The sequence below is a fragment of the Cryobacterium sp. M15 genome (assembly GCF_002929675.1).
Classification (GTDB): domain Bacteria; phylum Actinomycetota; class Actinomycetes; order Actinomycetales; family Microbacteriaceae; genus Cryobacterium; species Cryobacterium lyxosi.
In genome coordinates, this window is record NZ_PJJW01000039.1 from 344,187 (window position 1) to 385,012 (window position 40,826).

Genomic DNA, 40,826 nt, shown 5'->3' on the forward strand with positions numbered 1-40,826 from the left:
GCCCACCTCTTCGATTTCAGCGTTGAGATCGTCAATGCGCGCCGCCAACCGTTTGACTTCGCGGCCGGCCTCGGCGTTTTGAGTGTTGGCCTGAATCAGTTCGCGACGTAGAGACTGGATGGCCTTGGCGACCTCATCCTTGTCGTAGCCGCGAAATACCTGGGTGAAATCAGCTTCGTCGTCAGACACTTTTTACTCCTTGCACATGGGGCCCCGGCCCTAGATGGATCATGCATGACGGGGAACACCCCCAATTTTAGTGTGCTGGCGCCGCCGCGAGTACCCGCCCGTCGACGGTGGGGCGCCGGCGCTATTAGGCACCTTTCAGAAGAAGGCAGTATCGTAGAAGGTCTGTGTCTGAGCACCTTCAGGCGCAGGAGTCAGCCAAAGTGACTGAATAATACCAACCAGCACACAAGCTGAAGGGTGATCCGTGCGATTTGTTCTTGCCATCGTGGCCTTCGTGCTTGCTGCCGTGATGATCGTTCTCGGCATCGCACAGCGAACAATCTTTCTTGAGCCCGCTTTCACTTCCCTCGCCTCTTCCGTCACGGGCGACACGAAGTACACCGTGATAGATCCGAGCGCGCTGTCAGCGTCGACGGGCAGCCAGACCATCAACGTGCGCGGAGATGGCGCTATCTTCCTCGCGTACGGCCGTTCGGAAGACGTCGCCGCGTGGATTGCGGACGACGCATACGCCACTGTCGGCCTCAGCGAGAAAACGGGCGAACTCACCTCCACCGTCACCGACGCCGTCACCGCCGACAATGCCGAGGGCACGTCGGGTGACGCCGCCACAGCGGATGTCGCCGCCGCGATCGTGAATCCAGCCGGGTCGGACTTGTGGCTCGAGGAGTACACCGGCACGAAGTCCGTGACAACCACGCTGACCCTGCCGGAGGGTATCTCCGTGCTCGTCGCGTCGGACGGGATCGCACCGGCACCGTCCAGCATCCGTTTGTCGTGGGCGTCCGATAATTCGACCCCGTGGGCCGGCCCGCTGCTCGCTGGTGGTGCCGTGCTTCTGTTGGCCGGACTGGTGTTGTACGTACTGGCCCTGCTGCATCTGCGTCGCTCTCGCAGGCCGCGTCGCAATGTGCCCCGCGGTCCCCGAATGCCGCGTTTGCCGCGCGCACCGCGTCCGAAGGCGATCAAAGCCAGTCAGATCACGACTTCGCGGCGGGGAATCGCACGCCGGGTGGCCATCCTTCCCATGATCGTGGTCTCCGGCCTGGCGCTGAGTGGCTGTTCGGCCGATCTGTGGCCTGATTTCAGCACGACCAGCACAGCCACAGCGACGCCAACGCCGACGCCTCAGCCCACCGATTCTGTCGAAGCTGCCGCCGAGTTGCCGCCGCCCGCCGTCACTGTCTCCCAGTTGGAAACGATCATGAGCGAGATTTCGCTGCTCAGCGCGGACGCCGATACGACCCTGAATACAGAGACTATTGCGACGCGATTCACCGGCCCGGCCCTGGAACAACGACTGGCCAACTACAAGATCCGTGCCGTCGATCCGGCAGTAGCCCCGCTGGTTGCCCTGGCGGGTGCACCGCTCACGTTCACGCTGCCGCAGCAGACGAACTCCTGGCCTCGTGTTGTCATGACCGTAATCCAGGACGAAAACAATCCGAGCATCCCGACCATGGCGGTCATCCTCAAGCAGGAATCGCCCCGCACAAATTATCACGTGCAGTATCTGTTCGCGCTGGAGCAGTCGGCGCATGTTCCGAAGGTGGCGCCCGCCATCGTCGGCGCTCCCGCCATCGCCCCCGACAACAAGTTGTTGTTGTTGCCGCCGAACGAACTGGCCGCCGCCTATGCCGATATCCTGCTGCAGGGCGAGGCGAGCCCCTCATTCGGGCTGTTCGAGATCGAGGGGGATAATTTTCGCGTTCAGGTCGCTGACCTGAACGCGGCCAAGGTCGCTGCCCTGCCGTCGACCGCTTCGATCGACTTCGCGGCTTCTGCGGGCACCGACGAGGCCGTAGCCCTCGCGACCAACGACTCTGGCAGCATCGTGGCGGTCAGTATGACGGAGACTGAAACGGTCAAACCGGTCGATGCCGGGGCTACGGTGGGCCCGGCCGCCGATGCCCTCGCCACGAAGGCACTATCGGGCATCACCACTACGGCCAAGGGCTTTCAAAACACCTACCGCGACCAACTGCTGTTCTACGTACCCACGGCTGGTTCTAGCGACAAAATCGTGCTTCTGGGCTTTGCCCAGGGCCTCATCACATCGGCGGAGCTTCCATGACGAATATGCCCCCTTTCGGATCGAACCTGCGCGGAGCGGTCGACCTCTCTTCGCTCGTGAACCGTGCCCCGGCGGGAACGACCCCGGCGGCCGACACTGGCGCATCCATCGCCGGCGGCGCTGCGGCACCCTCCGGTACCGTCACCCTTCCGAGCCTTGTTCTCGAGGGTACCGACGCCAATTTTGGCGAACTGCTCGACTTGTCTTCCCGCGTTCCCGTGGTCGTCGGGCTGTGGGCATCCCGAAGCGAACCCTCGACACAGCTCATGGTCGTGTTGGAGAAGATCGTTCTGGGCTTCGCCGGCAAGTTCGTACTGGCCCGCGTGGATATCGACTCGAATCCGCAGCTCGCACAGGCATTCCAGGCCCAGTCCGTGCCTACGGTCGCCGCCGTCATCACCGGTCAGCCGGTACAGCTTTTCAACGGTCCACTCGGTGAGGAGCAGATCACCGAGGTGCTCGGTCGCGTTCTGGAGCTCGCGGCGCAGCAGGGTGTGACAGGCACGGCCCAGGCCCAGGCCTCAGATGCAGACGCGGACGCCGAACCGGTTGCCGCCACCCCGGAGCCTCTGCCGCCGCACCACCTGGAGGCGTACACGGCCATCGAGGCTGGCGACTACGCCACCGCCCAGAGTGAGTACCGCACCGCACTGGCACAGAACCCGAACGACACGATGGCCGTTGCCGGTCTGGCGCAGGTGAGTCTTCTCGCCCGGCTGCAGGGTAAGACCATCGATCAGATTCGCAATGGCGCGGCATCCGCCCCCGACGATCTCGACGCGCAATTGTTGGTGGCCGACCTCGACTTATCCGGAGGTCACATCGAGGACGCCTTCGATCGCCTGCTGGGACTCTTTCCGGCACAGCCCGCAGCCGGCCGCAACGCGATCCGCGAGCGCCTTCTCGAGCTGTTCGAGGTCGTCGGTCAAGACGACCCACGGGTTCCCCCCACCCGTTCGCGTCTGACCGCCCTCCTGTACTGATTTCCCGAGTGCGCGCGAGTGCGCCTAGTGGCCGGCTGACTCAGTAGCACAGACCAGGCGCGCTCGAGCGGAATGCGCCTAACGGCGGAGACGCAACCATAAGCCAGCGAGGGGCGGCAGGGTCAGGGTTGCCGATGCCGGGCGACCGGCCCACGGCTCGTTGTAAGCCTCGACGGCGCCCTGGTTTCCCACGCCGGACCCACCGAAGTCGCCGGCATCCGTGTTGAGAATCTCTTCCCACTGCCCGGCGAACGGCAGGCCGACTCGGTAGTCGGTATGCGGATGCCCGGCAAAGTTGAAGAAGCAGGCGACGGGAACGCCGTGGTTGTCCCAGCGCAGAAACGACACGACGTTCTGGCCCGCGGCCCCGCCGTCGAGTAGCTCGAAGCCGCCCGGGTCGTTGTCTCGGCTCCACAGGCTGGCATTATCTCGGTAAACCCGGTTGAGCTGGGCAACGAGGTTGAACAGGCCGCGGTGCGCCGGCTGGTCGAGCATCCACCAGTCCAGTCCGCGGTCCTCGCTCCACTCCGAGCGCTGACCGAACTCGCTTCCCATGAACAAAAGTTGCTTGCCTGGGTGCGCCCACATGAAAGCAAGGTAGGCGCGCACGTTGGCGAGCTGCTGCCAGGAATCACCGGGCATCTTCGAGACCAGGGCGCCCTTGCCGTGCACGACCTCGTCGTGGCTGATCGGCAGCAGAAAATTCTCGCTGAAGGCGTAGATGAACGAGAACGTGATGTCATTGTGGTGGTACGAGCGGTACATCGGGTCGACCTGCATATATTCGAGCGAGTCGTGCATCCAGCCCATGTTCCACTTGAAACCGAAGCCGAGCCCGCCGCCGCTGGTCTGCGCGGTCACCCCGCCCCAGTTCGTGGATTCTTCGGCGATCATGATCGTGCCCGGATTGCGCTTGTACGCCGTGGCGGTGATCTCCTGCAGCAGGCTGATCGCCTCGAGGTTCTCGTTGCCACCGTACTTATTCGGCTCCCACTGCCCGGCCTCGCGCGAATAGTCGAGGTAGAGCATCGAGGCGACGGCGTCGACACGCAGCGCATCGATGTGGAATTCCTCGAGCCAGTACAGCGCATTGGCGACGAGAAAGTTGCGTACCTGCATCTGGCCGAAATCAAAGATGTAGGTACCCCAGTCCAGCTGCTCCCCGCGGCGCGGGTCCGGGTGTTCGTAGAGGGCCTGGCCGTCGAAGCGGGCCAGGGCGAAATCGTCCTTGGGAAAGTGGCCGGGTACCCAATCCATGATCACACCGATGCCGGCCTGGTGTAGCCGGTCGATCAGGTAGCGCAGGTCGTCGGGGGAACCGAACCGGCTGGTCGGTGCATAGTAGCCGCTCACCTGATAGCCCCAGGAGCCACCAAACGGATGCTCAGCCAGCGGCATGAATTCCACGTGCGTGAAACTGAGCTCCAGCAGGTACCCGACCAGCTCATCGGCCAACTCGCGGTACCCGAGGCCAGGGCGCCAGGAGCCGACGTGCATCTCGTACACACTCATAGCCTGGTTGTGGGGATCGTTGGCCGTGCGATTAGCGAGCCAGGCGGCATCCGACCACTCATAGTGCGACTCGGTGACGATCGACGCGGTCTGCGGCGGTACCTCGGCGAGCCGGGCCATCGGGTCGGCCTTCTCGACCCAGTCGCCGGACTGCGCGAGCAGCTGGAACTTGTAGTTGGCGCCGAGCGTGAGGCCCGGAATGAACAGCTCCCAGACGCCGGTGCTGCCCATATTGCGCATGGCGTGGGTGACGCCGTTCCAGCCGTTGAAGTCGCCGATCACCCGGGCGGCACGGGCGTGCGGTGCCCACACCGCGAAGGAGGTACCGGTGGAGGACGCCGTGACACCCTGGTGCTGGCGGTGGTGGGCCCCGAGCACGTCCCAGAGTCGTTCGTGGCGACCCTCACCGATCAGGTGCAGGTCGAGTTCGCCGAGCGTCGGGATGAAGCGGTACGGGTCATCACAAATCCAGGGCGGGGCGTTCTCGTAGCGGGCCTCGACCTCGTAGTCGCTGAGCCCGACGATGCCCTCGCCCTGCCAGATGCCGTGCGCGAGGTGGGTCAGCTCAACGTGCGATCCGTTAGCGAGAATGGCGAACACCTCGGTAGCGAGGGGACGTAGTGCCCGCATGATGACGACCGGGTCTGACACACCGTCTTGGACGGCGAGGTGCTGGCCCAGAACTTCGTGCGGGTTGTAGTACCGGCCGGCAGCGACAGCCTCGAGCACGTGGTCGGGCACCGGTTCGATCGGGGCCGCATGCTTCTGGATCTTCTTGGGCCCGGATTTGGGGGACTGTGCCTTCTTGCCGTCGATGTTCTTTCCCTGACCCTTCGTGCTCGTTGTGTCGTGTTTCTTATGCTTTGCGTTTTTGTCCTTGCCGCCGCTCATGCGAGTGCCCGGGCCGGATCGTGCGGCGTGACGTGCAGAATATGCACCGGTTCGGTGAAAGCGTCCAGACGCACGAAGTTATCGGACGACCAGGTCCAGGTGACGCCGGAGACGAGGTCGTGCACGTCGAAGGTGTCGCCGCGGGCAATGCCGAATCGGGTCACGTCGAGGTGCACCACCGTTTGGCGCACCGAGTGCGGGTCGACGTTGGCGACGATGATGAGGGCATCCGCTTGACCCGTTCCGGTGAAGGCAGCGCCCAGGAATTTGCTGTAGACGAGGATCGAGTCATCGTCGCTCGAGTGGATGTCGAGGTTGCGCAGCTGGCCCAGCGCGGGATGCTCGGAGCGGATGCGGTTGAGCAGCGTGATGTACGGAGCGAGGGATTTTCCGAGCTCCTCGGCCGTGTTCCAGTCGCGCGGCCGGTACTCGTACTTCTCGTTGTCGATGCTCTCTTCCGCGCCCGGCCGAGCCACGTTTTCGAACAGGTCGAAACCGGCATAGACCCCCCAGCTCGGCGCGGCAGTGGCGGCGAGCGCCGCCCGAATCTTGAATGCCGCCGGGCCGCCGAATTGCAGGTACTCGGTGAGGATATCGGGGGTGTTCACGAACAGGTTCGGGCGCAGAAAGTCGGGGGTGTCGGTGGCGAGACCGTCGAAGAACTCCTCGAGCTCGCTCTTCGTGTTGCGCCAGGTGAAATAGGTGTACGACTGCTGAAAGCCGACCTTGCCGAGGGCCTGCATGAGAGCTGGACGGGTGAATGCCTCGGCCAGAAACACCACGTCCGGGTCAGTGGCATTGACCTCGGCGATAAGCCACTCCCAGAAGTCGAGCGGCTTGGTGTGCGGGTTGTCCACGCGAAAGATGCGCACGCCGAGGCTGATCCAGTGGCGCAGCAGTCGCAGCGCCTCGGCGCGGATGCCGGCGGGATCGTTGTCGAAATTGATCGGGTAGATGTCCTGGTATTTTTTCGGCGGGTTTTCCGCGAAGGCAATGGTGTCGTCGGGCAGGGTCGTGAACCACTCCGGGTGTTCCTTCACCCAGGGATGATCGGGGGAGGCCTGCAAGGCGAAGTCGAGAGCGAGTTCGATACCGAGGGAGGCGGCCTTCTTCAGAAAAAAGCTGAAGTCTGCGACGGTGCCGAGGTCCGGGTGGATGGCGTCGTGGCCGCCGTCAGACGAGCCGATGGCCCAGGGCGACCCCGGGTCGCCGGGGGAAACGGTGAGCGAATTGTTCGGGCCCTTGCGGAAGGCCTGCCCGATGGGGTGGATCGGGGGCAGGTAGAGCACGTCGAAGCCCATGGCGGCCACGGCGGGCAGGCGTTTGGCTGCGGTGCGAAAGGTTCCGCTCTTCCAGCTGCCGTCGGCGCGGCGAACGGCGCCCTCAGAGCGCGGGAAGAATTCATACCAGGAACCGACACCGGCCCTGTCGCGTTCGACGATGATCGTGCGTTCGGCCGAGAAGGAGGCCAGGCCAGCGAGGGGGCGAGCAGCGATGGCCTGCCGCAGCGCGGCATCCGCTACCGCGAGAAAACGCTCAGTGGCCGATTTGCCGGTGTCGGCAAGCGATGTGGCAGCGGCCTGGAACAAACGACGGGCGGCGATTGGGCGGCCGGTATCGCGGCCGGCCTGTGCCAGGAGAACCCCGCCGATGGTGAACATGAGCTCGACGTCGATGCCCGCCGGTATCTTGATCGCCGCGTTGTGTTCCCAGGTCGCGAAGTCGTCGGCGTACGCGCGCACCCGATATTGCCAGTGACCCGGGACGCCGAGCTGCGCCTCGATGCCGTAGCGGTCGGTACCGTCGGCCTGCAGCACCATTGGATGTCGCGTCGTGCTGCCATCCGGCGCCGTGAGCTGCAGGTCGACACCGATGAGGTCGTGCCCCTCGCGAAAAGCGGTCGCGGCAAACGGCACGACTTCACCGACGAAGGCGCGGACCGGCCAGCGATTGTCGTTTAGCTGGGGGGACAGGTCAAGAACCGGGATGCGACCCATGGAAGCGGTGAAACCGCTCCCCGCCGCGGTATCCGCGGACACGGTCGTGCGAGCAGTGCTCGATACTGCCGGCTGGATCGTCTTTTTCGCTGCTGTCTTGGCCACACCATGACCGTAGCGTGAACAGCGGCCGTGGCGCTCCCCTTCCATCGGGCGTGCCCGCGCGCGTCGATTCCATCGGGCGTGCCCGCGCGCGTCGATCGAGGTGTCACAGATTAGTCACCCGGCACCCCTAAGGTTGACCTCGTGAAGGCCATCCGCAAATTTACTGTCCGTGCCGTTCTCCCCGGGCCCCTCGCGGCTCTCGAGGAGCTTGCCGGCAATCTCCGCTGGTCGTGGCATGAACCCACCCGGCAGCTGTTCGAGCGCATCGCCCCTGAGCTGTGGCGCGAGATCGGTGCCGATCCGGTCGCCCTGCTCGGCGCCGTCGACCCACGTCGCCTCGACGAGCTGGCGCAGGACCACGACTATGTGACGCAGGTTGAATCCACCAGAGACGGCTTGCGCGATTATCTCGATCGACCACGCTGGTACCAGGGGCTCGAGGGCGAAAAACCGGCTGCGATCGCGTATTTCTCACCGGAGTTCGGCATCGCCGCTGCCCTGCCGCAGTATTCAGGGGGCCTGGGCATTCTGGCCGGTGACCACCTCAAGAGCGCGTCCGACCTCGGCCTGCCACTGGTGGGCGTGGGGCTGTTCTATCGTGCCGGTTACTTCAGCCAGGCCATCTCGCCTGACGGCTGGCAGATGGAGAGCTACCCGCTGCTCGATCCCGACGGGCTGCCGCTCGCCGTGCTGCGCCGGGCCGACGGTTCGGCCGTGCAGGTGTCCCTCGCCCTGCCCGACGACCGCACCCTGCATGCCCGCGTCTGGCAGGCCAAGGTGGGTCGGGTTCGCCTGCTGCTGCTCGACGCCGACATTCCCGAGAATGCTGACGACCTGCGCCTGGTCACCGACCGCCTGTACGGCGGCGGCGGCGAACATCGGTTGCTCCAGGAACTCCTGCTGGGCATCGGCGGTGCCCGCGCCGTGAAGCTGTGGAGCTCGCTGCACGGACTGCCGGAGCCCGACGTGTTCCACACCAATGAAGGCCATGCCGGGTTCCTCGGCCTTGAGCGCATCTCCAGCCTGATCGGCGAGGGCCTGAACTTTCAGGAAGCCCTGCAGGTGGCCCGTGCCGGAACCGTGTTCACCACCCACACTCCGGTCGCCGCTGGCATCGACCGCTTCGAGCGTTCCCTCGTGCGGCGCTACTTCGGCACCGATCTGCTGCCCGGCGTCGACGTGGAAGACCTGCTTGCGCTCGGAGCGGAGAGTTACTCCGGGGGATCCTCGGAGGTGTTCAACATGGCCGTCATGGGATTACGCCTCGGCCAGCACGCCAACGGCGTTTCGACCCTGCACGGCGAGGTCAGTCGCAGAATGTTCAACGGGCTCTGGCCTGGTTTTGATTCAGCGGATGTACCGATTACGTCCATCACGAACGGTGTCCACGCGCAGAGCTGGACCGACCCGGCGCTGAAGAGCCTCGCCAACGCCAAGCTCGGCACGAGCGACACCTCGACGGCGAACTGGGCCTCCCCTGATGTGTCCGACCAGGACCTGTGGTCGGTGCGGGGGCAGATGCGCCTGCAGTTCGTCGAGGATGCTCGCCGCCGTCTGCATAATGCCTGGCGCGACCAGAACCCGGGCGGGATCCCCCCGGCCTGGATGGGCCGGGTGTTCGACCCGAACGTGCTGACCATCGGATTCGCCCGCCGCGTTCCTACTTACAAGCGCCTGACCCTGATGCTGCACGACCCTGAACGTCTGCGCGCCCTGCTGCTGCACCCGGAGCATCCGATTCAGATCGTCATCGCCGGCAAGTCACATCCCGCCGATGAAGAGGGCAAACGACTGATTCAGAAGATCGTGCAGTTCGCGGCGGATCCGGCCCTGCGCACGCGCATCGCTTTTCTCCCCGACTACAACATTGCGATGGCCCAGCTCATGTATCCGGGAACGGATGTCTGGCTCAACAATCCACTCCGCCCGCTCGAGGCCTGCGGCACGAGCGGCATGAAGGCGGCCTTGAACGGCGCCCTCAACCTGTCGATTCTCGACGGCTGGTGGCCGGAATACTATGACGGCAAGAACGGATGGGCAATTCCGTCGGCCGATTCGGCCGGTGACTCCGCCGAACGGGACCGGCTCGAAGCCGAGGCGCTGTACGACCTGATCGAACACCAGGTTGCCCCGACGTTCTATGAACGCAACGGCGACGACGTACCCGAACGATGGGTGTCAAATATCCGGCACACCCTCAGTACCCTGTCGCCCGCACTTTCCGCTGACCGCATGGTCAGTGAGTATGTGCAACGTCTGTATCGCCCGGCCGGGCACTACGAAGCGCTCATGTCGGCGAACAACTACCGCGCGGCCCGCGAACTGGCGGCTTGGAAAGGGCGGATCGTCTCGGCCTGGCCGCAGGTCGCGGTGACCCACGTCGAATCGGGCGGCGTTTCGTCGGTGCCAGAAGTGGGTGATGAGCTGCACCTGCGCGCGCACGTGCAGCTCGGCGGACTCGTCGCTGAAGACGTGACCGTCGAGGTTGTCTACGGTAAAAGCGTCGGCACCGATGAACTGCGCGATGTGGTGACTCAGGCGCTCGAACCGGCACTGGTGAAAGAAGCACCCGCCGGCGGCGCCACCCTGTTCACGGGAACGGTTGAACTCGACCGGGCCGGAACGTTCGGTTACACCGTGCGCGTCGTTCCGAAGAACGACCTGCTCATCAGCCCAGCCGAAATGGGCCTGGTCGCCGTCGCAGGTTAGCTGGCTCAGGCAAGGGGCGTGCGGCGCGGCACGAGCGCGCCGTGAGCGCGCATGAGTTGCATCGAGGCACCCGGAACGAACAGGGAAGTGCCCGGTGCATGCTCGATGACCGAGTCACGCAGGTCGTCGTGACTGGAATCCCAGAGCAACGTATACGCATCCACTCCCTCATGCCTGGGCAGTGTGACCGTCTCGTCCTGCTCCCGCGCGTTGATCACGAGCAGGATGCGATTGAACGCTTCATGCTCGGGGGTCGACGCCGCCATGTACTGCAGAGTGCGCTCGGTCGGCGAGTTCCAGGCGTCGCCGGTGAGCGCCTCGCCGTCGATGTTGTACCAGTCAAGCTGGCTGGCACTCGGCGTGGTCTCACCGAACCGCCCGAAGTGCACCGGACGCAACGCCGGGTTCTCCCGGCGCAGCTGCAGCAGGCGGCGAGTGACCCGGTGCAGGTCCTGCTGCCAGTCGTCGAAATCCCAGTTCAGCCAGGTCAGCTCGCTGTCCTGGCAGTAGGCGTTGTTGTTGCCGCGCTGGCTGCGCCCGAACTCGTCGCCAGCGGTGAGCATGGGGATGCCGGCCGACAGGAGCAGAGTGCCGAGCAGGTTGCGCATGGCCTTGCGACGGGTGGCCAGTATGGCCACGTCGCGAGTCGGCCCCTCCACCCCGTGGTTGTACGAGCTGTTGTTGTCGGTGCCGTCACGGTTCGACTCGCCGTTGCCGAGGTTGTGTTTCACGTCGTACGCGGTCAGGTCGGCGAGGGTGAACCCGTCGTGCGCGGTAATGAAGTTGAGCGAGGCGAGTGGGCCGCGCTTCTCGGAGAAAGTGTTCGAGGAACCGGCGACCCGCGTCGCGAACCGTCCGATCCCGCTGCCGGCTGAGCCACTCAGGCGCAGGCTCTTCATATCCGAAAGCCAGAAGTCCCGCATGCGGTCGCGGTAGCGGTCGTTCCACTCGGTCCAGCCGGGCGGAAAATTACCGGTCTGCCAGCCGCCCTGGCCGACATCCCACGGCTCCGCGATGAGTTTCACGCCGGCCAGCTCCGGGTCGTCGCGAATCTCGGTGAGCAGCGGATGCTCCGGGTCGTAGACGACGCCGCCGTCGCGGCCGAGCGTCGCCGCCAGGTCAAAGCGGAACCCGTCGATCTGCAGGTCGTTGGCCCAGTAGCGCAGCGAATCGAGCACGAGCCGTTTCGGCACGTCGTGGCTGAAGTTGACCGTATTGCCACAGCCGGTTACGTCGATGTAGGCACCGGACTCGTCCTGCCGGTAGTAGCCTGCGTTGTCGATGCCGCGCAGACTCGTGACCGGGCCGTTGCGACCCTCCTCGGCGGTGTGGTTGTAGACGACGTCGAGGATGACCTCGAGCCCCGCCTCGTGCAGCAGCTTGACCATGCCCTTGAACTCGCGCAGCACCGCTGCCGGCCCGGCGGACTGGGCAGCCTGGGTGGCGTAGTCGGCGTGCGGGGAAAAGAAATTGAGGGTGTTGTAGCCCCAGTAGTTGATCAGGCCCTGTTTGATCAAGCGCTGCTCCGACACGAACGCCTGCACCGGCAAGAGTTCAACCGCGGTCACGCCGAGGTCCTTCAGGTAGGCGATGGTGGATTCGTGGGCGAGACCGGCGTAGGTGCCTCGCAGCGCGGCCGGAACCAGCGGGTTCAGCCGGCTGAGGCCGCGCACGTGCGCCTCGTAGACCACGGTGTGATCGAGGGCCGTGCCCGGCTTCTCGGCGCCGTTCCAATCGAAATTGTCGTCGACCACCGAGGACTGCCACAATCCGGCGCCGACCCGAACCAGACCACGTGAATACGGTTCGATCAGGGTCTTCTCGGGGTGAAAAGAATTCTGTGCGCTGGCCGGGCCCGACACACGGATGCCGTATCGGCGCCCCGGTGACAGCGTGCGCGATTTGCCCGACCACACGCCGTGCGCATCCTGCGCCATCGGTACGCTTTTGATGATCCAGTTCGGGTCGATCTCGTCGAACAGACACAGGTCCATGGCGTCGGCATGTTCGGCCCAGACGCGGAGTTCGCCGCCGGCGCTGGTTAGTCGCACACCGAGGTTGCGCAGGGGGTCGGTGGAACTCATGGATTCAAGAGTAATCAGTGTGGGCGAGCGTGACGACCACCGGCATCCGCTCGACTGTAAAATGGCAGGCATGGTTGTCTATCTGGATCACGCGGCGACCACGCCGATGCTTCCCGCCGCTATTGCCGCCTACGCCGAAGCGATGAGCGTCGTCGGTAACCCTGCCTCGGTGCACAGCCAGGGCCAGAATGCCAAACGGATGCTCGAAGAATCGCGCGAGATCGTGGCCACCAGTCTCGCCTGCGATCCGATCGAAGTCGTCTTCACCGGAAGCGGCACCGAGGCGATCAACCTCGGCATCAAGGGCTTGTTTTGGGCCCGCGCCCCGCGCCGGCGCATTCTGGTGCCCGGCGGCGAACACCACGCGACCCTCGATACGGTGGAGTGGCTCGCACAGCACGACGGAGCCATCGTCGAGTGGATTCCGCTCGATCATGAGGGACGCATCGACCTCGGCGCGCTGGCGGATGCCATTGCGCGTGACCCCCTGGACGTTGCGCTGGTGAGTGTGATCATGGCCAATAATGAGGTCGGTACCCTCGAGCCCGTCGCCGAGGTGGCGGCGCTCGCCGCCGCCAACGGCATTCCGGTGCACGTCGACGCTGTCGCCGCCTACGGGTACGTTCCGGTCGACTTTCGCACGCTCGCCGCCGCTGGTGTGTCGGCGCTGAGCGTATCGGCGCACAAGGTCGGCGGCCCGGTCGGCATCGGCGCGCTCGTACTCGGCCGGGCGACGACCGTCGAGCCGCTCATCCACGGCGGCGGCCAGCAGCGCAAGGTGCGTAGCGGCACCCAGGATGTCGCGGCGGCGGTCTCGTTCGCGGTGGCGGCATCCGCCATCACCGTCGAGCAGCGGGCGGCCCGGCAGCCAGAAGGGGCGGGAGGCACTGAAACCGTTCGCCTGGCGGCGCTGCGCGACCGGGTGATTGCCGGTGTGGCGCGGGTCGCTCCCGGCGCCGTACTCAACGGCGACCCGACCACCCGGCTGCCGGGCAACGCCCACTTCAGCTTTCCCGGCTGCGAGGGCGACTCGCTGTTGTTCCTGCTCGACGCGGCCGGGGTGTCGGTGTCGACCGGATCAGCCTGTCAGGCCGGGGTGCCGGAACCCTCGCACGTGCTGCGGGCGATGGGACGCAGCGAGGTCGAGTCCCGCGGGGCCCTGCGCATCACCCTCGGCCATACGTCGACCGACGCCGACGTCGACGCGCTGCTCGCGGCTCTGCCCGCAGCCCACGCCCAGGCGCTCGTTGCCGGTCTGGCCGATCGGGTGCCCGGGCACTGACGGGCTGACGTTTGCTCAAACGGGCACTCCGCGTACACTCGTTGAGTGAAGGTTTTAGCAGCAATGAGTGGCGGTGTTGATTCCGCCGTCGCAGCCGCGCGCGCGGTCGAAGCTGGACACGAGGTGGTTGGCGTGCATCTGGCGCTGAGCCGGATGCCGGGCACACTGCGTACCGGCAGCCGTGGCTGCTGCACCGTGGAAGATTCGATGGATGCCCAGCGCGCGGCCAACATCATGGGCATTCCGTACTACGTCTGGGACTTCTCAGAACGATTCAAACTCGACGTCGTCGACGACTTCATCGCCGAGTACGCCGCCGGCCGCACGCCGAACCCGTGCATGCGCTGCAACGAGAAGATCAAGTTTGCCGCCCTGCTCGAAAAGGCTATGGCCCTCGGCTTCGACGCCGTCTGCACCGGCCACTACGCGAGTATTCTGACGGATGCCGATGGCAACAAGCAACTACACCGCGCGGCCGCCTGGGCGAAAGACCAGTCCTACGTGCTCGGCGTGCTCAGCGCTGACCAGATCAACCACTCCATGTTTCCGCTCGGAGCCACGCCGACCAAGGCCGAGGTGCGCGCCGAAGCGGCCGAGCGCGGCTTCTCGGTGGCCAACAAGCCCGATTCCTACGACATCTGCTTCATCCCCGACGGCGATACCAAGGGCTGGCTCGGCGAACGCGTCGCCCCGGTGACCGGCAACATCCTCGACCGGGAAGGCAACACCCTCGGCCAGCACGACGGCGCCGTCGCGTTCACCGTCGGCCAGCGCAAGGGACTGTCGATCGGCACTCCGGCCGCCGACGGCAAGCCGCGCTTCGTGCTCGAGGTACGTCCGATCACCAACACGGTCGTCGTCGGTCCGAAGGAGGCTCTCGCTATCAAGGAGATCGCCGGCAACAAATACACCTGGGCGGGGCTTGCCCCCGAACATCCAGATGTCGCGTTCCCCTGCCACGTGCAGATCCGCGCCCACGCCGACCCGGTACCCGCGGTGGCCCAGGTCGTCTCGACCACCGCAGTGACCGGAGTCCGCGGCTCGGTCGAGTTACGCATCATTCCGAACGAGCCGCTGGCTGGCGTCGCCCCCGGGCAGACCGCCGTCGTGTATGTCGGAACCCGGGTACTCGGCCAATGCACCATCGACCGCACTGTCAGCGCCGTTCCGGTTGCTGTCACCGCTACTGTCCCCACCGCTTCTGTCCCCACCGCTTCTGTTCCCACCGGTACTGTCCCCACCGCTTCTGTTCCCACCGGTACTGTCCCCACCGCTTCGGCCAGCCCCGTCCCGGTCAATGCCTGAGTCCGTTGCTGCCACCACACCCGACGCGCTGAGCGCCGCAGCCGCCGAGGCTGCCGATATCACTACCCGCGTGCTCGCTGCCCGTGACGCCTATTACGAGCGCGATACCGTCGTCATCTCCGACGCCGAGTACGACCGGCTGGTTCAGCACCTCGGCGAACTCGAGCGATTGCATCCCGAGCTGGCGAGCCAGGACAGCCCCACCCAAACGGTTGGTGGTCGGGCCGAAGTCACCCTGTTCGACCCGGTGACACACGCCGAACGCATGCTCAGCCTCGACAACGTTTTCTCCCTCGAAGAATTCGAGGCCTGGGCTCGCAAAGCCGCGGAGAACTCCGGTCGCGCGGTGCACTACCTGTGCGAGCTCAAGATCGACGGCCTCGCCATCAACCTGCGGTACGCCAATGGAGTGCTCGTCTCCGCCGCGACCCGCGGCGACGGGGTCGTTGGCGAAGACGTGACCGAGAATATCGACCTCGTGCCCGGCATCCCGAGTCGCCTGGCTGGCACCGGGCATCCGTCGCTCATGGAGGTGCGCGGAGAGGTGTTCTTTCCGACGGTCGCGTTCGACGAACTGAACGCGGCGCAGTCCGCGGCCGGCGAGCGTATGTTCGCCAACGCCCGCAACGCTGCGGCCGGGTCGTTGCGGCAGAAAGCCTCCGGCAAAAACGCGGACCAGCTGCGCCTCATGAAGGCGCGCCTGGGTCGGCTGCGCATGCTCGTTCACGGTATCGGCGCCTGGGAGAACCCGCCCGTGCAGACCCAGTCCGAGGTCTACGGCCTGCTCCAAGGTTGGGGGTTGCCGACCAGCAGCTACTTTCGCGTGGTCCCATCGGTCGCCGAGGCGGCTGAGTTCATCGAGTATTACGGAGCGCACCGCGGTAGCGTCGTGCACGAACTCGACGGCATCGTGATCAAGATCGATGAACTGGCCCTGCACGCCGAGCTTGGTGCCACCAATCGGGCGCCGCGCTGGGCGATCGCCTACAAATACCCGCCGGAGCAGGTCAACACGAAACTGCTCGACATCGTCGTGAGTGTCGGCCGCACCGGCCGCGCCACCCCCTTCGCGGTCATGCAAAAAGTACTCGTGGCCGGCAGCGAGGTACGCCAGGCGACACTGCACAACCAGGACGTCGTCAAGGCCAAAGGGGTCCTGATCGGCGACACGATCGTGCTGCGCAAGGCCGGCGACGTCATTCCCGAGGTACTGGGCCCGGTCGTCGAACTGCGCGACGGCACCGAACGCGAATTCGTCATGCCCCAGAACTGCCCGGAATGCGGCACCCCGCTGGCCCCGGCCAAAGAGGGCGACATCGACCTGCGCTGCCCGAACGCGCGCAGCTGCCCCGCGCAGGTGCGCGGCCGGGTCGAACACATCGGCAGCCGTGGGGGGCTCGACATCGAGGTGCTCGGCGAGGTCGCGGCTTCTGCGCTCACCCAGCCGACCGTGCCGGCCGAACCGCCGCTGTCGACCGAGGCCGGCTTGTTCGCCCTAAAACTTGCCGACCTGTTGCCCATCCAGGTGATCGTGCGCGACGCCGAAACGGGCTTGCCGAAGGAAGACGACGGAGTTGCGAAAATTCGTATGCCGTTTTGTCGCAATCCGAGTCCGGCCGAGAAGAAGCAGGGTCTGACCGGCCTGCAGCCGTCCTCCAGCGCGCTCAAGCTCCTGACCGAGATCGAGAAGGCCAAGACGAAGCCGCTGTGGCGCATTCTGGTGAGCCTGAACATCCGTCATGTCGGCCCGGTCGCCGCCCGGGCACTGGCCAACCACTTCGGCTCACTCGACGCCGTTCGTGCGGCGACCCGCGAAGAACTCGCCGGGGTCGACGGGGTTGGCGGCATCATCGCCGACGCAGTGCTCGCCTGGTTCGTGGTGGACTGGCACGAAGATATCGTCACCCAGTGGGCCGCGGCCGGCGTGCAGTTCGCCACGCCGGGCCACCCCGGTCCGGGCGCGGCCGAGGCCGCCGGGGGAGTGCTCGCGGGGCTGACCGTCGTGGCCACCGGATCACTCGAGGGCTTCACCCGGGAGGGCGCGCAGGAGGCGATCATCGCCGCCGGCGGTAAAAGCGCATCGAGCGTGTCCAAGAACACGGACTTCGTGGCAGCAGGGCCGGGCGCCGGATCGAAACTCGGCAAGGCCGAAACCCTCGGTATTCGAATCCTCGACGCCGACGAATTTCGAACCCTGCTCACGGAGGGGCCGGCCGGGTTGGCGGCCGCGCCGGCATCCACATAGGCTGCTACGCCGGCCACTTGCGTTCTCGTAGGATTTCTCCCGCCCCGCACGTGGCTTACGGCGATGTAATTGTCGCTATCCCGTGGGGTCTGCGTCGGCACGGGTGGCTCCTCTGATCAGGGCGCCGCGCTGAACGCGGGGCGGCACTTGCAAGTGCCGCCCCGCCGAAGGTCGCGCCCATGTTGGAGCTTGTGCTGGTTGCGCTTTCGGTGTGGATCATTGAACGAACTCGAGTTCACGCCCTCACTCGTCGAGTCTGAGGGTTGATCGCGCTGCGGCGAGTTCGTTCGACGTTGCCCTATTCGGGCTTGAGGATGACTTTGGTCCACCCGTTGTTGCGGTCGCCGAAGTTCTTGTAGGCATCCGCGGCTTTGCTGAGCGGGACCTCGTGTGAGACGATCCACGATGGCTTGGCCTTGCCGACGGCAATCAGGTCGCGCAGTTGCCGATTGTATTTCTTCACCGGGCATTGGCCGCTGCCCATACTCTGGCCTTTGAGCCACTGCAGGCCGTAGTCAATAGCAAGCTTGCCCTGCTTGGCGTTCTCGTCGAAGCCGCCAGGATCCGCCGGCAGGAAGACACCGACTACGCCGATGCCCCCGGTGATGCGCACGGACTGGATCAGCCGGTTCAGAGTCATGGCAGGATCCTCGGTGCCCTGGGGGTCGTGGGCTTGATAGCCTACGCATTCACATCCCCGGTCAGCGCCGATACCCTTGGTCTGGTCCAGTACGAATTGAACCGGGTCCGTCTTTGAGTCATCAACGGCGATCGCGCCGATCTGCTCGGCGAGGGCCAGCCGGTCGGGGCGTCGGTCCACAACCCAGACTTTACTGGCGCCCTTGATCATGGCAGACAGGGCAGCCATGAGCCCGACCGGACCAGCACCGTAGACCACGACCGTGTCACCGGGGATGACGCCGGCCATCTCGGTAGCGTGGTAGCCAGTTGGAAAGATGTCCGAGAGCATCACGTAATCGTTTTGCTTTTCTACGGCGTCTTCACCCAAGCGCAGGCAGTTGTTGTCGCCGTAGGGCACACGCAGCATTTGTGCCTGCCCGCCGGGGTACGGACCCATGCCAGCGAAGCCGTAGGCGGCGCCCGCGCCGACCGGGTCTGGTTGAGTGGTCATGCAGTAGTTGGTGAAACCGCGTTCGCAATTCTTGCAAAACCCGCAAGAAATATTGAACGGCAACACGACGTGCTCGCCGACCTTGACCGCATCGACGCCGTTACCGACCTCGATGACCTCGCCCATGTTCTCGTGGCCAAACGTGCGTCCAGTCTCGAAATTGGTGCGTCCTTCATACATGTGCAAGTCTGAACCGCAAATATTTGTCGCCGTGATGCGCACGAGAACGTCAGTGGGACGTTCGATCTTGGCATCCGGAACTTCTTCGACGTTGACCTCGTTGGGGCCTTTATAAACGACTGCTTTCATTTTTTTCACTCCCTGAATTTGTGACCGTGTAAGACGGAGGGTCCGTCTTCACTTTCGGAGGTATTGAATGGATGAATGCCCGACAGCCTCAGGCTGTGCAGAAAATGAGCATGTCTCAGTAGTATCACGATCAGACGTGACCTGCCACTGTGCCCCAGCAGGGGGGCTGGAAGGGCGGTGACCACATTCAGCGCACTCCGCCTGGCCGGAGTGCGCTTCGGAGAAAAAAGTGGACGGCGTCACAGAATATCGAGCGGTTGTTTGCTGTGGGGCACCGGAAATGTGCTATCCAGTGACAGACAATCCGCGGCGTCGAGAACCACCGCGCCCGCGCCGACATTTTGCTGCACGTGCTCGAGGGACGAAGCTTTGGGGATCGCGATGACGCCTGGTTGCCGGATGACCCAGGCCAGCGCGATCTGGGCACCGGTCACTCCGTACCGCTCTCCGATTTCGGCCAGCAGTGGATGCTCGAGCAGGGCCGGTCCCTGACCGAGTGGCGAATAGGCCATGAGCGGCATGCCCGCGCGTTGTTGCCAGGGCAGGAGATCAAATTCGATGCCCCGACTGCCGAGGTTGTAGAGCACCTGATTGGTGGCGCATCCGTCGGGCGCTTGCTTCAGATCATCCCGGTCGAAATTCGATAACCCCCAGCTTCGAATCTTGCCTGCCGCACGGAGGTGTTCGAACCCGTCGACGGTCTCGGACAGTGGAAAACTGCCGGACCAATGCAGTAGATAGACATCGAGACGATCGGTGCCGAGCCGGCGCAGGCTGCGCTCGCACGCCGCCACGACGCCGCTCCGGCTCGCGTTGTGTGGGTAGACCTTGCTGACCAGCACGACGTCATCGCGTCGGCCGCGGATGGCCTCGCCGACCAGTTCTTCCGAGGCGCCATCGCCGTACATCTCGGCGGTGTCGATCACGGTCAGGCCGGCATCGATCCCCGCGCAGAGGGCCGACACCTCGGTTTTTCGCTTCGCGGCGTCCTCACCGAGATGCCAGGTTCCCTGGCCGATCACGGGCACCTGGACGCCGTTGAAGAAGTCGGTTTCGCGCATATAGTTCCCTACCTAGTGTGCATTTCCAGACGGTCTGGCTTACGTATTCAGAAGACTGAGAACGATCTTGCCCAGGTGCGAGTTGGCGGCCATGAGATCCTGCGCTTGTTGAACTTCGGTCCAGGGCAGGATCCGATCAATCGATGGGCGCAGCGCTTCGAAAGCCGGCTCGACGTCGGACAGCAGCGCGGCGACGATGGCGGCTTTTTCCGCAGCGTCACGGGTACGAAAGGTGACCCCGATGATGCTTATTCGTTTGAAGGCCAGTGCTTCCAGATCAAGATCACCGTGGGCACCGCCGAGGCGGCCCACACCGACTATGCGTCCCAGGAGCGCGGCGCAGCGAATATTCTCCGCAAGATAGGGGCCACCAACATGGTCGACGATGACGTCGACCCCGCGGCCGTCCGTCAGTTCCAGAACCCGATCCGCAAAACCGGCCTCGCCAACCTCGATTACGTGATCGGCACCCGAAGAACGGAGCAGGTCCGTTGCCCGGTCCGTGCGAACGGTGGCAATGATCAGTCCAGCGCCCAGGTATTTTGCCAGCTGTACGCACTGAAGCCCCACCGTTGACGCAGCCGCATGAACGAGCACCGTGTCGCCCGGCTCAAGCTCACCCGCGGTGCGGAGCGCGTTGTGCTCAGTCATCAAGCCGAGGATGGCAGCAGCACCCTCCGCGTAGGTCCACGCCGGCGGAATCGGTATAACCAGCGCAGCGTCGACAACGACTTCCTCGCTCAAACCTCCACTGACGATGGCCATGACGCGGTCCCCGACGTGAACGCGCGTCACCTCGCTTCCCACCGTAACGACGTCGCCCGCGGCATCGAGCCCCACGACGACCGGAGCGCTGCCTGGGCTGGCCGGCTGGTGGGTTCCCGCGCGCTGGCCCAGATCGGCACGGTTCACCGATGCATTCCGCACACGGATCTTCACCTGATGCGGGCCCGGTTCAGGGCTTGAGAGATCCCGCATGGACAACACGGATCCGCCCGGTTTCTGGTCGACAACAATTGCTCTCATATCTTTTAGTGTGCTCCTAAACGGTTACGTCCTGCTGAAATCCTGGCTTCGTGCCGGGTTTTTTCTCGTCGTGGGCGAGACGAATCTTCACTCGATCAAGATCAATAATGACCACTCGGTGCCGTGTCCGCTCCCGGTGCCGGTAGCGGACACGGACTGCAACAGGGGCGTGAGTGCGGATCTGGTGCGGTTGGCGGATCGGGCTCGCGGCGGCTGGCGAATAGGATTGGAGCATCCACCCCAATGCGTATCGGAGCACCATGTCTGAAATCACGGCCGAGCAGGTTGCCCATTTGGCATACCTTGCTCGGATCGACCTCAGCCCCCTCGAGATCACCAGTCTCACCCGTGACCTCGGCCAGATCGTCGACTCGATCGCCAAAGTGTCTGAGGTTGCCACAGCCGATACACCGGCTACGAGCCACCCGATGCCGTTGACCAATGTGTTCCGCGACGACGTCGTCGTGCCCTCGCTGACGGTGGAGCAGGCCCTGTCTGGTGCGCCAGACCGCGCCGGGGACAAATTCCGCGTGCCCGCCATTCTGGACGAGGAGTAAACATGACCTATCTCACCAAGCTCTCCGCCGCTGCTCTCAGTGAACTGTTGGTCAGCAAGCAGGTCAGCGCCGTCGAAGCGACCCGCGCCCACCTCGACCACATCACGGCAGTCGACACCGACCTGCATGCTTTTCTGCACGTCGCCGGCGACGCCGCCCTTGACGCCGCCGCGAAGATCGATGCCCGCCGCGCTGCGGGTGAAGTGTTGAACCCGCTCGCTGGTGTTCCGATCGCGATCAAAGACGTGCTCGCCACCCAGGACATGCCCACCACCGCCGGGTCGAAAATTCTCGAGGGCTGGGTGCCGCCGTACGATGCGACCGTCGTCGCGCGCCTGCGTGCGGCCGGGCTGATTCCGCTCGGCAAGACCAACATGGACGAATTCGCCATGGGGTCCTCTACCGAGCACTCCGCCTATGGCGTCACCCGCAACCCCTGGGACCGCGACCGCATCCCCGGCGGCTCCGGTGGCGGTTCGGCCGCGGCCGTCGCTTCCTTTCAGGCGCCGCTCGCCCTCGGCAGCGACACCGGCGGATCGATTCGCCAGCCGGCCGCCGTGACCGGCTCGGTCGGCGTCAAGCCGACCTACGGCGGAGTCTCCCGCTATGGGGCTATCGCCCTCGCGTCGAGCCTCGATCAGGTCGGCCCGGTCTCCCGCACGGTCTACGACGCCGCCCTGCTGCACGACGTCATCGGTGGGCACGACCCGCTGGATTCCACGTCGCTGACCGACAGCTGGCCCTCGATGGCCGCCGCGGCCCAAGCCGGCCTCACGGACGGCGCCCTCAAGGGCGTGCGCGTGGGCGTCATCAAGGAACTCGCCGGCGATGGATTCCAGGCCGGTGTCACCCAGCGCTTCACGGAGACCCTTGCCCTGCTCGTCGCCGCCGGCGCCGAGATCACCGAGGTCTCCGCCCCAAACTTCGAGTATGCCGTCGCTGCCTACTATCTGATTCTGCCGGCCGAGGCCTCGAGCAACCTGGCCCGTTTCGACTCGGTGCGCTTCGGCATCCGGGTCAACCCGGCCAGCGGCTCGCTCACGAGCGAGCACGTCATGAGCGCCACCCGTGAGGCGGGTTTCGGCGACGAGGTCAAGCGCCGCATCATCCTCGGCACCTATGCCCTGAGCGCTGGCTACTACGACGCGTACTACGGCAGCGCGCAGAAGGTGCGCACGCTCATTCAGCGTGACTTCGCCGCCGCGTTCAGCCAGGTCGACGTGCTCGTCTCGCCGAGTGCTCCGACCACCGCATTCAAGTTCGGTGAGAAGCTCGCCGACCCGATGGCCATGTATATCAACGACGTGACCACCATTCCGGCCAACCTCGCCGGCATACCCGGCATGAGCATCCCGATCGGTCTGGCGCCCGAAGACGGCCTGCCGGTCGGCCTGCAGATCATGGCCCCCGCCAAAGCGGATGCCCGCCTCTACACCGTCGGTGCCGCCATCGAGCAGCTGCTCGAAGCGCGCTGGGGGCACACTATGCTCAGCCAGGCACCAGCCCTGACCCCGACCGAAATGTTTGCTAGTAAAGAGGGAGCCGTCTGATGCCCAACGCAGAAATGAAGAACCGGGCCGAATTGATGGACTTCGACAAAGCACTCGAACTGTTCGAGCCGGTGCTCGGCTTCGAGGTTCACGTCGAACTCAACACCAAAACCAAAATGTTCTGCGGTTGCGCCAACGAGTTCGGCTCCGGCGCCAACACGAACACCTGTCCCACCTGCCTCGGCCTGCCCGGCGGGCTGCCGCAGGTGAACAAAAAGGCGATCGAATCCAGCATCCGCTTGGGGCTGGCTTTGGGGTGTGAGATCGCGGAACACTCACGGTTCGCCCGCAAGAACTACTTCTACCCCGACACGGCGAAGAACTTTCAGACCAGCCAGTACGACGACCCGATCTGCCACGACGGTTCGATCACGATCGAACTTGAAAGCGGCCGTCTGGTCACCGTCGAGATCGAACGCGCCCACATGGAAGACGATGCGGGCAAGCTCACCCACATGGGTGGTGCCACCGGACGCATCCAGGGTGCCGACTACTCTCTCGTCGATTACAACCGCGGCGGAGTGCCGTTGGTGGAGATCGTCACCCAGATGATCGAGGGCGCCGAACACGACGCCCCCGAGATCGGCAAGACCTATGTCGCGGCCATTCGTGAGATCGCCAAGGCGCTCGGCGTCTCCAACGCCCGCATGGAAGAGGGCAATGTGCGCTGCGACGCCAACGTTTCCCTGCGTCCGCGCGGGTCGAACGTACTCGGCACCCGCACCGAAACGAAGAACGTCAACTCGCTGCGCTCGGTCGAACGCGCCGTGCGCTATGAGATCCAGCGCCAGGCCGCCGTGCTGGCGGGCGGTGGCACCATCACGCAGGAGACCCGGCACTGGCACGAAGACACCGGAGTCACGAGTGCCGGTCGGCCCAAGAGCGACGCCGATGACTATCGTTACTTTCCTGAGCCCGACCTGCTGCCGATGGCGCCGTCGCGCGAATGGGTCGAAGAACTTCGCCTGACCCTGCCCGAGCCGCCCGCGGCCCGCCGCAAGCGCCTGCAGGCAGCGTGGGGTTTTGCGAACCTCGAGTTTCAGGACGTCGTCAACTCCGACCTGCTCGACGCGGTCGAAGCGACCGTCGCTGCCGGGGCATCCGCTCACGCCGCACGCAAGTGGTGGACCGGCGAAATCGCCCGGCTCGCCAACGCGGCCGGGGTCGCCGCCGACTCGCTCGTGACACCGGCGCAGCTCGCTGCGCTGATCGAACTCGTCGAGGCTGGAACCCTCACCGACCGCCTGGCCCGCCAGGTACTCGAGGGAGTCATCGCCGGGGAGGGTACCCCGGCCGAGGTCGTCGACACCCGCGGCCTCGCCGTCGTCTCCGACGATGGTGCGCTCGTGGCGGCCATCGATGCCGCGCTGCTCGGCCAGCCCGACGTGCTCGCCAAGATTCGGGGCGGTAAGCAGCAAGCCGCCGGAGCGGTGATCGGCGCGGTCATGAAGGCCATGCGTGGACAAGCGGATGCCGCGCGCGTGCGCGAACTCGTGCTCGAACGAGCCCAGGCGATCGAGTAACGCATGAGTGGTCAGAGCGCTGTCTTCGGAGTGGGCGTGCAGGTCATCGTTCGGCTCGATCGCACCCGGTTTCCCGAGTCGCTCCTTGACGACCCGATCGGCGTGATCGTGGCGGCGGGGGAGTCGGAGGGCTCCGGGCTCTACGCTCCGACCGTCGTGCGGGAAAAATTCTGGGTCGTTCGATTCGAGGAACCATTCTTCGGCCTCGACGGCTCGGGCCCGCACGATTCCGCGCGCATCCCGCAGAGCTTTCTGGAAGCAGCGCCGGAAGCGTGAACGCGATCACTCCAGGGCCGGGCGAGCGCACCCCGTCGACCCGCGAGATCCGGCGGTGGCGGCAGTACCTGGCTGACGAACAGGCCGAAGCCGCCGTGTATCGCGACCTCGCGAACCGTCGTGCGGGCGAGGAGCGCCAGATTTTGCTCGCCCTCGCCGATGCCGAAGGACGGCACGAAGAACACTGGCGGCAACTGCTCGGCAGCAATATCGGCTCACCGAGGCGCGGCGCGCTGCGCACCCGTTTTTTGGCGCTGCTCGCTCGACGGTTCGGGTCGGTGTTCGTGCTCGCCCTCGCTCAACGGGCCGAGGGCCGCTCGCCCTACAACGCGGATGCGGACGCGACCAACGCCATGGCCGCTGATGAGACCGTGCACGAAGAGGTCGTGCGTGGCCTCGCCGCCCGGGGCCGCAAACGCCTGTCGGGTACCTTTCGGGCCGCCGTGTTCGGTGTCAACGACGGGCTGGTGAGCAACCTCGCCCTCGTGCTTGGCATCGGGGCGACCGGGGTCCCGGCCGCGACGATTCTGTTCACCGGCATCGCCGGACTCCTGGCTGGGGCGCTCTCGATGGGTGCCGGCGAGTACGTCTCGGTGCGCTCCCAGCGAGAACTGCTCGAAGCTTCCACCCCCGCCGCGCCGGCCAAGAGCGTGCTCTCCCATCTGGATCTCGCTGCCAACGAGCTGACCCTTGTCTACCGGGCCCGGGGCATGTCCGAAGACGAGGCGGAGGCGCACGCCCGCGGGGTGCTCGCTACCGCCTACGCGGCGACCGGACCGATCTCCGCCGTCAGCCCGCAGGCCCCCACGCATGACGAACACGAGGCCATCGGCACCGGAACCGGAGCGGCCCTGTCGAGTTTCTGCTTCTTCGCTTCGGGGGCGCTGCTGCCAGTGCTGCCCTACCTGTTCGGCATGAGCGGCTACGCGGCTATCATCGTCGCCACCATTCTTGTGGGCGTCGCCCTGTTGGCCACCGGCGCAGTCGTCGGCCTGCTCTCTGGCGGTCCGCCGCTGAAGCGTGCGCTGCGACAACTCGTGATCGGCCTGGGCGCGGCCGCGGTCACGTACCTGCTCGGGCTGGTTTTCGGCACGACGCTCGGCTAGCTGCCCGATAAAACGTGTCGTCCCGTCGCATAACTCCTGCAGATTGCGTGACGTGATGCACGGCTTCCGCGAAAAGACGCGGTCGCGACATTTTTCAACAGTGAATTGCAGGAGTTATGCCCTGGAATTGTATTTTCCCTCTGTCAGTAGTGCATATGAGCCGGATCGGGTTAGGGTTTTTCGGTGGGCAGACAGGATGGCAGCGGGCGGCAGATTTCGGCGGACGACGTCGACGACCGTTCGGCGACGGTGCTGCACGTTGATCTGGACGCGTTCTTTGTCTCGGTCGAGTTGCTCTCTCACCCTGAATTCGCGCATCTGCCGGTGATCGTCGGCCACCGCGGCGGCCGTTCGGTCGTCACGGCGGCCAACTACATCGCTCGAAAATACGGTGTGAACTCGGCCATGCCCATGTCGCTCGCGTTGCGCCAGTGCCCGAACGCGATCGTACTCGAGCCGCACATGGGACAGTATCGAGACTTTTCCACCCGAGTGATGAGTATCTTCGACGACGTCACGCCACTGGTGGAACGGCTGGGCATCGACGAAGCGTTTCTTGACGTTGCCGGCGCGACTAATTTGTTCGGTTCACCGGCTGTGATCGGCGAACTCATCCGCGCCCGCGTGTTCGCCGAAACCGGTCTCGTCTGCTCCGTCGGCGCGGCGTCGACCAAGTTCGTCGCCAAACTTGCCTCCGGCCTGGCCAAACCCAACGGTCTGCTCGTCGTGCCGGCCGACAAGACGGTGGAGTTTCTGCATCCGCTGCCCGTGACCGCACTCTGGGGCGTGGGGTCCGCTACTGAGCAGATGCTGACGCGCCTCGGCCTGAAACTCATCGGCGATATTGCCCGCACGCCCTTGGACGTGCTGAAAAAAACACTGGGGGAGGCCTCCGGTGTGAAGCTGTTCGAACTGTCCTGGGGGCGTGACCCACGCTCGGTAACGGTCGAGCGGGAAGAGAAGAGCGTCGGCCACGAGGTGACCTTTGAACACGACGTGACCGACATCGACCGACTGCACAGTGAGTTGCTGCGGCAGTGCGACCTTGTAGCGGCACGGCTGCGGCGCAGCGATCTCGTGGCACGGCGCGTGGCACTCAAGCTGCGCTACACAGACTTCAGTACCGTTACCCGGTCGCGCACCCTCGCTGAACCGAGCAATGTCGGCCGGCGAATCTATGAGGAAGCAGTCGCTGCCTTCGACCTGCTGGCCGCGTCGGGTATTCGGGTGCGACTGATCGGGGTGCGGGCCGAGCAGCTCGGTCCAGCGTCGGGATCGGTTGGCTTATGGGATCCCGACGAGGACTGGCGCGGGGCCGAGCTGGCAGTCGATTCCGTGACCGAGCGATTCGGGGCGGGAACAGTGCGTTCGGCCTCCTTCTTCAAGCCTCGCCCATAAGGCACGAGTCGGCTACCCTGTTGGAATGACCAGCCTCCCGGAAAAACTCGCAGAAACCTTCCGTTCCGCCGGTGTGAAATCGGCTTACGGTGATCCCGTGCAAATTGACGGCGTCACCCTCATACCGGTGGCGCTCAGCTATTACGGTTTCGGTGGCGGTGATGCCGGCGAAGGCGGTGCTGTCGGATCCGGTGGGGGCGGCGGTGGCGTATCGCTGCCGATCGGTGCCTATGTCAAGTCGGGCGGCACCGCTCGGTTTGAGCCGAACGTCATCGCCCTGCTCGCCGTCGGTGTGCCATTCCTTCTGGTCGCCGGGCGCGCCCTGGCCCGAATAATCCGAGCCCTCAAGAAGTAGCCCCGCTCTTTGGACGGGGCCTGGGCCCGGGCCGCAGGCCCAGTCTATAAACTCGGCCCGGTTCCTCAGGTGGGCCCGGGCGAGCGGCGGGGGCGACGAGCAGAACGGATACGGCGGGGCCGGCGCGGCCGGCGCGCGAACCGACGGCGCGCCCACCGTGGCACCCTGAGTCGCAGCCAGGGCGGAAAGTGCCACGGGCTGCTTACCGGCAATCCCCGGGCGATGCGCCGACGCCGCGTCAGGAACCGACGCATCAGCAGGAGATACAGCGCCGCCAACACGAGCAGGATGCTGATACTCATGTCGTGATTCCCATGCCGCAAGTCTAGGCGGGGCGCTAGAATTGGCGGTATCACGGGAGTCCGGTACACCGGGCTGAGAGGAAGCTGACCAAGCTTCGACCGTCGAACCTGATCTGGATCATGCCAGCGCAGGGAGGCTTCTCGATCCCGTGCCCTGTATTCACCTACGGAAAGGGCACGAACAGTGCACGCTACAACGTCTTCACTCCGTCAGTCCACTCGCCAGGCTTCGAGGGCGAAGAAGCCCCGCAACTTTCGCTGGCGCGTGGTCGACATCGTCGTCGCGAGTGTCATCGGCGTTGCGAGCGGCGTCATCTTCTGGGCCTGGGGCCTGGCCTGGTCCCCGCTCAGTGCGATCCTCGCGTTCACGCCCGGCCTCGAGGGTCTCCTCGCCGGTGGCTGGCTGTTCGCCGGAGTGCTCGGCGGTCTCATCATCCGAAAGCCCGGCGCAGCCGTGTACACCGAGGTCGTCGCCGCTGTCGTGTCGATGCTGATCGGCACCCAGTGGGGATTCTCCACGCTCATCTGGGGCGTCGTCGAAGGCCTGGGCGCCGAAATCATCCTCGCGCTATTCCTCTATAGCAACTGGCGACTCGGCGTCGCCCTTCTCGCTGGCGCGGGCGCCGGCGTGGCAGTAGGTCTGCTCGACACGACCTTCACGAGCTATGCGGCATTGGATTTCGGCTACAGGGTCGTCTATTTCGTATCCGCTGTCGTGTCGGGCACCGTGCTGGCCGGCCTGCTGTCCTGGCTGGCCGTGCGCGGCCTGGCCCGCACCGGTGCGCTGAGCCGGTTTGCTGCCGGTCGGGAAGGGTCGCGAGCACCCTCCGCCGCGATCAGCTAGCGGATGTTGGACACCCCGCCGTTCCCGGCCGGTCACGGCGCGCAGATCCGCGCCGTACAGATTCGAGCCCGCGACTGGGGCTGGCGCCACGCCGGGCGCCACAATCAGGCGGTGTCCGGGCTGGACCTGCAGGTCACGCCCGGCGAGCGGGTTTTGCTGCTCGGTGCCAGCGGTGCCGGCAAGAGTACCCTCATGCACGCGTTGGCCGGAGTGCTCGGCGATGTCGAAGACGGCGACGAGACCGGCAGCCTGCTCATCGACGGTCGCCGCGCGGCCGAGGCGCGCGGGCGGGTCGGACTCGTGCTGCAGGATCCGGACTCCCAGGTCGTGCTGGCCAGGGTCGGAGATGATGTCGCATTCGGCTGCGAGAACCTCGCCGTCCCGCGCGCCGAGATCTGGCCGCGGGTGCGGCAGGCTCTTGCCGAGGTCGGCCTGGACCTGCCCCTCGACCACCCCACCTCGAGCCTGAGCGGCGGGCAGAAGCAACGCCTGGCTCTGGCGGGCGTGCTCGCTATGCGGCCGGGGCTGTTGCTGCTCGACGAACCGACCGCGAACCTCGACCCCACTGGTGTCATCGAGGTGCGCGACGCCGTTGTGCGCTCCCTCGATCATTCCGGGGCCACCTTTGTGGTCATCGAGCATCGGGTCGAGGTCTGGCAGGACGTCGTCGACCGCGTCATCGTGCTCGACCCGGCCGGCGGCGTGCTGGCCGACGGCCCCACCCGCGAAATCCTGTCGAGGCAAGGTGAGCGATTGGCGCAGGCCGGCGTCTGGGTACCAGCCCTGCCCCCCCGGTTTCCGACGCGCTCTCCAATCACTTCGGTGCAGACCCTGCTGCGGGCCGAGGGGCTCGCGGTGGGTCGCGTTCCGTTTGGACGGCGTGCGGCATCCGTTGTCGCCGCTGGCATCACCCTCAACCTGCGGGCCGGCACCGCCACCGTTGTGACCGGCCCCAACGGCGCCGGAAAATCTACCCTCGCCCTCACGCTGGCCGGACTGCTGAAGCCGGCCGGGGGAACGCTGCAGGCAAGTGACACGTTTGCGGCCGGTATCGTTTCTGAGCCGCACCGCTGGCGTTCCCAGCAGCTGCTGACCCGCATTGGAACCGTCTTTCAAGACCCGGAACACCAATTCCTGGCCGCGACGGTGCGGGCCGACCTGCAGATCGGCCCGCGCGCCCTCGGGCTCAGCCAGGCCGAACAGACCAGCCGCGTCGACGAGCTGATGCACCGGCTGCGACTCGATCATCTCGCCGACGCCAACCCGTTCACCCTGTCGGGTGGCGAGAAGAGGCGGATGTCCGTCGCCACCGTTCTCGCGACCCGTCCTCGCCTGCTCGTGCTCGATGAGCCGACCTTCGGGCAGGATTCTCGTACCTGGCAGGAACTCGTGACCCTTCTGGCCGAGCTGCTCGATGAGGGCATCGCGCTCGTCGCGGTCACCCACGACGCCCAGTTCGTCAACGCTCTCGCGGACGAGGAATACCGAATTGGTATGCCTGACCCGATCCGGCTCGGGACGGGAGCGCCATGAGCCTGCTGACCCCGACGATCCGCCCGAGCGTCGTCGCCCGACTCAACCCGGTCGCCAAGCTCGCAGTTGCCCTGATCGTGAGCTGTGCGCTGCTGCTCTCGATCGACTGGGTCTCGGCCGGAGTCGCCCTGCTGCTCGAGGCCGGACTTTTGCTCTGGTGCGGCCTGAGCGCCCGACAATTTTGGCTGCGAACGGCACCGGTCTGGATTGCGGCCCCGATGGCTGCGATCACGACGGTGCTCTATGGCGAAGACTCCGGCGCGCTGCTGTGGCAGTTCGGATTCATCTCGGTGACCGAAGGCTCAGCCCAGCTCGGCCTGGCCATCGGGCTGAGGGTGCTCGCCATCGGTCTGCCCGGTATCGTGCTACTCGCCACGACGGATCCGACGGACCTCGCCGATGGCCTCGCCCAGGTGCTGCGGCTGCCCGCGCGGTTTGTGCTCGGCGGTTTGGCTGGTCTGCGACTCGTAGGTATGTTCATCGAAGACTGGCACTCGCTCACGCTTGCCCGTCGAGCCCGCGGGGTCGGCGATGGCGGTGGACCGCGCGGCGCCGCTCGCCGGTTCTTCGGCCCGGCCTTTTCCCTGCTCGTCATTTCGGTGCGTCGGGGCAGTAAACTCGCCACGGCCATGGAGGCGCGCGGATTCGGCAGCGACGAGCCCCGCACCTGGGCACGACCGTCGCGGGTCCGAGCGGCCGACGCGGTCCTGGTCGGCATCGGATTCGCCATTGCCGGTATCGCCATTGGCGTTGCGGTGTGGGCTGAAACCTGGAGCTTCATTCTTGCCTGATACCGATAGCAGAAAGGCCGTACACGACGATATGGTCTTGCTGGCGCCGTTACTGCAGGCCGTGGCCGCTGCCGGCCCGAACCCCGTGGTGCTCATCGACGGTCCTAGCGGTGCGGGGAAGAGCACCCTCGCGGACGCATTGAGAAGGCACTGGCCTGGCCCGCACACCCCTCAACTGGTGCGGATGGACGACATCTATCCCGGCTGGGACGGCCTCGACGCGGCCGTCTGTCACCTGCACCGTTACGTTCTCCAGCCACGACACCGAGGTCTGCCGGCGGCGTGGCAGCGCTACGACTGGACTACGAGTCAGGCGGCGGAGTGGAATCTGCTCGACGCGGCCCGCCCCTTGATCGTGGAGGGCTGCGGAACTCTCGCGGCCGCACACGAACCGCTCAGTCACGTGCGGGTCTGGCTCGCGGCCGACGACGCTCTGCGTAAACAACGTGCGCTCGATCGCGACGGAGAAGCATTTCGCACTCACTGGGACCAGTGGCAGCAGGAGTGGGCGACCTATCTCAAACAGGAGGGGCCTGAACCTCGCGCGACCGTTCGATTACGGGCGGGCAGCTCCGGCCGCAGAGGACTAGATTGTTTGCCATGAGCAATACTGACAGCGCAACCCCCACCCTGTACGTCGCCGAGTTCATCGATGGCCCGCTCGAGGGTCAGATCGATTCCCGGGCCCTCGTGCGCGGCAAACACGAGGCACGCATCAGCATGGTGGCCGCCGTCGCCGGACTGGAATCGGTGTTCTGGTACGACGAGGTCGACCAACGAGACGTGAGCGGGCAACTCCGCGTGCGCTACGCCTTCGACCAGGGCGAAAGCGATCCGGTTGACGCCGAGGTCGATCCGATCTAGTTACTGGTCGAGCAATGCCGAGATCATCATGACCGGATGGAGCAGCCGCCAGCCGACTCCAGGGTCGTTGATGGCCTGGTCGAGTTTCAAGGCGGCCGAGAGTTTCTCCCCGGCGACGCTGAGCTGTACCTGGCCGATGTTCGCACCGGTGCGGGCCGTGGTGAAATCCTTGAGCGTGACCGTTGCGGCCTCCGGGCTGGCGGCCTGCCAGGCATAGCGCGTGCGCGAGACGCCGACCACGGCCGAGGCGTCATCACCCCATGCGGATTCGAACGTCGCGTATGCGTCACCGGCGGCCAGCACCGGTAACGGGCCAACTCCAGTGCGCGCGCTCGCCATGAGCGCGGTCAGATCCGCAGTGAGCGCATCATAGGAAGGTTCGCCGATGTAAGCACCCGAGAACGTGAAGCTCGAGGCACCGTCACTGATCTCGGCGGTGAACAGGAAACAGACGCCGGCTGCATCCGTGTAGCTGCGTGAAATGCCCGTGATGCCTTCCTCGGGCAGGTACGACGTGGTGTTCTGCACACCACGGCGGTTTGCCAAAGCGGATGCGGGACTCTCCAGCATTGCCGAAACGATCGGGTCGATTGCGGCGAGGCCGGCCAGACGGGCCAGGTCGGTGGCGGTGCCGGCGCTGGCGTCGTGCAGCCCGGTCGCATCCACGACGGCGGTATCCGCTAGCCCGTTGTGCGCCAGCCAGGCGTTGGCGGCGACCACGTAGGCGTCGACCGACCCGAACGCCCAGCGGGCCAAACTGTCGGCGTGGTTGTTGCTCGATCCGAGCAGTAAGCCCTGCAACAATTCGAGCTCGGTCCACTGTTCGTCAGCGAACACAGTTACTGAGCGGGCACCGGCCTTGTCGTAATCGAGATAGCTCTGAAAGTCGGCGGCTGTGAGCGTCACAACCGGGCCGCTCTCGCCCGTCACGATCGGTTTTTCATCAAGAACGACCAGGGCGGTCACGACTTTGGCAATGGATGCCATGGGGAGCGCCTGAGTGGTTCCCGCGACCGCGAGGGGCTCGGGAATCGCCGTGCTGGTTGTGGCCGCGCTGGCCGTGGCTGCGCTGGTTGAGGCGGTGCCGGTGGAGATCGTGCCAGATGCGTCGCTGGTCGTCGCAGCGAGGACGGTTATGGCACTTGCGCCGTTGGCGGACAGAACGGGGGGAGTAGGCGCTGCGGTTGTCGAGGCAGGGATGACGGTGGTGGCGGTGACGCGCGGAAGGGGGCCCAGCAAAGTGGCGGGGCCGTAAATGCCGAGGCTGAGGATGACCACCGTTCCGACCGAAATTCCGACGAGGCGGCCGGGACGGAAGGAACTCATGACCCAAGGTTAGACCTCTGGAGGCTAGCCCCAGCCGAGCTCGTGCAGCCTGTCGTCATCTATGCCATAGAAATGGGCGATTTCATGAACCAGGGTGATGTGAATTTCATCGTGTAGGTCGTCAAGGGTGTCGCAGATCGCCAGTAACGGTTCCCGATACAGCACAATGCGATCTGGCATCTCGCCAAAACCGTACTGACCGCGCTCGGTGAGCGCGACCCCGTCATACAGGCCCAGAATGTCCAGGGTCCCGTCTTCGGGACGATCTTCGACCACGAAAATTATGTTGTCCAGTCCGTCGACCATGTCGTCCGGCAGCAGATCCAGTTCATCAACCACGAGGCGTTCGAAGGCGACCGCGTCGAGTTCTACCATGCGGCTTCGATCATCGCGGCCTGCTTTCACCGACACTGCAACGGTCAGAGACCGATGTGCAGTGTTTCATTGGGGTGAGTAACGGGGATTGAACCCGCGACCTCCTGGACCACAACCAGGCGCTCTGCCAACTGAGCTATACCCACCATGCGTCCCACGTCTACAACGCAGGGCAACTCCGCAATCCTATTACACCTCGGAGGAGAATAAGTGCACAACTTCGGCGGCGTGCAACTTGGCCTCGTCGCTGGTCGGACCGGGGTCGGCCACGAACACTGTCTGGCGGTAGTACGCGAGCTCGCGAATCGATTCGAGAATGTCGGCGAGGGCGCGGTGACCGCCGTCCTTGGCGGGGGCGTTGAAATATACCCGCGGGTACCAGCGTCGGGCCAGTTCCTTGATCGACGACACGTCGACATTGCGGTAGTGCAGCTGGTTGTCGAGGCGCGGCATGTAGCGGGTAAGGAAGGCGCGGTCGGTACCGATGGAGTTTCCGGCGAGCGGTGCCTTCTGATCGGCCGGGACGAACTTCAATACGTATTCGAGAACCTGAAACTCGGCTTCGGCGACGCTGACACCATTCGGAATCTCGGTAATGAGGCCCGATGAGGTGTGCATGGTGCGTACGAAGTCGCCCATGTTCTCGAGGGCCGAGTCGTTGGGCTTGATGATGATGTCGAGGCCCGGACCCTGCACATTGAGGTCGTAGTCGGTGATAACGACGGCGATCTCGACGAGTTCGTCACGATCCAGGTCGAGTCCGGTCATTTCGCAGTCGATCCAAACCAGGCGGTCGGGACTCTTCGACGTCGGGGAAGGCGCGGGGGAGGTCGTCGGTGCTGTTTCCGTCGTGCTATTAGTCATTCTTTCAGTCTACCGGTGGGCTCAGACACGGCCTGTAAACTTATGGCTTACTGCTCATTCACGCGCGACCTGCGAGGCCCTCATGGAATTCACACTGTATTCGTCGTCATTCTGCGAGCCGTGCGTGCAAACGCGAGCGGTGCTCGCCGAGGCTAAGCGGTTGGTCCCCGGGGCGACCGTGCGCGAAATCGATGTTGCCGGTGAGCCGGAGCAGGCCGAGGCGTTCCTCATTCGCAACACTCCCACGGTCATCATCACCAATGGTGCCGGCACGGAGGTTTTTCGTGCAGCCGGCGTTCCGACCCTGTCGCAGGTTCTCGTAGCAGCGGCCAAGGCGCTCTGACCGGGGGGCTGCCACGGGTTCTCGTCGCATGTCGATCAGAGCGCTGGAAGCGCCACGCCGCAGATCAGTTCGCGCAGATCAGTACGCGCAGATCTGCACGGTATTTTCCGCAGCACCTCTGGTCGGTCTTCGTCGGACCAGCCGAACCATAGGGGCACACACATGAGGTCATCCATCCGGCGCAACATGTTCGTCAGCATTGCGACAGTCATGGCCGCGTCCATGGCCCTGGTCGGTTGTTCCACCGGCTCGGGCACGACCGACGCGGAAGGTGGCACCGCGTTGACTGTTGGCCTGCTGGCCACGCCCGGAAACCTCGACTACACCACGACCGCCGGTGCGGCGATTCCGCAGGCCCTGCTCTACAACGTCTACGAGGGGCTGGTGAAACTCAACAATGACGGCACCATCATTCCCCTGCTCGCCAAATCCTGGACCGTCAGCGACGACGGACTGGTCTACGACTTTCTGCTGCGCGATGGAGTGACCTTCTCCGACGGTTCGCCATTCACTGCCGAGAGCGTCAAATTCAGCCTCGAACGCGTCAAGGACAACTGGACCGCCAACGGGCCCACCTACCTTGACCCGATCGCGAGTATTGAAGCCGTCAGCGATACCGAGGCACGCATCACCCTGTCGAAGTCGAGCAACAGCTGGCTCTTCAACATGAGCGGTCCGGTCGGCACGATGTTCACCGAATCCGGTATCGCTGACCTCGCCACCGCTCCGATTGGCACCGGACCGTACACGGTCAGCTCGTTCAAAACCGGCGACAGCCTCGTGCTCGCCGCCAACGCCGACTATTGGGGCGAGGCGCCCTATATGAGCGACGTCACCCTGCGTTACTTCACGGATGCGACGGCGCAGACCAACGCGTTGTTCAGTGGCGATATCAATCTCATCTCAGGCATCTCGCAGTTTCAGCTCGTCGATCAGTTCAAGGCCAATTCCGACTTCCAGGTGCTTGAAGGCGCCAGCACCGGCGAGGTCACGCTGTCGATGAACAATGCCAGCGATGCGTTCAGCGACATTCGGGTTCGACAGGCGGTCATGTATGCCATCGACCGCCAAGCCATCATGGACACAGCGAACAGCGGTTACGGCCTGCTGATCGGATCCATGGTGCCACCGACCGACCCCTGGTATGACGAGAGCCTGGCCGATCTCTACCCGTACGACCCCGACACGGCTATCAAACTTCTCGACGAGGCCGGGGTGAGCGACCTGACCGTTGACTTCAAAATTCCCAACCTTCCCTACGCCGTGGCCGGCGCCCAGGTGGTGAAAGACCAGCTCGCCAAGGTGGGCATCACCGCCGACGTGACGACGCTCGAATTTCCCGCCATCTGGCTGGACGAGGTCTTCTCCGGCCACGACTACGACATGTCGCTCATCATGCACAGCGAACCGCGCGACGTGAGCGTCTTCGCCGCCGCCACCTATTACGCGGGCTACGACTCGCCCGCGGTGATGGCCAAATTTGCCGAAGCGGATGCCGCCGACCCGACCAGCTACACCGAACTGATGAAGGAAGCCACGCGGACCATGGCGGAGGAAGCCGCCGCCGATTGGCTCTACCTGCAACCGGCCATCTCGATCGCGGACGCCGATCTGCTCGGTGTGCCGAGGAACACGCCGAGCCTCGCGTTGGACCTGTCGACGATCGCACGATAGGGCGGGAATAGCCGGAACGCGTACGGTTGTCGTTTGAGCGATTGCGCGGCGCTCGTCAGTGTCGTGCCAACCGCAAATCGGTCAGAGGCATGAATCAGTCAGAGGAAAGTGTCGCTATGGTCCTTGTGGTTCTGCGGCGCATTCTGGTGTTCGCCACCACCGTCGTGGTGGCGTCGATCGCAACGTTCCTGATGCTGTCGATTCTGCCCGGCAATGCCGCCCGCATCGCGCTGGGGGTGCAGGCAACCGAAGCGGATGTCGCGGCGCAGGCCACGGCCATGGGGCTCGACCGCCCCGCGGTCGTACGCTACCTGGACTGGTTCGGGCACGTGCTCATCGGCGACTTCGGTGACTCTACGGTGTCGCGTCAGCCGATCGGCCCCGAAATAACGGATGCCCTCGGCATCACAGTGATCCTTGTGCTCACCAGCGTGGTGCTGGCACTGCTCTTCGCGGTCCCGTTCGGAATCCTGACTGCGGTGCGGCAGCGCAGACCCGACGGCGCCGTTTTGTCGGGCATCAGCCAGATCGGTGTTGCCGTGCCCGGTTTTCTGGCCGGGATGCTGCTCGTCACGGTGTTTGCAGTGACGTTGCGCTGGCTGCCAGCGGGCGGCTGGGTCGACCCGGGCGAGGACTTCGGCGGATTCCTGGAACATCTGATTTTGCCGGCGATCGCCCTCGGTAGTGTGCAGGGCGCTGTACTCAGCCGCTACGTGCGCTCCTCGGTTTTGGAAGTGATGCGAGAAGACTTCATCCGAACCGCCAGGGCCAAGGGCCTCGGCGCGGGGCGGGCCCTGCTCCGGCACGGGCTGCGTAACGCGGCTGTTCCGGTGATGACCGTGCTCGGCGTGCAGATTGCCACTCTTCTAGTCGGCGCGGTCGTGATCGAGCGGGTCTTTAGCATTCCCGGCCTCGGCAGCCTGCTGCTCGACAAGGTCGCTCTTCGCGACTTGCCCGCCGTGCAGGGAATCGTGCTCGTGCTGGTCGTCTTCGTGCTGGTGCTGAACTTTCTCGTTGATCTTGCCTTCACGGTGATCGATCCCCGACTTCGGAGGGCTGGATGACCACCATCGGTCCCGGGGTCGGCGCCCCCACCGGGCTACGCCCCGCACCGCGCCGCAGGAACGGCGGCGGCACGCTCAGGGCCGGCTGTGTGCTCATTGGACTCGTCGTGCTGGCGGCCGTCTTGTCCGCATTTTGGACTCCGTTCGACCCGGAGGGGGTCTTCTCGGATTCGATCCTGTGCCCACCGGATGCTGCGCACCTGCTGGGCACCGACAGCTTCGGGCGTGATGTGCTCAGTTCCATCCTGCGTGGCGCCCAGATCTCACTGCTCGTGGGCACGGTCGCCGTCGGGATCGCCGCGGTGCTCGGCGTGCCCTTCGGTATCGTCGCCGGTATGAATCCGGGCCGGCTCGACCAGTTCATGATGCGCGGCAATGACATTGCCCTCGCCTTTCCCGCCCTGCTGCTCGCGATCATTTTCGGCGCCATTTTCGGAGCCGGCACCGTCAGTGCGATGGTCGCGCTCGGTATCGGCACGGCACCCGCGTTCGCCCTCATCGCCCGCAGCGGAACCATGCAGATCATGAGCCGCGAGTACGTGCAGGCGGCCCGCGCCGCCGGCAAGAGCGGAGTCTTCGTCGGGGTGCGACACGTACTGCCCAATATCAGTGGCATGCTCATCGTGCAGGCGTCAGTCTCCTTCGGCATCGCGGTTCTGGCCGAGGCCGCACTTTCCTATTTGGGGCTCGGCACGCCGCCACCCACACCGTCCTGGGGGCGCATGCTGCAGGATGCCCAGGGGTACCTGTTCATCGAGCCGTTGCTCATCGTCTGGCCGGGAATCGCCATCGCCATTGCTGTGCTCGGGTTCAACCTGCTCGGTGACGGCCTCCGAGATCGTTTCGACCCGAGAATGCAGGTGCAACGATGACCATGAGCGCACCAACACCCACCCTCAGCGTGCGAGGCCTGCGGGTCGGTTCGCCCTTCACCGAGCTGCTGCACGGCATCAGTTTCGACATCGCGGCCGGTGAACGCGTCGGTCTGATCGGAGAGTCAGGGTCGGGAAAGTCGCTCACCGCGACAAGCGTCATGGGGCTGCTTCCGGAAACCCTGACCGCCACCGGCACTGTGTACCTGAACGGGGTCGCCGACGACCTGCTCACCGCACCCGAACGCCGCCTGAACCAGTTGCGTGGCAACACCATGGCGATGGTGTTTCAGGAACCGATGACCGCCCTGAACCCGCTGATGCGGGTCGGAGCGCAGGTAGCCGAGATCATGACGGCGCACCACACCGAAAACGGTCGACGCCGTGCCCGGCAACGCGCCGTCGAACTTCTGGCCCTCGTCAAATTATCGAACCCCGCCGAGACTGCCCTCGCCCTTCCACATCAACTCTCCGGCGGACAGCGTCAACGGGTCATGCTGGCCATGGCCATGGCCAACGACCCCGAGCTACTGCTCTGCGACGAACCGACCACTGCGCTCGATGTGACCGTGCAAGCCGAGGTGCTGAAGCTCATCGGCAACCTCGTCGCCGATCGTGGTACCGCGTTGCTGCTGATCACCCACGACATCGCGGTGGTCGCCGAGGTATGCCAGCGGGTTCTTGTGATGTACCAGGGCGAGATCGTCGAGGACGGGCCGGTCGGGCGCGTGCTGACCGCGCCGCAGCATCCGTATACGCAAAAACTGATCGCGGACTCGGATCTCTCCTCGGTCGACGACCGGGGCCGGCTGCACACCCTGCCTGTCATCGGCACCCCGCGTGTGGCAGATTCCCGGCTCAGCCGCGTGCATACGGATGCCGCAGCCGTGCCGATCCTGCCGCCTCACCGCGCCGCTCACCAGCGTCTAGAATTGGGCGGTCCCCGGGTCATCTTCAATGAGGTGGCCGGGGCGCCCACCATTTCGGTACGTGACCTCAGCCGGCAGTATCGGCGACACGGCGGCGGCGTGTTCGCCCCGGCGCCGACCGTGCACGGTTTGCGTGACATGTCCTTCGATATCGCCGCGGGGCAACGGTTTGGCATCGTGGGGGAGTCCGGTTCTGGTAAATCCACCCTCATGCGTATTCTCTGCGCCCTCGACCAGCCGACATCCGGCACGGTCGACGTGCTCGGCCAACCGATCAGGGGAGCGTCCGAACGACAACTGCGCGACTTTCGCAGCCGGGTGCAGATCGTGTTCCAAGACCCGATGGGGTCGCTGGATCCGCGCATGCGCGTGCGCGACATCGTCGCGGAACCACTGCGCCACGTCGGTCGGACCGAGACGCTGGCCCGGGTGGAAGCCCAACTGGCGGCAGTCGGGCTCGACGCTGACGTGATGCATCGGTATCCGCACCAATTCTCCGGTGGTCAGCGGCAACGCATTTCTATTGCGCGGGCGCTCATGACCAGGCCGCGGGTTCTGGTGGCAGACGAGGCGGTCAGCGCACTGGACGTGTCGGTGCGTGCCCAGGTCTTGAACCTGCTCGCCGACCTGGTCGACGAATACCAGCTCACCCTCGTGTTCGTCTCCCACGACCTCGCCGTCATTCGTCACCTCTGTGACACCGTTGCCGTCATCTCCGACGGACGCATCGTCGAATGCGGGCCGACCGCCGACGTCTACGACAGCCCGCTGCACCCGTATACGCAGCAACTGGTCAGCGCGACGCCGTCGGTGGACGCCTTGGCCCGGCGCAGTGTCACGTCATCTTCGTCCGCATCACGTGCCCCAGTAAAGAAGCCATGACCGAGACCGTGCCCATCGAATCGTTGCCGGCCACCGAACTCGTGGCGTGTCCCGGATTTTCGATCGTGGAGGCCGGCGCCGTTCCGCGCTGACACCCGAGCTGTAAGCGGTGGTGACCGGATCGCTGCCAGCGGCCTGTAACCTTGAGTAGTCCCGCCCCCGTAGCTCAGTGGATAGAGCACCGGCCTTCTAATCCGATTGTCGTAGGTTCGATTCCTACCGGGGGCACCGAAAGTAGACGACTGTAACGCGCTAGCCCGAGTGGGCGTTCCACAGTTGGGCTCCGCATCAATGCTGGTCACAGTCACAGTCACAGTCACAGTCACAGTCACAGCGCAACAGATGCTCGCCACATTTGACTGTCTTAGTTGCGCCAGTACGGTTCGGGGCTGGGGGTGTTGGCGCGGTGGCTTTGGGCGGGGCGCCAGGTTTGGGTGGGGTCCCACAAGATGGGCCCGCGTACTTGGGGTTTGCCATTGATCATGCGGATTGTC

34 protein-coding genes, 2 tRNA genes and 1 riboswitch (1 of these 37 only partly in view) are annotated in these 40,826 nt (G+C 65.0%); of the genes, 24 read left to right on the top strand and 12 right to left on the bottom strand.

Annotated elements, in window-relative coordinates; genetic code table 11:
* Window positions 1-189, bottom strand: partial view of a hypothetical protein gene (locus tag CXY83_RS12985; RefSeq protein ID WP_104197720.1) — the beginning only. Its footprint begins 1,419 nt before the window's first position; 189 of the gene's 1,608 nt are visible here — the first part of the coding sequence; it begins with the start codon at window positions 187-189; its stop codon lies off the left edge, out of view.
* A gap of 244 nt (window positions 190-433) precedes the next feature.
* Between CXY83_RS12985 and CXY83_RS12990 the strand changes: the two genes are divergently transcribed.
* Window positions 434-2,263, top strand: a complete 1,830-nt coding sequence (locus tag CXY83_RS12990; protein ID WP_104197721.1) for a hypothetical protein — start codon at window positions 434-436, stop codon at window positions 2,261-2,263.
* Window positions 2,260-3,246 carry a tetratricopeptide repeat protein gene (locus CXY83_RS12995; protein WP_104197722.1) on the top strand — a complete coding sequence of 329 codons (987 nt, stop codon included), beginning with the start codon at window positions 2,260-2,262 and terminating at the stop codon, window positions 3,244-3,246. Before CXY83_RS12990 ends, CXY83_RS12995 begins: the two co-directional genes overlap by 4 nt.
* 78 nt (window positions 3,247-3,324) lie before the next feature.
* Here the strand turns inward: CXY83_RS12995 and glgB are convergent, their stop codons facing one another.
* Together glgB and CXY83_RS13005 are read right to left on the bottom strand one after the other, a co-directional pair.
* Window positions 3,325-5,649 (bottom strand): 1,4-alpha-glucan branching protein GlgB, encoded by a 2,325-nt coding sequence (gene glgB, locus CXY83_RS13000; RefSeq protein WP_104197723.1) that lies wholly within the window; start codon window positions 5,647-5,649, stop codon window positions 3,325-3,327.
* Window positions 5,646-7,646: an alpha-1,4-glucan--maltose-1-phosphate maltosyltransferase gene (locus CXY83_RS13005; protein WP_104197724.1), complete on the bottom strand. Its 2,001-nt coding sequence runs from the start codon at window positions 7,644-7,646 to the stop codon at window positions 5,646-5,648. The genes glgB and CXY83_RS13005 overlap by 4 nt, the downstream gene beginning before the upstream one ends.
* Window positions 7,647-7,892: 246 nt before the next feature.
* Between CXY83_RS13005 and glgP the strand changes: the two genes are divergently transcribed.
* Entirely contained in the window at window positions 7,893-10,460 is a 2,568-nt protein-coding gene (gene glgP / locus CXY83_RS13010; RefSeq protein WP_104197725.1) for an alpha-glucan family phosphorylase, read from the top strand.
* Window positions 10,461-10,465: 5 nt separating this feature from the next.
* Here glgP and glgX read toward each other — a convergent pair whose 3' ends face one another.
* Complete coding sequence (gene glgX / locus CXY83_RS13015; protein WP_104197726.1) at window positions 10,466-12,544, bottom strand: glycogen debranching protein GlgX; 2,079 nt, start codon at window positions 12,542-12,544, stop codon at window positions 10,466-10,468.
* A 70-nt stretch (window positions 12,545-12,614) separates the two neighbouring features.
* On the opposite strand from glgX, the gene CXY83_RS13020 reads away from it, so the two are divergent.
* The 3 genes from CXY83_RS13020 (at window position 12,615) to ligA (ending at window position 17,376) form a co-directional block, all read left to right on the top strand.
* Window positions 12,615-13,826 carry a cysteine desulfurase family protein gene (locus CXY83_RS13020; RefSeq protein WP_104197727.1) on the top strand — a complete coding sequence of 404 codons (1,212 nt, stop codon included), beginning with the start codon at window positions 12,615-12,617 and terminating at the stop codon, window positions 13,824-13,826.
* A 63-nt stretch (window positions 13,827-13,889) separates the two neighbouring features.
* Window positions 13,890-15,131, top strand: coding sequence for a tRNA 2-thiouridine(34) synthase MnmA (gene mnmA / locus CXY83_RS13025; RefSeq protein ID WP_104197728.1), 1,242 nt, complete (start codon window positions 13,890-13,892; stop codon window positions 15,129-15,131).
* Window positions 15,124-17,376, top strand: a complete 2,253-nt coding sequence (gene ligA, locus CXY83_RS13030; protein ID WP_104197729.1) for an NAD-dependent DNA ligase LigA — start codon at window positions 15,124-15,126, stop codon at window positions 17,374-17,376. The genes mnmA and ligA overlap by 8 nt, the downstream gene beginning before the upstream one ends.
* Window positions 17,377-17,674: 298 nt before the next feature.
* On the opposite strand, the gene CXY83_RS13035 is transcribed toward ligA, so the two are convergent.
* From CXY83_RS13035 to CXY83_RS13045, 3 genes are all read right to left on the bottom strand, one after another.
* Entirely contained in the window at window positions 17,675-18,817 is a 1,143-nt protein-coding gene (locus tag CXY83_RS13035; protein ID WP_104197730.1) for a glutathione-independent formaldehyde dehydrogenase, read from the bottom strand.
* Between the two features lie 239 nt (window positions 18,818-19,056).
* Entirely contained in the window at window positions 19,057-19,878 is an 822-nt protein-coding gene (locus tag CXY83_RS13040) for an aldo/keto reductase (RefSeq protein WP_104197731.1), read from the bottom strand.
* A 39-nt stretch (window positions 19,879-19,917) separates the two neighbouring features.
* Window positions 19,918-20,904: a zinc-binding dehydrogenase gene (locus CXY83_RS13045; RefSeq protein WP_104197732.1), complete on the bottom strand. Its 987-nt coding sequence runs from the start codon at window positions 20,902-20,904 to the stop codon at window positions 19,918-19,920.
* 260 nt (window positions 20,905-21,164) lie between these two features.
* Here CXY83_RS13045 and gatC point away from each other — a divergent pair, with 260 nt between their 5' ends.
* From gatC to CXY83_RS13080, 7 genes are all read left to right on the top strand, one after another.
* Complete coding sequence (gene gatC / locus CXY83_RS13050; RefSeq protein WP_104126006.1) at window positions 21,165-21,461, top strand: Asp-tRNA(Asn)/Glu-tRNA(Gln) amidotransferase subunit GatC; 297 nt, start codon at window positions 21,165-21,167, stop codon at window positions 21,459-21,461.
* 2 nt (window positions 21,462-21,463) lie between these two features.
* Entirely contained in the window at window positions 21,464-23,011 is a 1,548-nt protein-coding gene (gatA, locus tag CXY83_RS13055; RefSeq protein WP_104197733.1) for an Asp-tRNA(Asn)/Glu-tRNA(Gln) amidotransferase subunit GatA, read from the top strand.
* On the top strand, window positions 23,011-24,534 hold the full coding sequence (gatB, locus tag CXY83_RS13060) for an Asp-tRNA(Asn)/Glu-tRNA(Gln) amidotransferase subunit GatB (RefSeq protein WP_233200899.1): 1,524 nt from the start codon (window positions 23,011-23,013) through the stop codon (window positions 24,532-24,534). Before gatA ends, gatB begins: the two co-directional genes overlap by 1 nt.
* 3 nt (window positions 24,535-24,537) lie before the next feature.
* Window positions 24,538-24,810 (top strand): hypothetical protein, encoded by a 273-nt coding sequence (locus CXY83_RS13065; RefSeq protein WP_104197734.1) that lies wholly within the window; start codon window positions 24,538-24,540, stop codon window positions 24,808-24,810.
* Window positions 24,807-25,916, top strand: a complete 1,110-nt coding sequence (locus CXY83_RS13070) for a VIT1/CCC1 transporter family protein (protein WP_233200901.1) — start codon at window positions 24,807-24,809, stop codon at window positions 25,914-25,916. Before CXY83_RS13065 ends, CXY83_RS13070 begins: the two co-directional genes overlap by 4 nt.
* A gap of 183 nt (window positions 25,917-26,099) precedes the next feature.
* Window positions 26,100-27,314, top strand: coding sequence for a DNA polymerase IV (dinB, locus tag CXY83_RS13075; protein WP_104197735.1), 1,215 nt, complete (start codon window positions 26,100-26,102; stop codon window positions 27,312-27,314).
* A gap of 25 nt (window positions 27,315-27,339) precedes the next feature.
* Window positions 27,340-27,669, top strand: a complete 330-nt coding sequence (locus CXY83_RS13080; RefSeq protein ID WP_104197736.1) for a hypothetical protein — start codon at window positions 27,340-27,342, stop codon at window positions 27,667-27,669.
* Between the two features lie 65 nt (window positions 27,670-27,734).
* Here CXY83_RS13080 and CXY83_RS17470 read toward each other — a convergent pair whose 3' ends face one another.
* Complete coding sequence (locus tag CXY83_RS17470; protein ID WP_146069933.1) at window positions 27,735-27,971, bottom strand: hypothetical protein; 237 nt, start codon at window positions 27,969-27,971, stop codon at window positions 27,735-27,737.
* Window positions 27,972-28,013: 42 nt separating this feature from the next.
* Window positions 28,014-28,124, top strand: a riboswitch (TPP riboswitch).
* A gap of 31 nt (window positions 28,125-28,155) precedes the next feature.
* On the opposite strand from CXY83_RS17470, the gene CXY83_RS13085 reads away from it, so the two are divergent.
* The 5 genes from CXY83_RS13085 to CXY83_RS13105 are packed head-to-tail and all read left to right on the top strand — an operon-like array spanning window position 28,156 to window position 32,003.
* Window positions 28,156-28,815: an ECF transporter S component gene (locus CXY83_RS13085; RefSeq protein WP_104197737.1), complete on the top strand. Its 660-nt coding sequence runs from the start codon at window positions 28,156-28,158 to the stop codon at window positions 28,813-28,815.
* Between the two features lie 3 nt (window positions 28,816-28,818).
* Window positions 28,819-30,348: an ABC transporter ATP-binding protein gene (locus CXY83_RS13090; RefSeq protein ID WP_199184960.1), complete on the top strand. Its 1,530-nt coding sequence runs from the start codon at window positions 28,819-28,821 to the stop codon at window positions 30,346-30,348.
* The gene (locus CXY83_RS13095) at window positions 30,345-31,139 is read left to right on the top strand and encodes an energy-coupling factor transporter transmembrane protein EcfT (protein WP_104197738.1); all 795 of its coding nucleotides are present in this window, start codon (window positions 30,345-30,347) and stop codon (window positions 31,137-31,139) included. The genes CXY83_RS13090 and CXY83_RS13095 overlap by 4 nt, the downstream gene beginning before the upstream one ends.
* Window positions 31,132-31,743 carry an AAA family ATPase gene (locus CXY83_RS13100; protein ID WP_233200902.1) on the top strand — a complete coding sequence of 204 codons (612 nt, stop codon included), beginning with the start codon at window positions 31,132-31,134 and terminating at the stop codon, window positions 31,741-31,743. The genes CXY83_RS13095 and CXY83_RS13100 overlap by 8 nt, the downstream gene beginning before the upstream one ends.
* Window positions 31,740-32,003, top strand: a complete 264-nt coding sequence (locus CXY83_RS13105; protein WP_104197740.1) for a hypothetical protein — start codon at window positions 31,740-31,742, stop codon at window positions 32,001-32,003. The genes CXY83_RS13100 and CXY83_RS13105 overlap by 4 nt, the downstream gene beginning before the upstream one ends.
* On the opposite strand, the gene CXY83_RS13110 is transcribed toward CXY83_RS13105, so the two are convergent.
* The 4 genes from CXY83_RS13110 to orn form a co-directional block, all read right to left on the bottom strand.
* Complete coding sequence (locus tag CXY83_RS13110; RefSeq protein WP_104197741.1) at window positions 32,004-33,329, bottom strand: hypothetical protein; 1,326 nt, start codon at window positions 33,327-33,329, stop codon at window positions 32,004-32,006.
* Window positions 33,330-33,353: 24 nt separating this feature from the next.
* Complete coding sequence (locus CXY83_RS13115; protein WP_104197742.1) at window positions 33,354-33,704, bottom strand: metallopeptidase family protein; 351 nt, start codon at window positions 33,702-33,704, stop codon at window positions 33,354-33,356.
* 70 nt (window positions 33,705-33,774) lie between these two features.
* Window positions 33,775-33,850 (bottom strand) — tRNA-His (locus tag CXY83_RS13120).
* A 43-nt stretch (window positions 33,851-33,893) separates the two neighbouring features.
* Complete coding sequence (gene orn, locus CXY83_RS13125; protein ID WP_104197743.1) at window positions 33,894-34,568, bottom strand: oligoribonuclease; 675 nt, start codon at window positions 34,566-34,568, stop codon at window positions 33,894-33,896.
* A gap of 82 nt (window positions 34,569-34,650) precedes the next feature.
* Between orn and CXY83_RS13130 the strand changes: the two genes are divergently transcribed.
* The 6 genes from CXY83_RS13130 (at window position 34,651) to CXY83_RS13155 (ending at window position 40,560) form a co-directional block, all read left to right on the top strand.
* Window positions 34,651-34,911, top strand: coding sequence for a thioredoxin family protein (locus CXY83_RS13130; protein WP_104197744.1), 261 nt, complete (start codon window positions 34,651-34,653; stop codon window positions 34,909-34,911).
* A gap of 162 nt (window positions 34,912-35,073) precedes the next feature.
* Window positions 35,074-36,585 (top strand): ABC transporter substrate-binding protein, encoded by a 1,512-nt coding sequence (locus tag CXY83_RS13135; protein WP_233200903.1) that lies wholly within the window; start codon window positions 35,074-35,076, stop codon window positions 36,583-36,585.
* Window positions 36,586-36,701: 116 nt separating this feature from the next.
* Window positions 36,702-37,649 (top strand): ABC transporter permease, encoded by a 948-nt coding sequence (locus tag CXY83_RS13140; RefSeq protein WP_104197745.1) that lies wholly within the window; start codon window positions 36,702-36,704, stop codon window positions 37,647-37,649.
* On the top strand, window positions 37,646-38,521 hold the full coding sequence (locus tag CXY83_RS13145; RefSeq protein ID WP_104197746.1) for an ABC transporter permease: 876 nt from the start codon (window positions 37,646-37,648) through the stop codon (window positions 38,519-38,521). The genes CXY83_RS13140 and CXY83_RS13145 overlap by 4 nt, the downstream gene beginning before the upstream one ends.
* A gap of 2 nt (window positions 38,522-38,523) precedes the next feature.
* On the top strand, window positions 38,524-40,332 hold the full coding sequence (locus CXY83_RS13150) for an ABC transporter ATP-binding protein (RefSeq protein WP_104197799.1): 1,809 nt from the start codon (window positions 38,524-38,526) through the stop codon (window positions 40,330-40,332).
* 155 nt (window positions 40,333-40,487) lie between these two features.
* Window positions 40,488-40,560 (top strand) — tRNA-Arg (locus CXY83_RS13155).
* Window positions 40,561-40,826 lie beyond the last annotated feature (266 nt).

Coding starts and splice junctions, on each gene's coding strand:
- CXY83_RS13115 (WP_104197742.1), bottom strand. CDS start 33,704: ATGGTAGAACTCGACGCGGTCGCCTTCGAACGCCTCGTGGTTGATGAA.
- CXY83_RS13005 (WP_104197724.1), bottom strand. CDS start 7,646: ATGGGTCGCATCCCGGTTCTTGACCTGTCCCCCCAGCTAAACGACAAT.
- CXY83_RS13080 (WP_104197736.1), top strand. CDS start 27,340: ATGACCAGCCTCCCGGAAAAACTCGCAGAAACCTTCCGTTCCGCCGGT.
- gatC (WP_104126006.1), top strand. CDS start 21,165: ATGTCTGAAATCACGGCCGAGCAGGTTGCCCATTTGGCATACCTTGCT.
- CXY83_RS13130 (WP_104197744.1), top strand. CDS start 34,651: ATGGAATTCACACTGTATTCGTCGTCATTCTGCGAGCCGTGCGTGCAA.
- CXY83_RS17470 (WP_146069933.1), bottom strand. CDS start 27,971: ATGAGTATCAGCATCCTGCTCGTGTTGGCGGCGCTGTATCTCCTGCTG.
- gatA (WP_104197733.1), top strand. CDS start 21,464: ATGACCTATCTCACCAAGCTCTCCGCCGCTGCTCTCAGTGAACTGTTG.
- mnmA (WP_104197728.1), top strand. CDS start 13,890: ATGAGTGGCGGTGTTGATTCCGCCGTCGCAGCCGCGCGCGCGGTCGAA.
- glgB (WP_104197723.1), bottom strand. CDS start 5,649: ATGAGCGGCGGCAAGGACAAAAACGCAAAGCATAAGAAACACGACACA.
- CXY83_RS13090 (WP_199184960.1), top strand. CDS start 28,819: ATGTTGGACACCCCGCCGTTCCCGGCCGGTCACGGCGCGCAGATCCGC.
- CXY83_RS13135 (WP_233200903.1), top strand. CDS start 35,074: ATGAGGTCATCCATCCGGCGCAACATGTTCGTCAGCATTGCGACAGTC.
- glgX (WP_104197726.1), bottom strand. CDS start 12,544: ATGAGTTCCACCGACCCCCTGCGCAACCTCGGTGTGCGACTAACCAGC.
- CXY83_RS13040 (WP_104197731.1), bottom strand. CDS start 19,878: ATGCGCGAAACCGACTTCTTCAACGGCGTCCAGGTGCCCGTGATCGGC.
- CXY83_RS13020 (WP_104197727.1), top strand. CDS start 12,615: ATGGTTGTCTATCTGGATCACGCGGCGACCACGCCGATGCTTCCCGCC.
- CXY83_RS13140 (WP_104197745.1), top strand. CDS start 36,702: ATGGTCCTTGTGGTTCTGCGGCGCATTCTGGTGTTCGCCACCACCGTC.
- ligA (WP_104197729.1), top strand. CDS start 15,124: ATGCCTGAGTCCGTTGCTGCCACCACACCCGACGCGCTGAGCGCCGCA.
- CXY83_RS13045 (WP_104197732.1), bottom strand. CDS start 20,904: ATGAGAGCAATTGTTGTCGACCAGAAACCGGGCGGATCCGTGTTGTCC.
- CXY83_RS13095 (WP_104197738.1), top strand. CDS start 30,345: ATGAGCCTGCTGACCCCGACGATCCGCCCGAGCGTCGTCGCCCGACTC.
- CXY83_RS13145 (WP_104197746.1), top strand. CDS start 37,646: ATGACCACCATCGGTCCCGGGGTCGGCGCCCCCACCGGGCTACGCCCC.
- orn (WP_104197743.1), bottom strand. CDS start 34,568: ATGACTAATAGCACGACGGAAACAGCACCGACGACCTCCCCCGCGCCT.
- CXY83_RS13035 (WP_104197730.1), bottom strand. CDS start 18,817: ATGAAAGCAGTCGTTTATAAAGGCCCCAACGAGGTCAACGTCGAAGAA.
- gatB (WP_233200899.1), top strand. CDS start 23,011: ATGCCCAACGCAGAAATGAAGAACCGGGCCGAATTGATGGACTTCGAC.
- CXY83_RS13065 (WP_104197734.1), top strand. CDS start 24,538: ATGAGTGGTCAGAGCGCTGTCTTCGGAGTGGGCGTGCAGGTCATCGTT.
- CXY83_RS13110 (WP_104197741.1), bottom strand. CDS start 33,329: ATGAGTTCCTTCCGTCCCGGCCGCCTCGTCGGAATTTCGGTCGGAACG.
- CXY83_RS13150 (WP_104197799.1), top strand. CDS start 38,524: ATGAGCGCACCAACACCCACCCTCAGCGTGCGAGGCCTGCGGGTCGGT.
- CXY83_RS12995 (WP_104197722.1), top strand. CDS start 2,260: ATGACGAATATGCCCCCTTTCGGATCGAACCTGCGCGGAGCGGTCGAC.
- CXY83_RS13105 (WP_104197740.1), top strand. CDS start 31,740: ATGAGCAATACTGACAGCGCAACCCCCACCCTGTACGTCGCCGAGTTC.